At 43.2% G+C, this 57,671-nt stretch carries 49 protein-coding genes and 2 pseudogenes (2 of these 51 cut by a window edge); 14 read left to right on the forward strand and 37 right to left on the reverse strand.

Going from position 1 to position 57,671, the window contains the following annotated elements:
* The 3 genes from ACJB0T_RS10740 to ACJB0T_RS10750 form a co-directional block, all read left to right on the forward strand.
* On the forward strand, positions 1-52 hold the 3' portion of the coding sequence (locus ACJB0T_RS10740; RefSeq protein WP_479293356.1) for a DUF3319 domain-containing protein. 317 nt of this gene lie to the left of the window's left edge; only the last 52 of its 369 coding nucleotides appear in the window; its start codon lies off the left edge, out of view; its stop codon occupies positions 50-52.
* A gap of 1 nt (position 53) precedes the next feature.
* Positions 54-365, forward strand: a complete 312-nt coding sequence (gene yciH, locus ACJB0T_RS10745; RefSeq protein ID WP_479293358.1) for a stress response translation initiation inhibitor YciH — start codon at positions 54-56, stop codon at positions 363-365.
* A 480-nt stretch (positions 366-845) separates the two neighbouring features.
* A complete protein-coding gene (locus ACJB0T_RS10750) occupies positions 846-1,268 on the forward strand; it encodes a DUF3653 domain-containing protein (protein WP_479293360.1) in 423 nt (140 codons plus the stop codon).
* A 10-nt stretch (positions 1,269-1,278) separates the two neighbouring features.
* On the opposite strand, the gene ACJB0T_RS10755 is transcribed toward ACJB0T_RS10750, so the two are convergent.
* From ACJB0T_RS10755 to vxrA, 8 genes are all read right to left on the reverse strand, one after another.
* Positions 1,279-2,184, reverse strand: coding sequence for a hypothetical protein (locus ACJB0T_RS10755; RefSeq protein ID WP_479293362.1), 906 nt, complete (start codon positions 2,182-2,184; stop codon positions 1,279-1,281).
* A 226-nt stretch (positions 2,185-2,410) separates the two neighbouring features.
* Positions 2,411-2,566, reverse strand: a complete 156-nt coding sequence (locus ACJB0T_RS10760) for a hypothetical protein (RefSeq protein ID WP_479293363.1) — start codon at positions 2,564-2,566, stop codon at positions 2,411-2,413.
* Positions 2,566-2,724, reverse strand: coding sequence for a hypothetical protein (locus ACJB0T_RS10765; RefSeq protein WP_479293364.1), 159 nt, complete (start codon positions 2,722-2,724; stop codon positions 2,566-2,568). Before ACJB0T_RS10765 ends, ACJB0T_RS10760 begins: the two co-directional genes overlap by 1 nt.
* A gap of 717 nt (positions 2,725-3,441) precedes the next feature.
* Positions 3,442-3,597, reverse strand: a complete 156-nt coding sequence (locus ACJB0T_RS10770) for a YoaH family protein (RefSeq protein ID WP_479293366.1) — start codon at positions 3,595-3,597, stop codon at positions 3,442-3,444.
* Between the two features lie 76 nt (positions 3,598-3,673).
* Positions 3,674-4,819: a conjugal transfer protein TraF gene (locus ACJB0T_RS10775; protein ID WP_479293368.1), complete on the reverse strand. Its 1,146-nt coding sequence runs from the start codon at positions 4,817-4,819 to the stop codon at positions 3,674-3,676.
* 92 nt (positions 4,820-4,911) lie between these two features.
* On the reverse strand, positions 4,912-5,790 hold the full coding sequence (locus ACJB0T_RS10780; RefSeq protein ID WP_479293370.1) for a DUF2861 family protein: 879 nt from the start codon (positions 5,788-5,790) through the stop codon (positions 4,912-4,914).
* Complete coding sequence (vxrB, locus tag ACJB0T_RS10785) at positions 5,790-6,449, reverse strand: response regulator transcription factor VxrB (protein ID WP_479293372.1); 660 nt, start codon at positions 6,447-6,449, stop codon at positions 5,790-5,792. The genes ACJB0T_RS10780 and vxrB overlap by 1 nt, the downstream gene beginning before the upstream one ends.
* Positions 6,424-7,923 (reverse strand): sensor histidine kinase VxrA, encoded by a 1,500-nt coding sequence (vxrA, locus tag ACJB0T_RS10790; protein WP_479293375.1) that lies wholly within the window; start codon positions 7,921-7,923, stop codon positions 6,424-6,426. Before vxrA ends, vxrB begins: the two co-directional genes overlap by 26 nt.
* Between vxrA and ACJB0T_RS10795 the strand changes: the two genes are divergently transcribed.
* A complete protein-coding gene (locus ACJB0T_RS10795) occupies positions 7,869-8,030 on the forward strand; it encodes a hypothetical protein (RefSeq protein WP_479294601.1) in 162 nt (53 codons plus the stop codon). The two genes, vxrA and ACJB0T_RS10795, sit on opposite strands and share 55 nt — an antisense overlap.
* Positions 8,031-8,054: 24 nt before the next feature.
* On the opposite strand, the gene pntB is transcribed toward ACJB0T_RS10795, so the two are convergent.
* The 3 genes from pntB to ACJB0T_RS10810 form a co-directional block, all read right to left on the reverse strand.
* On the reverse strand, positions 8,055-9,458 hold the full coding sequence (gene pntB / locus ACJB0T_RS10800) for a Re/Si-specific NAD(P)(+) transhydrogenase subunit beta (protein WP_479293377.1): 1,404 nt from the start codon (positions 9,456-9,458) through the stop codon (positions 8,055-8,057).
* Positions 9,459-9,467: 9 nt separating this feature from the next.
* A complete protein-coding gene (locus ACJB0T_RS10805) occupies positions 9,468-11,006 on the reverse strand; it encodes a Re/Si-specific NAD(P)(+) transhydrogenase subunit alpha (protein WP_479293379.1) in 1,539 nt (512 codons plus the stop codon).
* Positions 11,007-11,417: 411 nt separating this feature from the next.
* The gene (locus tag ACJB0T_RS10810; protein WP_479293380.1) at positions 11,418-11,693 is read right to left on the reverse strand and encodes an HlyU domain-containing protein; all 276 of its coding nucleotides are present in this window, start codon (positions 11,691-11,693) and stop codon (positions 11,418-11,420) included.
* A gap of 305 nt (positions 11,694-11,998) precedes the next feature.
* On the opposite strand from ACJB0T_RS10810, the gene ACJB0T_RS10815 reads away from it, so the two are divergent.
* On the forward strand, positions 11,999-13,237 hold the full coding sequence (locus tag ACJB0T_RS10815; protein ID WP_479293382.1) for a GGDEF domain-containing protein: 1,239 nt from the start codon (positions 11,999-12,001) through the stop codon (positions 13,235-13,237).
* A gap of 27 nt (positions 13,238-13,264) precedes the next feature.
* On the opposite strand, the gene ACJB0T_RS10820 is transcribed toward ACJB0T_RS10815, so the two are convergent.
* Together ACJB0T_RS10820 and ACJB0T_RS10825 are read right to left on the reverse strand one after the other, a co-directional pair.
* On the reverse strand, positions 13,265-14,221 hold the full coding sequence (locus ACJB0T_RS10820; RefSeq protein ID WP_479293384.1) for a Solitary outer membrane autotransporter beta-barrel domain: 957 nt from the start codon (positions 14,219-14,221) through the stop codon (positions 13,265-13,267).
* Positions 14,222-14,404: 183 nt separating this feature from the next.
* Complete coding sequence (locus ACJB0T_RS10825; protein WP_479293385.1) at positions 14,405-15,388, reverse strand: GGDEF domain-containing protein; 984 nt, start codon at positions 15,386-15,388, stop codon at positions 14,405-14,407.
* A gap of 214 nt (positions 15,389-15,602) precedes the next feature.
* Here ACJB0T_RS10825 and ACJB0T_RS10830 point away from each other — a divergent pair, with 214 nt between their 5' ends.
* Positions 15,603-16,040: a DUF3069 domain-containing protein gene (locus ACJB0T_RS10830; RefSeq protein ID WP_479293388.1), complete on the forward strand. Its 438-nt coding sequence runs from the start codon at positions 15,603-15,605 to the stop codon at positions 16,038-16,040.
* 44 nt (positions 16,041-16,084) lie between these two features.
* Here ACJB0T_RS10830 and modC read toward each other — a convergent pair whose 3' ends face one another.
* Genes modC through ACJB0T_RS10850 form a run of 4 tightly spaced genes read right to left on the reverse strand, consistent with a single transcriptional unit; the run spans position 16,085 to position 20,168 of the window.
* Entirely contained in the window at positions 16,085-17,197 is a 1,113-nt protein-coding gene (gene modC, locus ACJB0T_RS10835; protein WP_479293390.1) for a molybdenum ABC transporter ATP-binding protein ModC, read from the reverse strand.
* Positions 17,194-17,886 carry a molybdate ABC transporter permease subunit gene (modB, locus tag ACJB0T_RS10840; RefSeq protein ID WP_479293392.1) on the reverse strand — a complete coding sequence of 231 codons (693 nt, stop codon included), beginning with the start codon at positions 17,884-17,886 and terminating at the stop codon, positions 17,194-17,196. Before modB ends, modC begins: the two co-directional genes overlap by 4 nt.
* A 1-nt stretch (position 17,887) precedes the next feature.
* Positions 17,888-18,664, reverse strand: coding sequence for a molybdate ABC transporter substrate-binding protein (modA, locus tag ACJB0T_RS10845; RefSeq protein WP_479293394.1), 777 nt, complete (start codon positions 18,662-18,664; stop codon positions 17,888-17,890).
* 25 nt (positions 18,665-18,689) lie between these two features.
* The gene (locus ACJB0T_RS10850) at positions 18,690-20,168 is read right to left on the reverse strand and encodes a cobyric acid synthase (protein ID WP_479293397.1); all 1,479 of its coding nucleotides are present in this window, start codon (positions 20,166-20,168) and stop codon (positions 18,690-18,692) included.
* Between the two features lie 239 nt (positions 20,169-20,407).
* Between ACJB0T_RS10850 and ACJB0T_RS10855 the strand changes: the two genes are divergently transcribed.
* Positions 20,408-20,944 (forward strand): hypothetical protein, encoded by a 537-nt coding sequence (locus ACJB0T_RS10855; RefSeq protein ID WP_479293399.1) that lies wholly within the window; start codon positions 20,408-20,410, stop codon positions 20,942-20,944.
* 75 nt (positions 20,945-21,019) lie between these two features.
* Here the strand turns inward: ACJB0T_RS10855 and ACJB0T_RS10860 are convergent, their stop codons facing one another.
* From ACJB0T_RS10860 to nrdD (ACJB0T_RS10875), 4 genes and pseudogenes are all read right to left on the reverse strand, one after another.
* Positions 21,020-21,703 (reverse strand): ATP-dependent zinc protease family protein, encoded by a 684-nt coding sequence (locus ACJB0T_RS10860; RefSeq protein WP_479293401.1) that lies wholly within the window; start codon positions 21,701-21,703, stop codon positions 21,020-21,022.
* A gap of 41 nt (positions 21,704-21,744) precedes the next feature.
* Positions 21,745-22,932: an amino acid aminotransferase gene (locus ACJB0T_RS10865; RefSeq protein ID WP_479293403.1), complete on the reverse strand. Its 1,188-nt coding sequence runs from the start codon at positions 22,930-22,932 to the stop codon at positions 21,745-21,747.
* Between the two features lie 228 nt (positions 22,933-23,160).
* On the reverse strand, positions 23,161-23,631 hold the full coding sequence (gene nrdG, locus ACJB0T_RS10870) for an anaerobic ribonucleoside-triphosphate reductase-activating protein (RefSeq protein ID WP_479293405.1): 471 nt from the start codon (positions 23,629-23,631) through the stop codon (positions 23,161-23,163).
* A 38-nt stretch (positions 23,632-23,669) separates the two neighbouring features.
* Positions 23,670-24,938 (reverse strand): annotated as a pseudogene (gene nrdD / locus ACJB0T_RS10875) (anaerobic ribonucleoside-triphosphate reductase); the annotation flags it as partial.
* A gap of 115 nt (positions 24,939-25,053) precedes the next feature.
* Here nrdD (ACJB0T_RS10875) and ACJB0T_RS10880 point away from each other — a divergent pair.
* The 5 genes from ACJB0T_RS10880 to ACJB0T_RS10900 are packed head-to-tail and all read left to right on the forward strand — an operon-like array spanning position 25,054 to position 33,947.
* Positions 25,054-26,568, forward strand: coding sequence for a tyrosine-type recombinase/integrase (locus tag ACJB0T_RS10880; RefSeq protein WP_479293406.1), 1,515 nt, complete (start codon positions 25,054-25,056; stop codon positions 26,566-26,568).
* Complete coding sequence (locus ACJB0T_RS10885) at positions 26,558-30,373, forward strand: hypothetical protein (RefSeq protein WP_479293408.1); 3,816 nt, start codon at positions 26,558-26,560, stop codon at positions 30,371-30,373. The genes ACJB0T_RS10880 and ACJB0T_RS10885 overlap by 11 nt, the downstream gene beginning before the upstream one ends.
* Positions 30,366-30,983, forward strand: coding sequence for a hypothetical protein (locus ACJB0T_RS10890; protein ID WP_479293411.1), 618 nt, complete (start codon positions 30,366-30,368; stop codon positions 30,981-30,983). Before ACJB0T_RS10885 ends, ACJB0T_RS10890 begins: the two co-directional genes overlap by 8 nt.
* Before the next feature lie 8 nt (positions 30,984-30,991).
* Positions 30,992-31,537, forward strand: a complete 546-nt coding sequence (locus tag ACJB0T_RS10895; RefSeq protein ID WP_479293413.1) for a hypothetical protein — start codon at positions 30,992-30,994, stop codon at positions 31,535-31,537.
* Positions 31,479-33,947, forward strand: a complete 2,469-nt coding sequence (locus ACJB0T_RS10900) for an AAA family ATPase (RefSeq protein WP_479293415.1) — start codon at positions 31,479-31,481, stop codon at positions 33,945-33,947. The genes ACJB0T_RS10895 and ACJB0T_RS10900 overlap by 59 nt, the downstream gene beginning before the upstream one ends.
* 242 nt (positions 33,948-34,189) lie before the next feature.
* Here the strand turns inward: ACJB0T_RS10900 and ACJB0T_RS10905 are convergent, their stop codons facing one another.
* The 5 genes from ACJB0T_RS10905 to ACJB0T_RS10925 form a co-directional block, all read right to left on the reverse strand.
* On the reverse strand, positions 34,190-35,236 hold the full coding sequence (locus ACJB0T_RS10905) for a hypothetical protein (RefSeq protein WP_495292919.1): 1,047 nt from the start codon (positions 35,234-35,236) through the stop codon (positions 34,190-34,192).
* 401 nt (positions 35,237-35,637) lie between these two features.
* On the reverse strand, positions 35,638-36,810 hold the full coding sequence (locus tag ACJB0T_RS10910) for a restriction endonuclease (protein WP_479293419.1): 1,173 nt from the start codon (positions 36,808-36,810) through the stop codon (positions 35,638-35,640).
* Positions 36,811-36,927: 117 nt separating this feature from the next.
* Positions 36,928-38,181: a GIY-YIG nuclease family protein gene (locus ACJB0T_RS10915; protein WP_479293421.1), complete on the reverse strand. Its 1,254-nt coding sequence runs from the start codon at positions 38,179-38,181 to the stop codon at positions 36,928-36,930.
* Between the two features lie 4 nt (positions 38,182-38,185).
* A complete protein-coding gene (locus tag ACJB0T_RS10920) occupies positions 38,186-40,210 on the reverse strand; it encodes a DEAD/DEAH box helicase (RefSeq protein ID WP_479293423.1) in 2,025 nt (674 codons plus the stop codon).
* 28 nt (positions 40,211-40,238) lie between these two features.
* Positions 40,239-42,917: a class I SAM-dependent DNA methyltransferase gene (locus ACJB0T_RS10925; RefSeq protein ID WP_479293425.1), complete on the reverse strand. Its 2,679-nt coding sequence runs from the start codon at positions 42,915-42,917 to the stop codon at positions 40,239-40,241.
* A 1,054-nt stretch (positions 42,918-43,971) separates the two neighbouring features.
* Here ACJB0T_RS10925 and ACJB0T_RS10930 point away from each other — a divergent pair.
* Positions 43,972-44,178: a hypothetical protein gene (locus ACJB0T_RS10930; RefSeq protein WP_479293427.1), complete on the forward strand. Its 207-nt coding sequence runs from the start codon at positions 43,972-43,974 to the stop codon at positions 44,176-44,178.
* A 630-nt stretch (positions 44,179-44,808) separates the two neighbouring features.
* Here the strand turns inward: ACJB0T_RS10930 and ACJB0T_RS10935 are convergent.
* The 8 genes and pseudogenes from ACJB0T_RS10935 to nrdD (ACJB0T_RS10970) form a co-directional block, all read right to left on the reverse strand.
* Positions 44,809-44,997, reverse strand: coding sequence for a hypothetical protein (locus ACJB0T_RS10935; protein ID WP_479293429.1), 189 nt, complete (start codon positions 44,995-44,997; stop codon positions 44,809-44,811).
* A gap of 74 nt (positions 44,998-45,071) precedes the next feature.
* Entirely contained in the window at positions 45,072-45,494 is a 423-nt protein-coding gene (locus ACJB0T_RS10940; RefSeq protein WP_479293431.1) for an Xre family toxin-antitoxin system antitoxin, read from the reverse strand.
* 2 nt (positions 45,495-45,496) lie between these two features.
* Positions 45,497-45,691: an AbrB/MazE/SpoVT family DNA-binding domain-containing protein gene (locus ACJB0T_RS10945; RefSeq protein WP_479293433.1), complete on the reverse strand. Its 195-nt coding sequence runs from the start codon at positions 45,689-45,691 to the stop codon at positions 45,497-45,499.
* 347 nt (positions 45,692-46,038) lie between these two features.
* Complete coding sequence (locus ACJB0T_RS10950; protein WP_479293435.1) at positions 46,039-47,778, reverse strand: ATP-binding protein; 1,740 nt, start codon at positions 47,776-47,778, stop codon at positions 46,039-46,041.
* A 1-nt stretch (position 47,779) separates the two neighbouring features.
* On the reverse strand, positions 47,780-49,102 hold the full coding sequence (locus tag ACJB0T_RS10955; RefSeq protein WP_479293437.1) for an SIR2 family protein: 1,323 nt from the start codon (positions 49,100-49,102) through the stop codon (positions 47,780-47,782).
* 148 nt (positions 49,103-49,250) lie between these two features.
* Positions 49,251-49,718, reverse strand: coding sequence for an anaerobic ribonucleoside-triphosphate reductase-activating protein (gene nrdG, locus ACJB0T_RS10960; protein WP_479293438.1), 468 nt, complete (start codon positions 49,716-49,718; stop codon positions 49,251-49,253).
* Between the two features lie 6 nt (positions 49,719-49,724).
* Complete coding sequence (nrdD, locus tag ACJB0T_RS10965) at positions 49,725-51,866, reverse strand: anaerobic ribonucleoside-triphosphate reductase (protein ID WP_479293440.1); 2,142 nt, start codon at positions 51,864-51,866, stop codon at positions 49,725-49,727.
* Between the two features lie 249 nt (positions 51,867-52,115).
* Positions 52,116-52,973, reverse strand: a pseudogene (gene nrdD, locus ACJB0T_RS10970) (anaerobic ribonucleoside-triphosphate reductase); the annotation flags it as partial.
* Between the two features lie 398 nt (positions 52,974-53,371).
* Between nrdD (ACJB0T_RS10970) and ACJB0T_RS10975 the strand changes: the two are divergent.
* The gene (locus ACJB0T_RS10975; RefSeq protein WP_479293441.1) at positions 53,372-54,175 is read left to right on the forward strand and encodes an endonuclease/exonuclease/phosphatase family protein; all 804 of its coding nucleotides are present in this window, start codon (positions 53,372-53,374) and stop codon (positions 54,173-54,175) included.
* 14 nt (positions 54,176-54,189) lie between these two features.
* Here the strand turns inward: ACJB0T_RS10975 and ACJB0T_RS10980 are convergent, their stop codons facing one another.
* The 3 genes from ACJB0T_RS10980 to ACJB0T_RS10990 all read right to left on the reverse strand — a co-directional run.
* The gene (locus ACJB0T_RS10980; RefSeq protein WP_479293442.1) at positions 54,190-54,378 is read right to left on the reverse strand and encodes a YgaP family membrane protein; all 189 of its coding nucleotides are present in this window, start codon (positions 54,376-54,378) and stop codon (positions 54,190-54,192) included.
* Positions 54,379-54,467: 89 nt separating this feature from the next.
* Positions 54,468-57,656 carry an efflux RND transporter permease subunit gene (locus ACJB0T_RS10985; RefSeq protein ID WP_479293444.1) on the reverse strand — a complete coding sequence of 1,063 codons (3,189 nt, stop codon included), beginning with the start codon at positions 57,654-57,656 and terminating at the stop codon, positions 54,468-54,470.
* Positions 57,657-57,664: 8 nt separating this feature from the next.
* Positions 57,665-57,671: the 3' end of an efflux RND transporter periplasmic adaptor subunit gene (locus ACJB0T_RS10990; RefSeq protein ID WP_479293446.1), read on the reverse strand. 998 nt of this gene lie beyond the right edge of the window; only the last 7 of its 1,005 coding nucleotides appear in the window; its start codon lies off the right edge, out of view; the stop codon is at positions 57,665-57,667.

Genomic DNA, 57,671 nt, shown 5'->3' on the forward strand with positions numbered 1-57,671 from the left:
TATCGAAGCTTACCTAATTGCAAGAAAGAAAGCCGAACAAGCAAAGAAATAATATGACTCTCGTATACTCAACGGAAACAGGCCGTATCAAAGAAGAACAAAAGAAGCCGGAGCGTCCAAAAGGCGACGGCATTGTTCGAATCCAAAAGCAGACTAAAGGTCGCAAAGGTAAAGGGGTTTCCATCATTACAGGTTTAGACCTAGATGATGCACCACTAAAATTACTCGCAGCTGAACTTAAAAAAGTATGCGGTTGTGGCGGCTCAGTTAAAGACGGCAACATCGAGATTCAAGGCGATGCCCGCGACAAGATCAAAGCTGCACTTGAGAAGAAAGGCTACACAGTAAAATTAGCCGGCGGTTAATCAAACCAGAATAGAATAAAAGCCAGCAGCAAAGTTGCTGGCTTTTCTGTATCTAAAGCCACATTATCTAAATCGAAGATTAAGATAATGTGGCTATTAGGTATTTTATGGTAAATCGGTGTTATGGTTAATTGAAGGATTTTAGAGGGATAGAGAAGCTAGAAAGCAAAACAAATTAAGCTCGCTTATACGTAATTTAACATAATATACATAATGCGCACTTAGATATAAACATTTAACATTCAGGGACTTAGGTCTGACTTTGTGTCAATAGCCTTTGTAAGTGTTTGATATATATACCGAAAATCAATTTAACTCATCTTTTCAATATCTTAGCAGATTCTATGCTGTGAGTCGCTTGCTTCCACATCTGCTGCGCATTATGCAGCGCTCGGCAAATTACGACTCTCACAGCCGCAAATCAGCCGAAAATCAGGCGGAAATTTTTTTTCGCCTCACTTCAAATTTGCGAGACATTTCATGTTTTATGACTCGTTCAAAACGCTCTACTGGCGAGAATTTAAATCTGTGCGTCAAGGCGCTGAGTTTTTCCATGTGAATGTGGCCACCGTTCGGCGTTGGCTAGATGGCACTGTCCCGATTAACCCGATGGCTGAAAAACTACTGATTGTGAAATCTCTGGGCTATCTGCCCAATGATATGCGCTGGCGTGGTTTTCGTGTGGATGAAGCTCGCGCTGTGCTCATCACACCAACGGGCCGAGAATTTAGCCCTCACGAACTTGAGTGTTTTGTGTATTGGCGTGATGAACATAAACAGATGGTTGAGATCCATGGCCATTTGGATAATGTGCGGCACTATCCAGCTAAGGAAAATGTGTTGCCGTTTCGTGGCGGACGCCGCATGACAGCAGCGCCTTGGATACCCACGAAATTCAAGTAGACGAATTATCTCAAAAGAACTTCTGCCTGTAGTCAACGCTATTTGGGTAGTCTCTTTGTCCTAAGAGTTTCAATTGAGTTATTGATAATGGAATGTATGGGTTGTCGGTTTCGTTCTCAAAATCATAGTGCATGCTCGGATAGCCATAGTTTTCTTTGGCTATTGCTTCATCAATTACAAGCTTTGAGTTCTTACTTAGTTCGTCTATAGCTCCTCGATACTCCGTATATAAAGTATCTGCCAATTCAACAATTTGTTCTGTTAGATGCAAAAAGTTTGTGAATCTGGCATAAGGGATATTGTTATGTTTGAAAGCCCTTAACGAAACCTCTGTAAAACCATGGCCTGTATAGTGTTGATCTAACGTTGATTGGATTATTTCACGGTATAGGTCATTTCTACTCTTTAGCAAAAGCAATAAATAGTCAAAATTCCCAGATAGCATACGAATATTTGCTGTGTTAAATGCGGAGTGCTTTATCCTATTAATATCCGCTTCGTTCATTTTCGAAGGTTGTGCTCTTAATAGAAAATTCAAGCTAGTTGTGTCAATTGTCGAATTTTGCTCTGGGATAATTATGAAAGGTGGCGCCAAGCCTCTTGCAAATTCATCTTCAGCATGCAGTTCTGAGAATGATGCTCTTAAAGTAATAAGAAATTGATATCTCTCATCTAAAGCAGAAAGTAAACTTGAAAACCTTAGGTATTCTTCCCGAGCTAATTTCTTTCTTTCATTTGTATTCATATGGTCAAATGCTGCCATTGCGGTTAGCAGTGCGATTAAAAGAGCCCCAAAAAACCTTAAAAGTATACTTCCAAGATCTTTGTCAAAACTGTATGTAAAAATAGAGAAAATAAAGGCAAGTATCCACCCGCCGAACCAGAACTTAAAGTCTTTGTATAACCATGCCTTCATAGAATAACAACACCTGCTATTTGAACATTTATCAATTCTAACATAAGGTTAGACGTCTAATCATGATCGAAATAAAAAAGCCGAACTCAAAGAGTTCGGCTTTTTTATCCAGTAACAGCAAGCAAAAGTGTCCATATGGATGGAGTACGCACCAGACTATAGCTCAAAACCTAATGTTAAAACCGTTGTTAGCTAGGTTTTGAAGTGACTCGCACCCTATCCCACTCTATTGCGTGTTGGTTTCCAATTTATTGATGCGTTCGCCATGGTCTTTTAGTATTTCGCGCATCCACTTTATGTCTACTTTGAGGGCTATCACGGTGGCAATGGAAGACGCAACGCCCGTGACGGCCGATAGAAATAGCGCTTGAGTTATTCCCATTACTTACCTTTAAATTCGTTGCGAATCACTTCCCAAAGACCAAGCACAATCGGTACCGCTGTACCTATTAAGCCCCCTGCTTGTAAACCTTCTTCGGTCACGGTGGCCGTGAGTAATTCTGGGCGTCCGGCCATCATTGCGGTGGCCGCGCCAATCAATACAAGCCCTTTTCATGAATGCTGTTGAAGCCATGAATGGACTGATAGCTTTGGATTGCATTCGTTACATTGTCACATAGCCTGTCAATTCACCTCTGCACGGCAAACCTCTCACAACTAGACGTATTTGGTCAATACGATGAGAAAAACCTGTCCACAACTACTTCAATCTAATTTTAATATATGGCCTATCTATTTAGTTATAGTGCGTTAAGGCTTTGCTTAGTATCCCAAGTGACGCCGTAAATCATAAATACTGCTTAGAACAGGCTCGCATGTGGTCTCCCAAACCAATTAAAAACATGTAATCGACCCAAAAGTTACAGCGTAATCAAATGAGTTTACTTAGATTGTTTTTTTTAGCTGGCTAGAAAGGTAATAGATACTCATCCAGTAATGAAAATAGTAACCATTACAAGGAAAAGGTTTGTAAACGCCTACTGTCCTTGAATCCTCCAAACTACAAGCAGCATAAAACACTGGCACTTAAATTCGCTGAAAACGATCTTGTAACTTAATTACAGCAAAACATACAACTGGGCACTTTGTTAGCGTTTTGTCCTGCTGTAACTTGTTGAAATTAATGGGTTGTGGTGTAAACACCCTATCTATTTAAAGGATGTACGGGCATCAGAGGCGACATATTCGACTTTTATATAGATGAATTTCAGGCACAAAAAAGCCCACCTTTTGGTGGGCTGATTATGCTGTTCGCGATTATTGGTCTTCTTTATTGCTCATTTTTTCACGAATCTCTTCCGCTACCATTTTGATTGCTTGGGCGGTACTGATGCCCTGCTTCATGAGCTCTTGAATTTTTTCGACGGCAGCTTGTTGCTCTTCGTGGCTTAGTGTTGGTAAATCATCAAACATTTAGTCCTCCAATTACTACGGACATGAGTAATTGGAGGACTATAGACGAATTCAAGTTAAGCGCAAGGGATTTAGATTAGTAGGTTGCAAGAAAATTGACTGATGCTCCCATCGCTTGAGGAGATGTATAGCTTGCTGCAACAGAAAGTTCAAATAGATTAAGTGGACTTAGTCCAATACCAGCCGTTAGTGTTCCTTCAGAATCTCGAGCGAGGTTTTTGTGATACCCTCCTCTTAACTGTATTTGACGAACCAAATCGACCTCAATACCGGCACGGAACATTTGTACATCGTCATCAAACTGAGTGAATTTTTTCTCTTTGTTCAGATCATAGTCCACCGATAGCTGGAAATAGTCAGCAATGAAGCCAGCTCCTACCGTATAAAGCGGCTGTAACTGGTATTGGTAGCCATAGGCGACATCACGCCCGCCTACTGTTACGAACCCACTTTTGGTATCAATGCTTCTTGAAAGCATGTTTCTTGCAGAGATACCAGCACGGAACGGACCATGAAACCACAACGCACCCGCATCTAAATTAAAGGCTACATCACTGGTAGCATCTTCACGAATGTTATCAAACTTGAAGTCTTGCAATGAATTTACACTGGTATACGTGTAAATTCTCTGGATTTTTGGTGACAGTCCAAACGAGAAGTGTTGGCCATATAGTGTCTGATATTTAGCTAATGAAATACCAATTTCGGTAACGGCTACAGACGCTGTCTTAATAGCTGTATCTACTGCCTGTTGAATTGGGTCTGGGTTATCAGGTGCGATATCAGGCGTTGCCACATTTTCGATGTACGCTTTACCAAAAATGTTCGCTGCAATAAATCGATTTGGGATGCCGAAGGCGACAGCACCCCCAAAATCGACTTTGGCCTGGGTACCAGAAAGCGCTTGAAGTGCCGCTTGCGTTGCAGCCCAGTCATCGCGTTCGGCAGCGCTGACTGCATCATCCACTTTGTCGAGTAGGTTGTCTTGATCGTCGTAGCTGATCCCTAAACTCGGTACTAACATCCCTGCATCGTCATTACGTCGGTAAATAGCCGTTAAAGCCGGGTTATAGAAAGGTGCGGTTAAATATGAAGCAGACACAACACCCGTGCCCCCCATTGCATCTCCTCTTGCATCAATCGAAAGTGTTGACGCTGCGAGTTGGTTTGATGCCGTTGCAGTAGTTACGAGTAAAGCGAGGGTTTTTAGTTTGGTCTTCATATAAAAATAACGCCGTTAATCCTTTGTGTAGGTATTAACGGCGTAAATTATAAATACTTTAGCGAGTTAGCTAGAAAATAAGTGAAAATGTGCTACTCGTCTGCAGATACATCAAATGTCTTGTTTATGATCTGCGCGCGCTCAAATCGAATTGGCCCTTGCCAGCGACTTTGCTTCATAGAAACAGCTAGCACATATCGGTCGGGTGCAATACCTTTGGTATCAAGTGTGGTTGGATAATCTGACTCGTATTCTTGCCCCCACACTTGCGTGTATTTGCCATCGATATAATCAAAAAGACCAACTTCTAGCTTTGGTAATGGGCAATACGGGTTAAGAAGTGCATTCTTCTCAACTTGCCATTTATCTTTAGAGGACCACCTAACGGTTTGTTTCAACGGCTGGTTCGTTAGGATTAGCCATTGACTCCAACTTTCGCCGTTGAGTAAAGAGACATCCAAACGATACAGTCCAACTTCCAGAGGTGACGCGAGGTTATATCGAATGCCGTAAGTCGTGATGTTAGTGACATTGTCACTACTGCCGGTTACATAAAACTCACTGTCGTTAGACACACGTTTATCAACCCATCGTTTTAGGCTGATCTCTGACACCACCTTGTCCGAATCTAACTCAATCGTTGAAAGATAAGTATCTCGACCCGGACTCTGGATCGTTTGCTGTTTAACGACGACGTTTTCAACCCAATCCGGTAACGGTTGTGATGAATAACCTTTACCACAATCCACACCGAGTGATTGTAGAAACAGTCTATTTATATGCGATCTTATGCTTTTACTTGGCTGCTGTTGCCACTCTTCGACTAATGACTGAAACATAGATTCCAGATCATTATTCAGTAAATGCTTATGCGCTTGAGAAATGGTTGAGGTTCCCTCAAACCAATCGGCACCAACAGATGTTGATGCCGACAATAGCGCTATGATTGCAAGTTTACGTGCGTTAACCATTAGCCCTTCATTTTGTAGCCAACACCGCGAAGTGTTTCAATTTCAAGACCCGGAAGCTTTTGACGAAGTTGAAGCACGTGCGTATCAACAGTACGGGTTGTTGGGAAGTGATTGTAGCCCCATACATGGTCAAGTAGCTCATCACGAGTGAATACGCGCCCTAAGTTACTTGCCAAGAACAGCAGCAAGTCGAACTCTGTACGTGTAAGCGTAATTAAATCGCCCTTGTAGTTCACTTCGCGAGTCGCTTTGTCGATAACAAGGCTATCAGTCACAACCTTTGATGCATCTTCCGCGTCTGCTTCTGGTGCACGTAGTTGCGCACGAATACGTGCGAAAAGCTCTGCTTCTGCAAATGGTTTGGTCAGGTAGTCGTTAGCGCCAGCATCTAGACCAGTCACTTTGTCTTTAACAGTCACAAGTGCCGTTAGCAAGATAACTGGCACATCTTTCGTTTGCTTCCAACCAGCAAGGTGCTCTACAGAGTCACCATCTGGAAGCTGTCTGTCGAGAATTACCAAGTCTGCTTGCTCCCAATACTGTGCGACCTGAGAGATAAGCTCGGCGTGGAGGACGTTATAACCTGCCAACTCTAAACTTACTAATAGGCCATCAGCTAGATTCTTGTCGTCTTCAACAAGTAGCAGTGTCTGTTTCACAAGGTATCTCCAATATAAAAGTTGTTGGTGGGCCAACGAGGTACATTTTACCTCCCATTCGACCAACCATGGATTCTACTATCGTAAGTCCCAGCCCTAATCCGGCTTTGCTTACAAATGGCTTACGAAGCTCTCGCCAATCCTTAGCCGTTAATTGTCCGTTGTCTATCACTTCAATTTTAAGTGAGTTTGATGACGTCACGACATTGACGCTCACAGGTGCAACACCATATTTGATCGCGTTGCGTATCAAGTTGTCGATGCAGGTTCCCAGCCAATAGATATTAATTTTAGCGGCTACATCTTGATTAATAGTCAATTTCACGTCAGCTTCAAACTCTTCTTCTACTTTATAGCTTAGCCAATCTTGCACAGAAGGCAGCCATTCCGTCGCTAAGGGTTTGTTGTCTGACTGCAAATAGTCTTTACTGGCTTCTGCCAATTGTCTCAGTCGGCGTGTATCTTCACAAAGGCGTCGAAACTCATCATATACAGTTTCCGGTAGGTGCTCAAATTCCCGACGAAAGCCTTCTACTGTTAAGGACAAACTCGCGATTGGTGTACGAAGCTCGTGAGTTAAAATCTGTAGCACCAACATTCGACTTTTCATTTCTTGTCGTTTGGAGTTCCAACGGTAGATCGACCAACCAATGACCAACAAGATATTGGCAATGATCAGCACGATCATACTGATTCTGAGTACGTCCGAATGATCCTCGACTTCCCAACAAAGGTTACCCCGCTGAACAAAACAAGTGTTTGTCTGTGATGCTAACTTAAAGTTCAATCCTGCTTCTTTCGCATTTTCTAGCCAAATAGTCGAATCGAATAAGTAGTAAATATCCCCTCGCCTTAGCCAAAGCTCAGAGTTTTCAACAAACATCGATGAGCCACGGATTAATGAAATAACCGTCGCCTCATCCATAATCTGCAAGCGACCCAGTAAAGAACCCGGAGGAGCCAGTTCACGCTCTTTGATATGCATGTACTTTTGGAGAGCATCTTTTTTATCGGGATACTTAATAATGTATCGCGCGGCATAGGTACCCCCACCGGGGTGTATCAAACCGCTTCTTGCAAACCATTTTTTTGAAAGTTGCCTACCACCACACATAGCTCGAGTATAGACTAAAGGTTCTGTAATCAGCGGGCTTAGCGGTAAGGTACCACTGCAGTTTTCAGCTAAGCGATATAACTGCTGAATTTCTTTTAACGGGTACTTGGTCGTTTGCGGCAACATGGATACCGGCGTCAACAACTGTGTTGGGTAGTCGGCCTGTATCACTCGCACATCATATGAAGCAGAAGCCTGTTCATAATCGAAAAACTCTACGAACTTATCGATACGTTCAGGCAAAGACTCAGCCATCACCGTATGGGAATAGCTCAGAGGCAGTGACAGCAATAAGGTGTAAAGTAATGTCTTCAAAAGATGCGTCTTGTAGATCGTTTGTTGGCATGGATTTTTACACATTATCGGCAAGAAGAAAGCTAAGTGCACGCAATTATTTTGTTAATTCACTGTTTGTTGATGTCAATATGCACAAAAAAAGCCAGCAATTGCTGGCTTTTGAAACTTAGCGGCTTATTTAGACGGAGTTTGTCTTAAAGCGCTTTAGAGATCGCGTCAACACTGTCTTTTGCATCACCAAATAGCATCGACGTGTTTTCTTTAAAGAACAATGGGTTTTGAACGCCCGCGTAGCCAGTGTTCATAGAACGCTTAAACACGATAACGTTTTGTGCGTTCCAAACTTCAAGTACTGGCATACCAGCGATTGGGCTGTTTGGATCTTCTAGTGCAGCCGGGTTAACCGTATCGTTCGCTCCGATAACAAGAACGGTATCTGTTTCGCCAAAGTCATCATTCAGCTCGTCCATTTCAAGAACGATGTCGTAAGGTACTTTCGCTTCCGCTAGTAGTACGTTCATGTGACCAGGCAGACGACCCGCCACTGGGTGAATACCAAATCGTACTTCAACACCTTGTGCGCGTAGCTTTTCAGTGATTTCATGTACTGGGTACTGAGCTTGTGCTACAGCCATGCCGTATCCAGGAGTGATAATGACCGACTTACTGTTCTTCAGCATTTCAGCAACTTCTTCTGCTGACGTCTCACGATGTTCGCCCTGCTCTTCATCGCTAGAAATCACGATTTCTTGACCAAAGCCACCGGCGATTACACTGATAAATGAACGGTTCATTGCTTTACACATGATGTAAGACAGGATTGCACCTGAAGAACCCACCAATGCACCAGTTACGATAAGCAGATCGTTTGACAACATGAAACCTGCTGCCGCTGCTGCCCAACCTGAGTACGAGTTCAGCATTGAAACCACAACCGGCATATCTGCACCGCCGATTGATGCAACCAAGTGATAACCAAACACCAAAGCGATGACTGTCATCACGAGCAACGCAAACATGCTGCCATCAGCTTTCACGAAGTAAACCATTAGCAGTGTAGAAACGACAACCGCCGCTAGATTCCACTTGTGCTTGTGAGGAATGTTTAGTGGTGATGATGAAATCACACCGCGCAGTTTACCGAAAGCAACAATAGAGCCTGTAAAGGTTACTGCACCGATGAACACACCTAGGAACACTTCCACTAGGTGAATTACGTGGTGTGCGTGAACTTCGGCTGCCGCCAATGTTTCAACATTTGGAATAGCCGGCGGATCGATGTAGCTGTTGTAACCAACAAGCACCGCTGCCAAACCTACAAAGCTGTGAAGAATCGCTACCAGTTCAGGCATTTCAGTCATTTCTACCTTCTTAGCGTAGAAAATACCGATTGCAGCACCAATCACCATTGCAATGATGATCCAGCCAAAACCTTGAGCATCTGGGCTGAAGATCGTCGCAATAAGCGCGATAGTCATACCAGCAATACCGTAATAGTTACCGTTACGAGCCGACTCTTGCTTAGACAGTCCTGCCAAACTCATTATGAAAAATAGTGCAGCTACAATGTAAGCTGCTTGTACTAATCCTGCAGACATTGTGACTCCTTATTTATCTTTACGGAACATTTCAAGCATGCGCTTGGTGACGGTGAAACCACCGAAAATGTTGATACTGGCAATCAATACCGCGATGAACGCGAGGAATGACACAACGCCATTACCTTGACCAATCTGTAACAACGCACCTACAACAATGATGCCCGAGATTGCATTTGTTACTGACATAAGTGGTGTGTGTAGTGCGTGAGTTACATTCCATACAACGTAGTAACCAACCACACAAGCCAATACAAATACCGTAAAGTGAGATAAGAATGCTGCAGGCGCAACGGATGCAACCCACCCGAACACACCAACTGCCGCAACTAGGCCAGCTAGCTTTTTAACTGGAGAAGTCGGTTCTTCAACTTTTTCAGCTGGTTTTGGTACTTCCGCTTTTGGCGCTTCTGGTTGTGCGGATACTTGAATTGGTGGCGCAGGCCACGTTACTTCACCTTCTTTAACAACTGTGACGCCGCGAAGAACAACATCGTCGAAGTTAATATCGATGTTTCCATCTTTTTCTTTGCACAGTAGCTTGAGAAGGTTAACAAGGTTTGTCGCATAAAGCTGAGAAGACTGTGTAGGAAGACGACCAACCATGTCGGTGTATCCGATGATTTTCACGCCATTGTCTGTAGTAATGACTTGATCAGCGACCGTGTACTCACAGTTACCGCCATTTGCTGCTGCTAGGTCAACGATTACGCTACCCGGCTTCATGGCGTCTACCATTTCTTTAGTCACAAGTTTTGGAGCTGGACGGCCTGGAATAAGTGCTGTTGTGATAATGATATCGACGTCTTTAGCTTGCTCCATATAAAGCTCAGCAGCTTTTTTGTTGAAGTCATCAGACATCTCTTTGGCGTAACCGTCGCCAGAGCCAGTGTTTTCTTGGTAGTCAACTTCAAGGAAGTCCGCACCCATTGACTCAACTTGCTCTTTTACTTCAGGGCGAACATCGAACGCGCGCACAATCGCACCTAAGCTTCCTGCTGCACCAATTGCTGCAAGACCTGCAACGCCTGCGCCTGCCACGAATACTTTCGCTGGCGGAACTTTACCTGCCGCAGTAATTTGGCCTGTGAAGAATCGACCAAACTCGTGCGCAGCTTCAACAACAGCACGGTAACCAGCGATGTTTGCCATGGAGCTCAATGCATCGAGAGCCTGAGCACGAGAGATGCGAGGAACCGCATCCATCGCCATCACATTAATATTTTTGCTAGAAAGCTTTTCCATTAGCTCTGGATTTTGAGCAGGCCAGACAAAACTTACTAGGCTCGCACCTTCTTTGAGAGAAGCGATTTCTTGATCACTCGGCGCATTAACTTTCAGGACTAAATCTGATTGCCACACTTCTTGTGATGAAGCAATTGTTGCTCCGGCAGCTTCATAAGCCGCATCATCGAAGCTTGCAAGCGCACCCGCTTGCGACTCTACTGAGACATCAAATCCCAGCTTTAATAACTGCTCGACCGATTTTGGCGTTGCAGCGACTCGCGTTTCTCCCGCGAGGGTTTCTCTTGGCACACCTATCAACAAAACTGACTCCTTGTGTATCAACTTGTGAATACTTTTCTTACCAAACAGAAGTCAAAGGCGTACTTGGAGCATATTGGCGCACCAATTTGCATAGCTATTCCTTAACTATTGGCAGAAGTATTGTTCTTTTTTAACCAACTGAGTTCACAACATCAAGCTATTTGTAACTGAAATACATAATTTCATTACATATAACGGAAAGTAATGACTTTTAAACAAACTAATCTAGTAAAAAAACCACACGAAAACCTCACTCTAGAGGTCATACCAGTATAGTATTGCCTATCTTTGGGAAATTTTCGTGTAAGTAGGTCATATTATGACAATATTTGCTGCAAACAGATGACCAACGTCAATTAAATCAACCGACTAAAACTGGTCTTTCCAGAACGAAAATGCATCAAAAAGGTGTTAAAAGATCGAGTCACCCATTTGATCAATGAACATTTGTGCTTTCTTGAGCATTAGCTCGTTGGCGTCCCCCTCTGTTCCAAGAACATCAGAGCGAATAAATCGATGCTCTTTAGCTTCATCGTCAAATGCTTTCGTTATTCGACCAGCAATACGATATTGCCCGTTCTCTGCGATGGCTTCTTGGTAAATGAGGAACCCTTTGTACTCAACAGGTTCGACTTGCTTTGGCTCTGGCGCTTTACCGCCACCAAACAATTTTGAAAACAGTCCCACAGGCTTTCCTTAACGGCAAGTTATCTTAAAACCTCATGTTCTCTATTTTCCAATTTAGGGTCAACTTGAATCTCGTAAAGTTGTCGTGCTACTGCCGAAATGGGAGCTTTAATTGAGCAAAAAGAGCTTGTTTGAACTAAACAGGAATTTCTAAACATTTAATCATAAACAGGGTTTTTATAAACATTGCGGGAAAGGATCAGGTTTTTGACGTCTAAATGACAAAACACTTGGCAAAACATCAAATTACCGTATGCTAACACTCTGTATAATAAACTTAATTGAAGTACCTGAGTTCTAGTTTAATGTCGACCTCTTTTACCAGTTCGAACTTGTTTCGTCTCTTCATGCCAGTGTTGATGATGATTGGGGTGCTAACTGGTGTAAATCACATCATTGACGCCACCCAAGCAAACTCAGGTTTTGCTACTAACCTCCCTTATATTTTGTTTGGTACGGCCGTCGCGCTCAGCCACACCTTTAAGCATTCTCGTATGGCGATGGTTGCCGTATCTATGCTCATTGCTTATGCAGTCGTTCAAGTTCGTCTGCAAAGCCCGTTGACGTCTGGAACGACGCTGCTTGAGTTGTCGCTTTTAAGTCTGCTGTTACCTGTTTCGTGCTGCTTGGCTTACCTATTTTCTGATACCGGTGTGATCAGTCGTGGTATGGCGATCTTTAGTGCCACGATTTTAAGCTTTGTTGGCTGGAGTGCATTAATTCTATCCCATTTTACCGGAGGCGGATTTACAGGCTTTGAAAGCGACCTTCTTATGGCCTTCCCCCAAATCTCTCGCTTGCCATTAGTTTTGGTTCTTTTTACTGTAGCGATTATTGGGGCCACGGGGATCTTTCTTCTCAATTACAATCGCCCTATTGATGCTGCCGTTTTTGCCTCCATCTTTATGGCGGGCGGCACCTTTATCTTTTTTCACATTCCTTATATTTCTAGCACACTGTTTTCGCTAGCCGGTGTGCTGATCATTATGTATGTCATTTCTGCCAGTCACCAAATGGCATTTAGTGACCGATTGACGAACATACCGGGTCGACGTGCTCTAGAGATGGATATGAAACATCTCGGCAGAAAGTTCACTATTGCTATGCTTGATGTCGACCATTTTAAGTCCTTCAATGATACCTATGGACACGATACAGGCGACGATGTGCTCAAACTTGTTGCATCACGAATGACAGAGGTCGGTGGCAACGCTAAAGTCTATCGATACGGTGGTGAAGAGTTCACTATCTTATTCAAAGGAAAAACGGCTAAAGACAGCAAACTTTATCTGGATGAGTTACGAGAGCAGATCCAAGACTATCAGATGGTCATTCGAGATGAAGCCAAGCGCCCTGCTGACAATAAACAAGGCGCTAGGAAACGCGGTGGCAAGAATCAACAGTCAACGGTGAGTGTGACGGTGAGTATTGGTGCCGCGGACAGTAAAACAACGCGTAAGCCCGAGGAAGTCCTCAAAAAGGCAGACAAAGCATTGTACAGCGCTAAAGAAAAGGGGCGTAACCAAGTTCAGTGTGCTCGATAACCTCACTAATCTTAATCAAAGAACAAACTACTCTTGATTAAAGAATAAGACGATACTGCCCCCTTTTAAGTCACTGCCATAATTAATGCTGAGTCCAATTCCAACATTATCCACCATAGGTATGTGGAACGGTGGCGTCAGTAGCCAACCTACCGTGCCTTCATAATAATGACTGGATCCTAATACCCCTATTGTATCACCACCAATATCGACCCTACGTATACTGGTATATACTGTTTGAATAGAGCGCCCCCAATCGGTGACATCATAAAACAGCTTAGCTTCATTAGACCAATACCACCCTTCAGGTGTACCGACGTCACCATCGTTTGCTTGTCCCCAGCCATAACCAGAGAAATAGTTAAAGTTGGACTTAAGCTTTACTTGGCCCCATTGCTTGTCTTTGCTGTAATTGAAACCGACTTTAGGTTGTAAGGATGTTGCCCAAGCCGATGTATTGACAAGTTTTCCGTCAATAAACCGTTGGAAGAGTTTAGAGAACGGAGACTGAAAATCATAATTGCTATGCAGATACTGCAAGTGAAGACCAACACCGGTTTCAAAAGTCCAGTTCGGCGAAAAGTGTATTTCTTGCTCGTAACCGCTGTACACTCCAAGTACGTACTTTCTATGGCTATCAGGACTATCTAGGATTTCGTCTTCTATCCTAAGCGCTGAAAAGCGAACAACTGCCCGCTGTTCGAACATTTTGTCGTTGGAAAGGTCAAACGTTATAGGCAGTGCTGAGACACCGATGTTCTTGCGGCGCTCAAGTGCGTCTTGGGATCCAATGTTTTCATTATCAATATTGAATATTGAGTTTGGGTCAAAGTCTTTAAAACCCAACGTCAGTGCTTCGCTATCTGTAAGTATGATCGCTGCGGCAAAGTCTTCTTCGAAGATATCTTTGAACTGCGGATCAGCGTGAGCCGAAAAGTGATACATCACCGCAGTGACCATCAAGATATTAGAGACTCTCGACAAAACAACCTCTTAACGAAAACTACACAAACATTAGGCTCACTGAAAACCTTAGGCTAAGAATAACAAAAGCGTTACTCGGCTATAGTAACGCTTTGTCATTAAAAGAAAGCGACATCAACATTACTGACCGCTGATTTTGCCGGTTAGTTTTTGTTTTTATTGCCATTAACAGGATAAAAGAAGTTATGATGTTGTGCTAATTATATCGCTCTCCAACTGCAAAACGTAGCGATTACGACCATTCCGCTTCGCCTGATAGAGCAACTTGTCGGCTCTTTCATACAGTTCATTAATCGATTCAGTCCCTGTTGGGATCGTACTATAAACACCCAGTGACAGCGTCACTCTATCTGCCGTTTGAGAGTACTCGTGCGGAATATTCAGCGAAACAATTCCATCTTTCACCCGCGCTGCATTCTCTTCTGCCTCTGCTACGTCACTTCGACTGAGCAATATGACAAACTCTTCCCCACCATAACGCCCTACATACTCACCGGAACGGATAAACATAACATCTAAAAACTGAGCAATATTAATTAAACACTGATCGCCTTCGGTATGTCCGTAGTTATCGTTGAACGCTTTGAAATGGTCGACATCCATTAAGATCACAGAGAGCGGCATTTGGTGTCGGCCATGCCACTGGATCAATTCCGTCAATTTTTGATCCATATAGCGGCGATTAAACAATTTGGTGAGCCCATCTTCATTTGCTTGATGCTGAAGCGCGCGATTCGCTTCTTCCAACTGAGAACTCGCTTGTTTTAACTCGCGTCTCATGTGAGCAATACGCTGCATAGCAATCAATTTTGATTGCAGCACAATCTTGTTGACGGGTTTTACAAGGTAATCATCACCACCTGCATCGATTGCTTTAGCAATCATTTCCGGCTCATCGTGACTACTTAGGAAAATAATAGGGATCCAATCGGCTTCGTAGCGTTGACGTATCTCTGAAGCGACTTCAAATCCGTCCATTTCAGGCATTGAGATATCTAAGAGCACCAACTCAGGGTCAAACGTCGGATAAAGCGCGAGAGCCTCTCTCCCACTTGCTGCAACTTCAACCTCATGCCCCAACTGTTTGAGGCGTATCTGCAACTGCATTCTTTCCAACTGAGCGTCATCAACGAGAAGTATTTTCATCGAAGATTCTATGGACTTCATAAGCATCCTTGTCTTTGTATTACGCCGATGTATTGTTAATATAAACCACATATTAGGACATTATTCAAACAGTCCCACAAAAATCGCAATAATAACAGCTTGTTTAGGCCTAAAACGAAGTTTTGGCTGGGCATTGTCTGATGAGTTGGATTATTATTGTCTTTTAGAAAGGTAATCGCAGGATTATCGATAATCGTTATACAGAGAAAGTTGTATGTCTGAGACACAAAATACTGAAACCCCAATCATAGACTTAGAAACGGTATCCGCTGAGCTAAAACAGGTTATCCTATTTGACGAGGTACCTGAAGAGCTTTACAACATGGTGGTCTCGATTCACGAAGTGACCGAAGAAGCCGTTCGCGAAGCATGGGATTCACTGCCAGCTAGTGCTCAAAACATCCTAGACAACTTTGAGCAGTTCCACGCATTGATCTCCGTTAGCCAAGCTTTCGCTGGAGTAAGCGCTCTTGAAGAGTTTACTACGATGGATTTGCCTGCAGACATGAGCGACGAAGATAAAGAGTCTTACAAGGCTGAGCTACTTGATAAAGTTTTACAGAACTGTATCAAGGATATGGTCAAGCAAATCAAGAAAGCGCGTCGTGATGCGATTCTAAAGCGTGATTTCAAAGAAGTCTTTGTCAAGTAATCGACAATGACATCAGAAAAAGCCACATTTTTATGTGGCTTTTTTTACAGGTGCGGCTCAAGAGCGACGTCTTTCTGCGCCACACTGACCCCTTTAATTTGTGCATACACTGATTGACCAACGTGCAGCTTTAGATCATCCACTGCCCACTGGGTTACCGTTGCAACTAGTTCACAGTGACCAGCCAACGACAGCACCACTTCTACGCTTTGTCTTGGCGTTCCTTTCCCACCTTGAGCAATGGTTTTGATGGTACAAGGTAAAATGTTTCGAATGGAGGTATTTTTAGCTCTGCTTAATGCGATAGATACGTCGTTAGCTCTAACTCGCAATCGTACCGCCTCACCGACGGCCGCTTCCGTTCGCTGTACCCATAAGTAGTGATCGTTTGTTAGCGCTACTTTGGTCAGACCGTACGTGTCGTTTTGAGCGACGACTTCACCTTTAAACAGTGCACTCTTATCTGAAAACGATTGCCACGATTGCATGATCTTTGTGCCCCACACTTGCTCAATCAAACCAGACTCAACGATGCAGCCCTCATCAATAATAACCAGGTGCTGTGCAAGTCTCAAAATCTCATTAAGGCTATGTGTCACATATAAAATTGGGATATCGACGCGACTCGACAGTGCTTCTAGAAAAGGCATTAACTCGCGTTTTCTTGGATTATCCAGTGATGCTAATGGCTCATCCATGAGCAGCACTTTCGGCTTGCTCAATAGCGCGCGTCCGATAGCGACTCGCTGCTTCTCCCCGCCAGATAATGAACTTGGATAGCGATTCAAAAGTGGCTCAATAGCAAGCAGCTCGACGATTTCATCAAAATGCGCCGTATCGTCTTTCGTGACCCCGTAACGCAAATTTCGCTCTACAGACAAATGCGGAAACAAGCGTGCGTCTTGGAACACATAGCCGATTTCTCGTTTTTCTATCGCAAGGTCAATGCCTTGGCTAGAATCAAAAATCGTTCGACCATTAAAGCGAATATGCCCTGAATCGGGTTGGACTAACCCACTAATAAGATTTATTAGCGTGGTCTTGCCCGCGCCAGAGCGGCCAAAGATCGCACTGATACCACTCGAGGGCAATGAGGCTTTTAGATGAAATGCTTGTTCACCAAATTGTTTTCTAACATCGATATCTAACCTTTTCATTGTGCCACCCCTAAGCGGCGTGACACCCAACGATTGAGCGATTCAGAGAAATAGAGCGACGCTAGCGATATCACAATAGAGATAATACACAACCTCATAGCCGCGTCTTCAGCGCCTGGCGTTTCCAAAAAACTGTACATGGCTAACGGGATAGTTTGTGTTTCGCCGGGGATATTAGATACAAAACTAATTGTTGCGCCAAATTCACCGAGGCTTCGAGCGAACGACAGCATAGTACCGCTAATAATACCGGGGATAACAAGCGGTAGTGTGATAGTAAAAAACACCTTTCTCGGCGATGCTCCGAGCGTTCTAGCGGCCTGCTCTAGCTTGTGGTCGACACTGTCCATCGATAGGCGAATGGAACGAACCATCAAGGGCAGCGCAACGATAATGCAAGCCAATACTGCACCTCGCCAGCTAAAACTAAAACTGATTCCAGTTAGCTGATAGATAAACTGGCCGATGACCCCTTGTTTTCCCATGGAAACCAAAAGCAAATAGCCCACAACAACCGGTGGCAATACCAAAGGCAGATGAATCACGCTGTCTAGAATACTTTTTCCAATGAACTGCTTTTTGCTCAGTAGCCATGCGAAAAAGACACCGATTGGAATCAACCAGAGAATGGCTACACCGGCCACCTTCACACTGAGTTGTATCGCCTCTACTTCATAGTCAGTCAGCATATTAAAGATTTGCTTCCTTATCTGTGATAAATCCATGTTGTCGCAATATGGTTTGCCCTTGTTCAGAAGCAACAAACTCAGCAAACTGCTTAGTCTGCTTGTTATGGTTGAGCGTCACTAAAGGATAGTCGATAGGGTCGTGACTTGAATCTGGAAAATCAGCCAACTTAGTGACACCGTCACTAATCATTAGGTCGGAACTGTATACGATACCCAAAGGCGCCTCTTTCCTATCCACCAATGCCAGCACCTGCCTTACATTGTTCACTGGTGCTAATTGACTTCGCACTGTTGGCCATAGCCGTAGTGATTCCAATGCTTGTTTCGCGTATATGCCCGCTGGTACGGCGTTAACCTGTCCGATGGCTAGTCGCTCATCAGTAAGGTATTGCTGCCAATAACTTTGCTTTGAAATATCAAATGACGTTTCTTCACCGTTTGATTTGCTAGTGATCAGAACCAACTTATTTCTGGCGATATGTTGAATATCACTAGCACTTATCACCTTTTGGGACACGAGATAATCAACCCAGCGCACGTTAGCAGAAATGAATACGTCCGCTGGCGCCTCTCTTTGGATCTGCCTCGCCAATGAAGATGAGCCTGCGTAAACGGCCCTAACTTCAATGCCATACTCATGTTCAAACGTTTGAGCAAGCTCATTGACTGCATTAGTCATAGAGCTTGCAGCGAATACGGTTAGTGGCTTAGCTAGAGCAGATTGAATCATCGCAAACTGTGACAGCGTAACTAAAAACAGAGTGATTATAGTGCGCATTAACGGCGTTTCCTCTTCAGAACTCTTAGTCTTGTTGCCCTGATAATTTAAGGTCAGGCCATAGCTTTACAAGGTCAAGATGCTGTTCGATCGCGTCAGCGATTCTATCGATGGCAAACTCTTTCTCGTCGTTGATCGCAAACGACTCAATATCCGCATCATTCACCCAACGGGCGACCAACTGAGTCACTTCTGGTGAATCAAAAAAGCCATGCACGTACGTTCCAAGCACTTGGTTGTCACTGCTGACCGCACCGTCAAGCTCATTATCATCGAAGCTAACCGGCTGCTTGTCACCAACGGTTGAGCGACCTGCATGAATTTCGTAACCAGAAAACGGTGCAGAGCGCCCCTCAAGAGTAAGAGTTCCATTAACGTTGGTAAGCTGCTTCTCACTTTCCAATACCGTGTGGAGCTGAAGCAGGTTCAAGCCATCACTACTTCCTGCGGACCCTTCTATCCCTTTTGGATCCGCAATAGTGTTACCAAGCATTTGATAACCTCCGCAGATCCCCATCACTTTGCCGCCAAAACGCAGATGCTTGTAGATATCTTTATCCCACCCCTGCTCTCGAAGATAAGCAAGATCATCGCGCACAGATTTAGTCCCTGGCAATACAATCAAATCAGCATTATTTAAGCGTTCACCTTTACCTACATATCTAAAATCGATATCTGGATGCAGACGAAGTGCATCAAAGTCGGTGTGATTGCTGATGCGGGTTAATACAGGGACTGCGACACTGAGCTTTGTCTTGGATTTAATATCATGCGAAGCATCTATGGCATCTTCCGCTTCGATATTCAGGCCATGCAAAAAAGGCAACACGCCGATAACCGGCTTACCCGTTTTTTCCTCTAGCCAATCTAAACCGGGCTCAAGCAATGAAATGTCACCACGAAAACGATTAATAACAAAACCCTTCACACGCTGCTGCTCAGATTCTGATAATAAAGCTAAGGTGCCGTAAAGATGGGCGAAAACGCCGCCTCGGTCGATGTCAGCGACAATAATAACAGGAATGTCTGCTTCTTCAGCGAAACCCATATTGGCGATGTCATTGGCTCTGAGGTTAATCTCGGCTGGGCTACCTGCACCTTCAATAACCACGGAATCAAAACGGCTGCTGAGCTTTTCAAACGACTCTAGCACATAAGGCATAGCAAAGCGTTTGTAATCATGAAAACCTACTGCGTCCATGTTCGCGTGGGCTTTACCTTGGATAATTATTTGTGCGCCAGTATCAGAGTTTGGCTTAATCAACACCGGATTCATATCGACAGTAGCTGTTACATTCGCGGCTTGAGCTTGAACCGCCTGAGCGCGCCCAATTTCCCCGCCATCTTCAGTTACCGCACTGTTTAATGCCATATTTTGTGGTTTAAATGGGGCAACCTTTATCCCTTGGCGTGCTAGAACACGGCATAACCCTGCCACTAATACACTCTTACCTGCATCGGATGTGGTGCCTTGAACCATAAGAGCTTGTGAAGTGCGGCGCATATTGTGCTTATATCCTTGATCAATAATTCGATTAGTTTACCTTTTTTAATCACTACGACCAACGCTTCACATTGAAACTTAACGAATTATTAAGACCTTATTTGTATAATAGTTCATCAATTCTGCCTACAAACTCTCGATATCGTTAAATTGGTCTATATTTTGCTAACTGTTTTTTTATATACTGAGCCAATTCAAAATTCGAGTTTATATGAATTTCTTTTTATCATGGAGTCCTCATGCTAGGTAAAGCAAGCAGTGCTGCGCTGTTAACATTAGCAGTCGCCGCCCCTACGCTGGTTCAAGCGAACAATTTTAACTATAACTCATTCGAAGTCCGCTTAGGTGCTAACCCTGGTACAGTAGGTGCTGAGTTTACAACCTTCTTTACGGAAAACACTCATATCATTGCTCGTGCAGATAGCCGATTTGAAGGTGATTGGGACGTTGCTGGTGGTTTGGGTTTTAATGGGCCTATGGGTCAGTTTGCCGATGTGTTCGGCCAGCTTTTGGTTCACAACGTGAAAACCAGAGATGATGAGAAATTCGATAGTGAATTCATGTCAGAATTCAACATTGGCTCCCGTGTTTGGTTATTGCAGAATATAGAAGGCGTTGGTCAAGTCGGTCTGTTAAACCGTCGTGATGATACCGTATTTATTTGGAGTGTCGGCGCACGATTCCACTCAACTGAAGCACTATCACTAGGTGCTGACATCAAAGATGGCGGTATTTACGGCCCCCAAGTACAAATGTCCGTTGAGTTTGGTTTTTAATTTAAGCATTACTATCGATAGGTTACACTGCGATGAATCAAAAAGGGCTTTCCATATTTGGAAAGCCCTTTTGTTTTATTTGGTTGGTTTTGGCTGAACGTATTTACGGCTTACATCGACAATTGCTACATCTCTAAAGAAACTTCTACCTAATAACACTGGGTATTTCAGGTGAGTCCTGTCAGCAAGAGTAAATTCCGTTTTACTCGTCATATCGCCAATTTTAATCACTGATACAACGACCGGGCGCTTATCACTCTCCTCCGAGCTTGATTGCTTTACTTTTACCCAACGGTCAACTGGCATCGATACTTCTTTAGATTCCACACCATCGTGCTTCACTTTAAATTTAACCCAATCTTTGCCATCACGTTCAAATGGGACGATGTCAACTGCGCTTAGTGAAGACGTTGTCGCACCAGTATCAACACGAGCTTTTGTCGTCACTTTCATATCCATTAGACGAACATATTCTTGCTCACCTAGAATTAACTTGCCGTCATCACTCTTGACTGGAGCTGGCTTCGGCTTCTCTGCTGGTTTGGTTTCTTTTACCGGCTCTTCCGGCTTTTCCGGTTTCGCTTCAGTCACCTGCTCTTCTGGTTTTACTTCTGGCTCGACCGGTTCAGTTTTTGGTGCTTCTGGCGTAGTTTCTGCTGCCGGTGGCTCAACCGGTGGCGGAGTTTGTGTCGGTGTTGTCGAACACGCAACCAAACCACCTGATAACATTAACGGTAATATCGCTTTCCAAGGTTTCATTCATTCACCTTTATTATTTTTAGTAGTTTCTATTGTCGTCTTTATTTTTGACTAACAGCGGCTAATGCATCCGCAACATATGGCAATTGAGACTCAGAAAGTCCTGCAATGTTAATACGACCATCGTCAACGCCATAAATCGCATAATCCGTGCGCAATCGTTGCATTTGCTCTGCTGTAAATCCTAGCACAGTAAACATGCCTTTGTGAGACATGATGAAGTCAAAATCGGTCGACGAACCTGTTTGTTTCAAAGCTTTGCATAAGCCATCACGCAGCGATACAAGTCGTTGTTGCATCTCAGAAAGCTCTGTCGTCCACATAGTGGTTAAATGGTCATCCTTTAGAATCGTTTTAACCAGTGCCGCACCGTGATCAGGTGGCATCGTGTATGTTGAACGTGCGAGCGTTAACAACTTACCTTTGGCATTGTTCGTTTCAGCTGCGTTCTTACCAATAACAATTGCTGCACCTGTACGTTCACGGTACAAACCAAAGTTTTTAGAACATGAGGTGGTCAGCAACATTTCTTCTACATTTTCGGCCATATGACGAAGGCCCAATGCATCTTGCTCTAGCCCGTCACCAAATCCTTGGTAAGCAACATCTACGAAAGGAACAAAACCGTTTTTAACGCTAAGCTCAGTGATCGCTTTCCAGTCATCCAAAGTAATATCTGCACCTGTTGGGTTGTGGCAACAACCATGCAGCAATACGACGTCGCCCTGACCTGCTTGACTAAGATCGGTGAGCATCGCATCACGATCCACTTGCTTTGTCGTTACGTCAAAGTAGCGGTAAAACTTAACCTGCAAGCCCGCAGCTTCCATAACAGGCTTATGGTTTACGTAGCTTGGATTTGATAACCACACTGTTGTGCCTCGAGCAGCAACATTCATTAGGTCACCCAGCATACGCAAGCCACCGCTCGCACCAGGAGTTTGAATGACAGACACTCGATCGTAAATTGGAGTTTCACCAAAAACCACTTTCGCGATGCTTTGGTTAAATTCTTCACAACCAGCAAGGCCAACGTAGGCTTTTGTCTGTTGCTCTGAAGTCACAATTCGCTGAGCTTCAGCAATGGCCTTCATAATTGGAGTTTGACCGTCGCTATTTCGATATACACCGATGCCAAGATCGACTTTGTCGGTACGAGGATCATTTCGGTAAGCTACGGAAAGAGAAAGAATAGGATCGAGCGCTGGCTCGGGTAACTGAGAGAACATGAAAGTCACAACCCTTTGAAATTCAAGCGATGGCCTTCACGTTATCATTAGATTAAAAATATTGAAATAGTTTTGTTATTGGTGGGGACGATTCGTTCTGTAAACCTAGCTGTCAAACAGATTAGCCCCTCACCACATGTTGCATAAAAGATCATCAGTTTCAATAAAACTAAGTGCTCTGCGGCATTAAAAAAGGAGCCGAAGCTCCTTATTTTTGCACTATCAATGTTACAAATTTGTAAATCGGTGTATAACCTGGTTTGCACTTCCACGCCATTCTAACTCAGGATCGGCGAGATCTTTCTCGAATTTGCCGTCCACCAGCACATCGATAAGATCAACCACTTGTTTTTGTTCTGCACTAAGTTCCGCAAGGACATACCCTGTCCACAGCCAAATATCCTTACCTTGGCACTCTGCTCGTACACGCTCCACCAGTTTAAGTACAGCACTCACATTCGCAGGATGAAGGGGATCTCCGCCAGATAACGACAGACCGCGTTTTTTAATTCGACTGTCGTTTAAGTCCGCTATGATCTGATCTTCAAGCTCTTGGGTAAACAAATGACCAGAATGCAATGACAACGTCGACTGATTATAACAACCACGGCATTGATGCACGCAGCCAGAAACAAAGAGAGTACAACGCGTACCAGGTCCATTGACCACGTCGATCGGATGATACTGATGATAATTCATGGGTTGTTGCTCTCTTTACTGACTTCTTTGTTTAACGATTACAGGTGCTTAACGCGACGTTTAACTTCTTCTTGTTTACCGAAGTTAAAAGGACGAGCGTCCGGGCTACCTAGATAGCCACACACACGGCGTGTTACTGACACGCGAGTAGAGTCATGGTTGCCGCACTTAGGACACGTAAAGCCCTTACTTGTACAGTCAAACTCACCCATGTAGCCACATTCGTAACACTCATCAATTGGAGTATTGGTACCGTAATATGGCACTCGGCTGTAGCTGTAATCCCACACGTTCTCTAACGCTTCGATGTTGCGCTGCATATTCGGGAACTCGCCGTAGCAAATAAATCCGCCTGATGAAATCTCTGGATACGGCATCTCGAAATCGATCTTATCGTACGGGTTTACCTTCTTCTGCACGTCTAGGTGGAAGCTATTGGTGTAGTAGCCTTTATCCGTAACGCCTTCGATTACACCAAACTCTTTAGTATCGATTTGGCAGAAGCGGCTACATAAGTTCTCACTTGGTGTGCCGTATAAGCTAAACGCATAACCGGTTTCTTCAGCCCAGCTATTCACTACAGTTTTCATATGTTTGATGATATCGAGCGCCATATCGCGCATTTGATTGTCATTGTACATGTGAGTTTCTGTACCAAATAGTGCAGTCATCGTCTCATGGATACCGATGTAGCCAAGAGAGATAGACGCGCGGCCATTCTTGAAAATTGGTGCAATCGAATCATCCGCTTTCAAGCGAACACCACAAGCACCTTCCATATATAGAATAGGAGCTACGCGCGCTTTGACTTTTTCAAGACGACTAATACGTGTTTCTAGTGCCTTACGAGCCAGCAATAAACGGTCATTCAATAACTCATAGAACTTATCTACACTTCCCTTCGCTTTAATTGCGATACGTGGCAAGTTCAAGCTCACAACACCAAGGTTGTTACGGCCTTCATGTTGAAGTTCGCCATTCTCTTCGTAAGTATTCAGGAAGCTTCGGCAACCCATAGGCGTTTTGAACGAACCTGTTACTTCAACCACTTTGTCGTAGTTTAAGATGTCTGGATACATACGCTTAGACGCACACTCTAAAGCTAACTGCTTAACGTCATAGTTTGGATCGTCTGACTTATGATTCAGTCCATCTTTAATCGCAAATACCAGTTTAGGGAACACCGCTGTTTTCGCGTTTTTACCAAGACCAGCGATACGGTTTTTAAGGATCGAGGTTTGGATCAACTTTGATTCCCAGCTCGTACCTAGACCAAAACCGAAGGTAACAAACGGAGTTTGACCATTATGTATTATATGACCTAGCTCTCACCATAAACATGTAACAAATAATACTTTTGATTGTTATATAACAACAACTTATTGTGTAAATGTGTCAACTTTAGGGAAGTAATGGACTCTCATGAATCTGAAAAATGTTAGGTACGAGAAAAAACGACAAACAACGACTATCAATTCTAAGGTAATCGAAACGATCTCTCATCACCTTTATAGGATTAGTGATAATTCTGAGGTTGAAGAGTTCCGGGCATATGAGAAGGAGATAGTTCGCCTCAAAGAGACTACTACCAAAAAATCAAACCTAAGTGCAAACACACTCAACTCGTATCGAACTCCTGTCATTAAATTTATCGATTTTCTCCATGAGGCAGGAGTCATGGGTTCTGAGACTCCCTTATCATTGAGCCATGCCTATAGGGTGATCATGGGTTATCCAGAGTACATCCAACGAGAATTACCTAGTAACGTCACTCTTGAAATAGAGACAATCAGAGCGCTAATGGATAATTACCGCCCAAAACTGAGTAACAACTCAGTCAATATTCATTTAAATGCAGTTGAGCACTATATCAAGATCTCCGAACGCTATGCGAGAGCAGCACATACTAGACTCTGCCGTGCTATGGGAGTGTCGCCATCACATTCCCAATATCAGCCTCTGTTCGAACAGGTTTGGAACTCCACGGAAATATCACACTCACAAAAAATATATTGGCAGAATCATACAGCTCTTGGAGGTATCCTCGGTGCACACAATATTCAGGCACAGAAAAATCAAATATTTTCTCGTCTTCCTTCTGATGACTCTACAATTAAGGACATAGTTGCCATAACACAGGAACAGATTCAACAGTTTCTTGAGCTGAAATCACTGTCTGATCGTGACCGAACCCTATACGCTCTTCTATTCGCGAGTGGGTTACGAATCAGCGAGGCACTGCTATTACAATTGAGGCATATCGATTTCACAAACCGTAGAATCTTCCTGACCTCAAATGTATCAAAGCGCGGTTTGACCTCAGAGGAGGTTAAATTGTGCGATGCATGGAAAGGCCGCAAAACCCTACACGATGAGGTCTACCTATTTGGCATAGCTGAGGAAATTTTTTGGGAGTCACTGGATAAACTCCTATCAACGGCTGTCACGGATGATAGCCACGATTTTTTGTTTACGTACGAAAAGAACTCGAACAGGGGGCGTCCATTTATCCTAACTCAGCGTGCCGATGAAAAACGTAGCCACTCAAATATCGTAAAACGATTTAAAAAAGCACTAATGGAAATAGGTATCTCAAAAAAAGCACTCCATGGGCCGCATTTTGCCCGGCATGCACTCGTCTATTACCTCCATTACGAATGCCCTCGCCTAACAAAGGATGGAAAACTGATATTTGGTTATGACGCAGAGGATGTCCGAAGTCTGATAGGTCATGTCAATTACACCAGCACCATAAATTATAAACGAGACGACTCAGAGAAACTGAGTCAGGAGCATAATTTGTCTCGTGATATCACACGCCTGAACCTAGATGAGCAGACAGCTAAACTGCTAAAGCAAAAACAATTGCATTTAGCAGAGGCTAAAAAAATCGACAAGATGCTATTGCGATTGAAGGGACATAATAATGATATTTAATACATCAGGTTCAGCCTATTACCCCTTGGGTATCGAAACGGCGAATAAGCGCTGTAATCAAATTGCGCTTCAACTCATGACTAAGGTTGAGGAATTCTTCTCGAATGTCGGTGTAGATAAAAAGTTTTCTGTGCCAGAAATGGATATATTGAATCGCAGTTCAAATCTGAGCACAGGCAAGGCCGACGTACGCTGTGTAATATGTGAAATAGCAGGAAATATCTCGAACACCGATATATTGCTCAAAATCGCGTCCCTAACCGCTAGTGCGGGTAATTTTTCAACCAGAAAAAGCGATGCACGAAAGCCTGAACATAAAAGGTATCATGGGGCCTTGGAGTTCCTGAAGCAAGTAGAAATACTATTTCTATCTATTGGTATTCAATCAGATCAAATCAGTAAAAATGTTTACAACACGGTAATACTGTATTCGAGGTTGATTTTAATCAGACTATGGCGAGAGGGATTAGTGGTTCTCCCAATTACCGTGGATTTTGAGCTAAATACCAACAAATTTGATGAGTTTACTAAGTTCAAAACTAGTAACCATCGTTCTAAACCGCCAATGTTTGGCGCATCTGAAAATTATTGTGAACAACTGAAAGTTGAGTTCACGCAGGTACTGACTGACATTCAGAGTGCTCCAACGTTGGAGGTTAATCTCATTAAATACGAGGGTGGAAAATACTATAGAAAGTGTTCTAGCATTCTATACTGTAGCACATTAAAGTCCCTCGACGACATTAGCATAGACTGCTACGACGACCTAGTTCGCCTATTTTGCCTATATGACACGTATGATTCCACAAATCCGCACGATGCAATATTGTTGAAAGAGTTGTCTAATGACACCAAGCCATTCAAGCTAGCTAAAACGGCGTTCGAAACATTCAGGACTGCTGCTACTAAACTAGGCTGTCACAAAAAAGATTCGTTAACAGGCCACACACATAGCGTTACCAGAGCCTATAGGGCTGAACTATTGCTATTAAATTCCGCAATAGATTTCAATTTCGACGAGGTCATTTACGAGCAGGATGAGCAGATGCTATTCGAGTTTTTTGCTGATAATGATTATAAAGCGACCCAAAAGTTTTACTCTCTCGGGATTATAGATGAGCCTGACTACAACGCATGGAACATGTACAAAGACAAACATCTGAATTCTGTTACTAAACCATCATTCTCCAACGCTAAATGGGGCTGGAATGTTATTTATCAATATCTTGCATATGTATCATGTTGGTGCGAAATGTTTCAAGAACAGTCTATAGAAGGATGTATCTCTACACCTGCAACATTCAAAGAGTTAGATAGAGAGACATTTGTAATTCGCTCCTATTCGAATCAAGATATCGATACTGATCAGTGGCCCCGTACATTAGGGGAGTTTTTGCTGCATAAGTCTGCCTCCGTGGCTACGTGGGTAAAAGCCGCTCTAGACTCCGTAGAGGTTAATTTTGCTTTTGATGAAGACCATATTAGTTCAACAGGTAAGCTGCTGTTACCAACTGAATTTACTAACCACTGGCACAAAGCTAACAATGGCATCCAGCTAGGCACCCTGACCGAATCGGTTAAGCGCGTATTTACCAGACCTGAATACGCAGTATCGTTGAGCGTGGCCTATACGTTAGAAATGTACGGTGCCTACCTCCAAGAGCGGGTTTTAGAGGGTTACGATTATAATTTGCTGGGCTTTAGACCTGCGATGTCTTTCCATACAGACAACCAATACAGGTTAATCGAAATAGGACCCAAAATCAGAACTCCTGCTGGCATAGTGAAATATCAACACAACTCTCCAGTAAATGCCGAAAAGAAGCTGATTGCTGATGCATTTTATTGGGCAGTACCGTTGGAGCATTACCAAGATGTAATACGTGTGGGTGAGAACAATACGATGGCACTTAAACGTGAGATTAATTCTCATGTATGCGCTGGTTTTTCTCCAATCGTTTGGTACGTTAATGATGAACTGACAGATGCCTATGTTCGTTTAGATAACACGTCCAAGATCATCAGTAACCCATATTCAATGACTAATTTTGGAACGATAGACATCGAAGACACGCAAATAGTGGCTCCATTGCTCGGACCGATCAGAGGCATTATTGTTGCACTAGAACAGGGGATACGTCACAAACATATCCGCTATTTAGACAAAAGGTATTTTGACAAATATGTGACTGAGGACCTTGTTCAACTATTGGTTAGCACCGACAAAAGTAGACGGCAGCCATGGAAAGCGATCTCTCACCTTGATGTTATATCAATGCTCCGAGCCGAAAGGCAATTTCAGGATTTGAGAACTGATGTTGACCACCTAATAAACTATAACAATGACGGTAGAGAAATCGATGTACTTTTTAGGAACGCATCCGGTGAAGCGTTTACAGAAACAGCATGGAGTGATGTATGGCGGATATTCCTATCTATTTCTCAGGGGGTTATCAATAGTTCATTCACTAATACGATAGGTAGGTGTGAGTTTGTTAAAATGGTGCCTCTATCCGAAACTGGCTCCATGACATCTCAGACAGTAGAACGGTTAATCACCGCTGAGAGCGAGTTCGTTAAGCGAGCTAAGGTCTCAGGTAAAAATGAAAAGCTCAAATTTGATGCCGACGGACATAGAGTTAAGTTATTAGCACTACTAACTCCGCATTCAACTCGAACCACATATGTCAGCCATCGGGTTGGCTATATAGGGCTAGAAACAGTTCGTAAGAATATCGGCCAGATAAAAGTGTTTTCAACTGTCTACTACAACAAAGAGACAGACGAAGAAAGAGCACGAAAGATCTTGGAGTACCGCAGTGGCCATTCTTTGCAAGTACACAAACCAACAAATAACGATACCTCTCGTATGCGCACCAACGATGTTTCTCAAACCCATGTACAGGGAGCATTTCAGGAAAATCCCAAAGAAACAATGATGGTGTACGGCTTTACATCCATTCCAATTGTAACTGTTGATGACGAAGGTAATGAAATAACTAACCCAACTGGCATGGATCTTGTTGAGTCCACACCGTTGTCACTAATTGCATTTGCACCCACCCATATTTGTATACATAACATGGAGTGCACATCAATAATAATCACTGAAAATGGTGGTTATCAACGATGTGGTGTCTGCCGAATTAAGATCTGCCATATTGATAACCTAATATCTATTTCACGTATGGTTCAGCGCTATGAGTTAGATCTAAAGGCCAACGTAACCGCCATAATCAGACTAAACCGTAGCAAGGTTGATGATGCAACTGTACATAAAATTGAGATAGCTCAACTGAAGAGAGAGCAATCAATTTTACAGAGTGAACTATTAGGTTGGCAGACAGCTCTGCACATTATTGAGCAAACGAGGGTTAGATTATTGAACAAAAAACATACTAGTAGATTTATTGTCCCTGCCCCGCGCCTATTGTCCACAACAATATCATGCAAGAAACTCAGCCAGTCTGTGTCTGAGTTATTTCTGGATCATGTGACTAACATGAGTGACATTCCGTCCTTGAACAGTCCTGAAGTTGCAAAAACCGTAGCAAAAATTGAGAGACGAATTTTACTAGAATCTAAAAATGCTTCTAAGGATGTGATGAGAAAAGTTGAAGCCTGTTTTGTGAGTGACTCTCTAGATCCACGGCACATTATGTCCCCAATAATGAGCATGTTGGACGCAAAAATAATTACCAAGGAGCAAATCCTACAAGTAATCGACAATGAACTATCGCCGCCAACTCTCAAGAGAAGCCCCTTGCAAAATACGGTAATGGAGGTTTTAACAGCTAATGGTTAAAGAAAACGTAAGAGCAGAATCTCTGAGAAAGCGTATTGATTTAGTTGTTAAAACACTAGATACATATATTAACACGCCAAGCCTCAGGACGGATATTTCCAGTATGAATCAGCTTGCAAGAAAACTGCATCGAGACACTGGAGTTGCGTATTCCACTTTGCTGAAGGCTGAAAACAGCGGGGGATACTACCGAGGCTACCTAGAGACAGCTTTGTTAAAAATCGCGCCAAGTACCAACATACTAGATTCACTAGCACAACCGAAACCTAAAAATTGGGCACACCTTCAAGCTAGATACGAGTCTAGAATTAGCCTTCTTAACAACGAGGTAAAAAAACTAAAAAATGACCTGTTACAGGCTGAACTTGCTATATCAAATGCATCTCAAAAGCAGTTAACACTACAAGATGCAACTGATGCTAGACAGGCTGATATTGACATCGAGAAACTGTGTCGAGCACTAGCTAGAATTCTAGACAATGGTGATGTAGGTTTAGATTTTATGCCAGATGGACGAATTGAATATTTTGGTGAAACCATAGTCAATTCTGAACAAACGCTGCCATATCTAGCATGGCAAAAACGCAACACACCTCCCCCGAGGGACTGAAGGTAATTATGAAAATCGAACCAATAAGGTTAACGCCTGAGCAAGAGTGTTTGCGTGGTACAGCCAAATCAGCCCTGTACGTCGAATGCTACAAGAACATCATTGGACAGATGCGCGAGAAGCAAATTAGGTTTCCGCGCGACGAACGTGGTACGAATGACCTAGGCATTAATGCCAGTAAGTTTGCTAAATGGTGTGCGTTTAAGGATCGTGCAACCTTGTACAAAAACACTCAGATTAGAAATGCACTGCCTCAAGATATAAAAAATATTGGTATTGAGTCTTCCCAGACAAGATCCATCACTGATAAAAAACGAGATGAACAACTTTTGGGTCAGGCACGCGATATAAATGAACAAGGTACTCTAATTGTAACTCTCAATGCTCGAATTGAAACACTTGAGGAACTAGTGATTGAGCAGGATGCACGGATACATGATTTGGAACTGAAATTAGCCGCCTCAAAACAAGCTGTTGACGACCATATGAGGTGCCATGCAGAGCAGGTTAAAAATTCTATCCTCAGCGGGGGAAGAACATTTGACCGAGCTTAGACTACTAGTTACCAGTGTACGTACCTTGCTGAACGCATATATTGTGTATGGTAATTGCACTGCTACCAACAAACGATTGTCTGTTTTTTTCAGAAAAGGGCTCGCTTACAGGGAACCTTGCGAAGCTGAAGTATGGGAGTTTTCATGTGCGAACTCAAAAGTACTGATTAATTATCGGTCACAGTATTCCGCTATTGCAGGTCGGTTAGTTTTAGCCGCTTTTGATGATATAGAGGGCGACTTAAGGCTCTTTGAACGAGCATTACGCCAGTATGAGTTACCATCCCTTACTAAACGGCTTTTCTTCAGACATCCAGAATTTCGAGGTATAGGGTGTGGAGAGTCCCGTATTCGAAAAGCCATCGAAAGGGCTGGATCAGCAAGGCAGTTCCTAAATGAACTAAAGCACAACAACCTAGCTGCTCTTGTGGATGCATTTGACAGCACCGAGCGAGGTTTAGCGTTTTTAACAGCATACCAGAATCTGAAGTCTGAGTTTGAGTCCATCGAGTTCATCGTTCAGGCAGGTTATGACAAACGTACGGCACATAGACTAATCAGGCTGCTGGGTCGCGATACAAAGCGTTTATTAACCAGTAATCCCTATGCCCCTATCCGCATGGGTAGCCGATTCAATAATACGTGGAGGGTTGCTGAAAGACTGAGAAAGACCATTCAAATTAGTATTCCAGATGACTCCCCGGTTAGGTTGATCGGTGCAATTGACTACATCGTGTATCGAGCACTAAAGCAAAACCATACAGCTATAAGTGAAAAAAAATTAAAAATAGCACTATCAGCGTTGATTGGTGAAAGTTTGGTCGATGTGGCGATTAATACAGGGCTTTCGCTAAGTGCCCTATGCAAAACCAGTAGAGGCGACTATCAGGGTGTCGGTCTAGCGCACCTTGAGAGTATCGTCGAAAAAGCAATTGCAGCAAAAATAGTTTCTTCTAAGGACACTAAATCATCCCATAGACGCATCCTCACCTTGATTAATGAGTTTGATGAGTACTCATTTAAAATTAACGGATTTAATCTTACCGAAGAACAGAAAACGCTCGCCTACAACGCGCTGACCAATGACCTTTCAATCGCCCAAGGAGAAGGAGGTACAGGTAAGAGTACTTCTATGGCATGTATTAAATACGTCTGTAACCGCTTAAACCGACCAACATATTTTGTAGCGGTTGCGGGTATAGCAAAAAAACGTATCAATGACGAGCTGGAACGAATGTGTGTAATCCGAAAAACATTCACTAGTCTATTCGGTGGTGAAGAGGACGAGGTCTGTTGCTATACCGTCAAGGGTCTGATACGTCAAGTCGAACTAACCGTTCAAAATCCTAATACTAAGAATGCGATACAAATAAACGACGCCCCGCTGATAGTGTTTGACGAATCCTCTATGTTAGATCTATCACTGGTAGTAGAGTTTATGTCCTTGTTTGACAAGCATTTTGAGAAATACAGCATTTCGATGGTAGGAGACATAGCTCAAATCGCTCCTGTTGGTTTTGGTGTGGTTTGGCAGCATCTGGTCCATTTTGGCTCCTCAAGTACGGGTACATTGCCTTACAGCGAACTTAAGCGCGTTCATAGACAAGGTGTTGACAACCCAATTAGAGAGATTGCAACATTAGTGCGAATTGTGGGGCACTCCATTAGATCAGAGTGGAGCAATAGGACACAAAGGTTTTCTAATAACCCTCTAACTGAACTAACCGACCTGAGTTCGTTTTCTGGTCAGGCTGGCGTGTACTACGCGCAACTGAGTGACTCACAGGTTATCGAACAGGCTTACTTTCTATCTAAGCAACTAGGTTTAGATAAAGCACAGGTGATTACCCCCTACTCGAATGCTGACAACTCATTATCTACAGTGTCCATTAACAGCTATTTTATAGCAAAAGAGCGAAGCAATTGCAGCACTAACACCTTGTGGGGTTTTGCAACGGGTGATCGTGTTATTGTTACAAAGAACGTCTCATCTCTCGACCTATACAACGGTGATATAGCTACTGTCACTGATGTTATTTACGATCAAGAAGAGCAAGGCCAAGATATTCAAAGGAAGCTAGCCTGCAAGTTTGCTGAAAAGACAGTCTATATTGATGAAGGTGCATGTTTTGATACCGGATTAGTGCACTCCTACGGTATCACTATTCATAAGGCTCAAGGCTCGGAATTTGCGTACACTATTATTCTACTGCCAAGGTCTAACTCAACCTCATTCGTAGAAAACAGCATGGTTTACACTGCGCTAACGCGCTCAAAAATCGCCACCATTTTTATCGGGGATATGGAAACTTTGACGAAGGCAATAAACAGCAAGCCTGCATATAAGAGAATTTGTACAGGGTTTAACCTAAAAGCAGAGCTCCAGAACCAATTACCATTGAGCGCTTAAGCTAGAGCGGGTGATGACAGCCCCGCAGGGGTAAGGGCGGAAAGAAAATTACGGGGTAGATTCCGTTCTACTGGCAACTTAATTTGCGTGAGCACCTATGGCTAATAGAGCTTCTCACACAGTTCACATGAAGCTCCACGGCTAAGCACAAATGGTGTGAACTACTGTTCATCTTTGAATTCACACCTTTTTGCTACTTGGGGTTATTGAATTGCATACTAAAACTGCGACAAGTCATCCCTCTATATCAGTTCAAAAATCGGATCGGAGCAGTCTTTTTTCGTTAGCAATCGAAGCTGACAGCCGACCGATTCACGGTATTGCTCAATGGTATCTCGATATGCCTGAACAATAGCCTGTGGCAGCGTTACAACCTCCTCGGTGGACCTATTATCGAGACTTATTGAACGACAACTTGATAATTCATCCAGTTCCATATCATTTATTCGCCCAATTCGTCTCAAATGCATTCCCATCTGCGACGCAAACTCATAGAAATCCTGAGACCGTATTGCAAGACCACTGGGATACAACAGCTCTCGAACCAATTCTTCAAACCCACATGGCTCTGGAAGGCAGATACCTAACTGGTTAATTACACTATTCCATCTGAGGTCACATCTGACATCTACATCAATAATCCAGTTATGAGCCTCACCACGATTAATTGATTCCAAGGTCTTGTACGAGGAGAGTTGTGATTCAACCTCTTCAATTAACTGCTCAACCAGTGTGTTGAGCGTCGTCTCATCCCCCGGCAACCCCTGTATTAGTAGATGCTCATCACGAATTTTTGCCAAATCATCTCCCAAAATACTCACATCATTGGGAGTGAGCAGTGCCATTGTAGTTGCCTTACCAACTGCAATATCGTAGGCATTTCGTATTAGGGAATATGTCTCACAATCTATTGACGGATAGGCCTGTAATAGCGATGTTGGCACGTAGACGCCATCATAAAATATCGGCCGTGCATAGCTAGGTAACTCATTACCCCATAGGTCTAGACGTAGGTAAAAACTATTACCCAAGCCACGGGGGTTCACACAGTGATCTAGGGGGAAAAACGGTATGAGCTGCATACCCAGCCGTGACTGTAGAATGATATTACGCATACTCGGTTCTATCCGGTGGATAACCGAACCGACAACCGATACAAAGAGTTCCATGATCTGTCTGTCAGTTAACTCAATATCTACCATTGAGGTACGGATGCGAGTCCAAATCGACCATGTCTGATGAGTTGTGTTGTAGTCCCACTGAAATGGTACTCGATGATTCCTCGACAACTTTTGATCGATCTCGTTGGCAGTGAGATCGAATAGCGCACGTGAAACAACTTCTCTACGATCAGCAAAAGACAAATCTATGCCGACCTCCTCTAGTTTCCGCTTCATCTCTCGAATTATTATCTGAAAGGTCGCTTTATCATTTAAATACATAATACACCTCCTATCAGTACGACACTGTATAGCTGGTCTAGGATACAGTGTTCATGTACCGCACGTGTTTATGTACACAGAGTTGGTCAAGTGAAATATTTTTACGACAGAGGCAGGTAAACCAGCGACCCATGTGTGTCATCCAATTAGTGACGCTAACACAATCTGCAACTATCCCTCTGTGAAGTCGCTCACTAAAATCGTTGTTTAATTGTATAGCTAAGACAAACACATACGCTGTTGAATTTTCATTCAGTCATTAGCTCTAGGTCTTCATCGAATAAAGATCTATCAACCTCATGCGCCTCAACTCTGCGTTTCTTCATGCCAATTTCCGAGTCAATCAGTAAATCTAAGAGTCTGTCACCATCAATCAAAGTAATTGGTGCTGCGTTTGGGAACAAAGCACCTTCTTTTGCTCCTTCAGAAAAGCGGCCGAGTGTAATCAAAGTTCCTCTTATCGCATCGTGGTAAGGTAACGCTCCACGAAGCTGATCAATTAAAGGTCTTGATATCGTTGAGTTTGGAGTACGCTTAACCTGCACAACTTCACGCACACTAGAAATACCTATTTGTACATTGCCAACAACATCAACACCTTTATCACCGCTTTGCTCAGTGACATGAACATCCTCGTATCCCATTGACATCAAGAGGCGCGCAATCAGCTTTTCGAACTGGTAAGGGTTCATCGAAGATAACTGGTCAAACAAAATATCCCGTTGAATTCGATTGTGTTTATTGATGTCCTTCAATAGATCGAACTTGTCTTCTTCGGACAATGAGGCTTTGGGTGCTTTCTTTAACCAAGCCTCTCCATCAGAGCTGACTGAATATTTATGACCTTCCTTAATGAGTAGTTGTCGATTGAGCAAGTTTCGTGTTCTTCGCTGTATCGTATCTCGGATGGTTGACTCTGTACCAAAGTTTGAATGATCAGAAAGATATTCTGCCCACTGAGGTTTAATATCTGAAACTTTTGCTTTACCTGCGGCTTGAAAAAGTCTTAATAACTGCATGAGACCTTCATTCTCATCGATAGATTGAAGGGTAATGACGTCATCTGACAGAAAGAGCCTTCCCTTCTCTGTAAGCTGATAGATACCTTTATCGACGTAAATAAGATCATGGTTATTCATAAACAGATACGAGCCGTATATATGCCTTGGGTTAAGCTTATGTTCACTAGTTTCCCATATACGCGATGCAAGCCCCTGTAACTCTGTAGGCAGGCGTTCTGATATCCAGATGTCTGGATTCAACCAACTTACCGTATTTTGGGGCGTACCTCTAAGCTCTGCAAAAGTACGATTTAGCAGAGTTACATGATGTTGTGGTTGTTTTTCAATCGCCAAAAGGAATGCCTTAGCCCAGTCATTATCTGGATACAAGGGTGTTCTTACTTTCGTCTGTTTTGTCATTTTTATAAGCCTAAGAGATTACAACTGTCACAAAATGATGTTGTGCCTTGTTAACATGCTTTACCGTTTCCATACCCTTTATAGTGATATTTAGAGAACTCGGAAAAATAGTTGTGATTACTTTTTAACAACCCTACCTGTCGTATTGTCCATCCTATACAGGGAGATCGTCCCATCAAGGATGTATTTGATCACCTCTAACACAGTGTTCAATGGAACATTAAACCACTCTTTTGGATTATATGTCTGCCCTGAGTGACCTTTGAGAGTGATGTTCAATCTTCTATGTCCTAAGAAGCCATGAATTAGCGTTTCTAGCTTATGCGCATCAATGTTGTAGCACTCCGTAGTCATAACTACGCGGACAGGCGCTTCTAAGAAGGTCCTATCCTTTTCTGCATATTTGATGCGATCCTCTACCGTGCCATCAGTAAATCCAACCTTGTATAGATTTGATTTGTATTCCGCTAAAGCTACGTCTGTGCTCTTTGTCGCTAATACATAAACGAGTCCAGTTGGAACGGGGGTATCGTCAGGAATTAGGGGCGCGCCTTCTCTTATGACCTTAGAGCCTTGCTCATCACGAACTAAGCCATGAGTCAGGGACTGAAATAACATGTTCATTTCAGTTCCATTAGCAAAAATCAGGTGCAATCGAGCATTGTAAGAGCTGTAGCCCTCTAAACGTTCTCCTGCTGAATGTACGTAACCCATCACACCATTAAGGATGAATGTGTCCCCTACATTGATTTTTAGCTCATGACGAAACCGTTCTAGCGATGCAGAGCCAGACTTTAACTCTTGCTGTACAAGATCGAATATTGGAGAGTAGCGATGGAAGTCTGCACAAGGCTGGCGTTTTGCGATCTCGTCGGGTTGCTCTTTTCTTTCCACTGGTACATGGCGCATTGTGAAAAGTTCAGGCGCATCAAACTCTAATAAGTCGTCGTCATCATCGAAGATATCATCAAGCGATGTGACTAGTTCAGCTTTGTCAAGCTCGGGGGCGGTAGACTTAGGTTGTTCGCTGACAAGGTCATCAGACATATCAATCTGAGCCACTAGATCGTTCTGTAACAAGTTATAGTGGTCATATTCAGCTAATGCCTCACATTGTTCTGGATTAGCTTTAAATGCCTTTAAACGGCGAGCTAGACGTTTCTCATCAAATGTTTGAGCATCACTACTTGGTAGGCGACTATTCTGTTCGTAGAAATCGGAAATTTCTTCAAACTGGCTCGCTAAAATATTCCCAGCTGGAGCTTTGACCCTCAGAGGAGCAACATCAAGCAGCCCCAAGTCATCCTCTTCTGAAAAGATATCATCCAAATCGATCTTTTCTACAGTTTTAGAGGCACGTAATCGGATCATTCAATTACCCCTGCTTTGCCATTCGTTGTTGCTTCATTTTTCGAATGTAGGCAAGCACCTCAGCATAGCGCTGCTCTATAGGGTCGGAAGAGTTCAATGAAGGTTCACGTTGGTGTTCGACTCTGAATGCCTTGATTCGAGGCCAAAGCATCACAGCTTCTTCCTCAGAGACGTTCGCTTGACTAGCTCTTACAGTTTGTTGGATGGTCTTAAGTACATTGGCATCCACTGACTTAGATAAGATCTCATAGGCTCCATGGAACGGATTCACGGCGTCAATTAGATCAATATTCAAGTTTTCAATGTTAACGAACTTATCACCCATCTTAATGAACTGATTATTAGGCCCCGAATCGCCGCCCTCTGAAGAGTCTTTGCCTTTACCATAAGAGTTACCATCTTCTTCAATAACCGCATCATCAGGAAGATCTTTACCGTCGATTAATCCACCTTGCTGCCCGATATAAAGACTCTGTAAAACACCCGTTCTGACTTGTTCTATCTCATGCTCTTCAAGATCTGGGTACAAGGTTTGAATGACTGATGGAAGCTCAATCTCATTGATGACTTCAGCAGGCGTTGTTTCTGCAATTGCCCCCTTGGTCACAGACTCTTTAGCAACAAGAGCTGATAAAATCTCGCCTTTATCGCCATTAAGGATGTCTAGCACTTTTTGTGAAACAGGTGTCGTGGTGTCATCAACAATAACAGTGTTCACAGGCAGATCTTTTCCGTCCCATTGAGAGCGAGGTTTGAACTGGATGCTTGGAGCCAATATTTGCTCCATTAAGAGCGATGTCGTGATGGCTTTAAGCATATTGTTTACAGATACCTTCACGTCATCATCCTGTGCATCAGGTTGGGCAATGAGGTTCGTAAACTGAGCATGGCTTTTCCCTTCGCTATCACGAGTCGCTCGACCAATGATCTGAACAATTTCCGTCATCGAACTACGATAACCGATAGTCAGGACATGTTCACAATAAGGCCAATCAAAACCTTCTTTTGCCATGCCTAATGCGATGATAACGTCCATCTGTTCAGCAGACTCAATATCACGCAAGTAAGCCTGAACCTTAGGACGCATATCACTATCATCAACTAAGTTAGCAACCAGCAATGTTCTGCCAGAGTGCTTGCATCTCACTTGATAGATACCAGTATCAGGATCTTGCATGATAACATCACCAAGCACCTCAAGAATTGAGTCAACCTCGGTGTATTTATCTTTGGTTGACTCACCAGAGTTCACATTTGGGATATGAACAATGGTCTTCTTAGTTGGGTCTAATACCGATGGTAACGCATTGATGTATGTGCCTTGATAAAAATGATACCCAATACCTAATGTCTTTAAGTGCTTGTAGCCATTAAGTTGCTCGTAATAGGTGTATGTTACCTTGGTAAACAGTGCTTCATCTTCAGGCAGCAAGATAGGAACCGTGTCACCTCTAAAGTACGAACCAGTCATAGCAAGAACATGTGCTGACGATTGCTTCATTAAATCATCAATTAACCCACCCAAACGGCTGTTTTCATCTGCTGAAACGTGGTGGAACTCATCGATAGCAACGAGACAGTTATCAAAATCGCTGGCAGATAGCTTACCAAAGGCACTTCTAAGTGTTGAATGTGTACAAACTAATGTTTGGTCATCACTTTCGATGAAACGCTTGAAAGCATTCGTTTTTCCATTTTCACTACCACTGATGCATAGGTTGTTTTCTGGCCTAACAGTCCAGTTAGCAAAGAAGCCAAATTTCATCAGGTCAGTGTCTTTGAAAGAACCACCTATCGACATTTCAGGTACAGCAACAATGACTTTGCGAACACCTTGATTAATAAGCTTATCCAAACCTAAGAACATCAATGCTCGTGACTTTCCTGAAGCAGGCGGAGCTTTGATCAGCAAATATTGGCTAGCACGCTCAGCGAATGCACGGGCCTGCATCTCTCGCATACCCATATCATTGTGAGAAGCACTTTGACCTGTTTGATTGTAGCTAACCTGTAAAATATTGTTTTTCATTATTTAAACCTTTGCCAACTTGATTTAATTAGTTTGTCATCATTTCTTCATATCGTGCTAAAAGGAAGCTCAATCGTTCTGCACTATCTTTAAATAATGCGGCCTTATAAAGTTTATCTACAGCTAAATCTAGCTCTCGGTGTGCTCTCAAAAGTTCTGGTGGCATTGTTTCTGGGTTATAAAGCTCAGCTAGTGATTTGCCGGGAAAGTCCTCTCGTGTAAACAATATGTTCTCAGCTAATTCTTCTATTTGCTTTCGCTGCCTATCATCTACGGCTGGCCAAGGAAATGTGTTGTATACTATTGAAGCTGAGTAACGATAATCACTTTTTAGTCTACCCGCGACCAAACGCATCCAATCATTGTGCAACGCTGATGTCATCACACCAAATTCGTATAAAGTGCCACCGGGAAGAATGTTATTTGCATCAGTAGAAATTACATCATCTCCAAATAACCCTATCGGCACATAGAATCTTCTCTCTGATGAGTGTCTTGGCACTAAAATATAAGTACCTGTCTGGGGGTGTCTATTCTCATCAAAAAGGTGCGCTTTCTCTGATTTGGCTCTTGTGCTAGCTTTTTTGCTCGCAAGCCTGAAAGCTCTTACACTCTCGACGCGCTCCTTTACTTTTGGAAGTTGATCTAAATCGTCCTCTTGTACATCAACTAACCATAAGCACCACCGTTCCTTGGAGTTTAAGAACTCTGTTGCTCCAAGAGCTTTCTTGATCCACTTCTCAGATTTTGGCTCTAATCGAATCAGTTCATCCCTTTCTGCTCTATTCAGTTGAAGATAGCCTCCATCGGTGGGTTTGTTTCCAAAAAGAAGTTGAGGTACACCTTCTATCATAGGACGGCTCCTACTTTGTACTGCTATGTTACTCCCCTCGACAAGGTACGGGCTTATCCCTTTGACCTGCTTACTATGCCATTCTCCATCGACTAACTGAAATAAACGTTTCACACTAGTTTTTTGTGATAATCCAACAATAATTACGTGAACCGCAGCTTTATCACGCGCATTGTTCGCCCATGGAAATGTTGGGTAAGCTAGGTGAATATTTATCTCTAAATCAAAGATATAAGGCCAAAGACTAGCAACTTGTTCTCCTTGGCAAATAGAGTTAGTCGCAACTAAAGCGAGCTCAGAATTTGAGTCCTTAATATACTGTGCCCCTTTCCAAAACCAACAAGCAACATAGTCCAAGTTACCAAGCGACTTAAAGCCAGAAAATACAGAGCCCATATCTTCTTTTTGTTCGTCAGTTCGTTCCAACGTACCATGGAATGGAGGGTTGCCAATTATATAAACTTCATCCTCAACACTTTTAGGACAGACCCTATTCCAATCTAGTTTTAAGCTATTTCCACTTATAATTTTACCCGTTGCTTTAAGAGGTAATGCTGGCTCAGCAGGTCCTATATGCTCTTCCCACTGCTTATTGATTTGGTGTTCCGCTAACCACATGGAAAGGCGTGCAATTTCACAAGCGAAATCATCGATCTCAATCCCATAAAACTGATCCAAATGAATATTGCTGATAAAGAAACCTTGATCGATTTTCATCAAAGCTTGAATGACTTCAATCTCAAGAAGACGCAACTCTTTGTAAGCGATGATAAGGAAGTTGCCCGAACCACAAGCTGGGTCAAATACTTTAATTTCACCTAGTCGAACGAGTAATCGCTTAAGCCCATTAGCACTGTTGCGTTGCTTTTCAAGTTCCACTCTTAACGGGTCAAGAAACAGAGGTTGAATCACCTTCATGATGTTACTGTAGGAGGTGTAGTGCTGACCTAATCGAGCACGCTGATCAACATCAATAACCGCTTGGAACATACTACCGAAGATGTCTGGATTAATTGCACTCCAGTCTTCTAAGCCACACTCAATGAGAATACGACGGCCTTTTTTCCCCAGCTCTGGGATAGGCTCATCTACTTCAAATAAGCCACCATTCACATAAGGGAACTCCGTTAGATGTTGCGGTAATCGTGAACGTAACTCACTGCCTTTAGGGCTGTTGAGAATAGAGAATAGATCGTAAAGAAATTGATCTAAATCGCTGCCATCTTCAGATGTCACACTCTTAATAGCTGAGGTAAACTGCCCCTGCTGCGGGAAGATCCCTGTATCCTCAGCAAACAAACAAAACAGTAAACGGGTCAAGAAGACATTTAAAGCGTGGATATCTTCTGGTGTATTGAGGTCATTGTGAACACGGATCAGGTCGAACAGCTTACCCATTTTTACAGCCGCTTTTACATCGGCAGGCTTTTCACTATTCAAGATCGCTTTTTCAAGGCCAACCAGTGGTAAGAAGAAGGAGTAGTTTCGGTGTAGAACCTCAAAGTCGATGTCTAACCGCTCACTAGTAGCAGTATCCCACGCTAAGAATCGTTCAAAATCCGTAGTTAGAACATAACGAATTTTATTCTTAGCGATCATTGGATCGGCGATGACTTCATCTAGAGCTATATCGATATCTTGATCTTCGTTAACCGGAAAGTAATACAGCTTATTTTTCAGTCCGACATGGCCTTCAAACTTAGCTACATTGCGGTTACCACCTTGACGAATTTGAGTTATCGTAGCTTTAGGAAATTTGAATGCGGTAAGGAATCCATATATGAATTCACTAGGATCAGATGATTCAACAAGTTGCTCAAGCTGCTCAAAGATCTTGGCTTGATTGACGGCCATGGTTTTTCCTTCATGAAAAAGTGCGTAGGTTCATACCAGTATACCGATTAACGCAACTACTCTCATTGATTTTGCATACAATACTTTGATTTAAAGGGTAGTTTTAGGCGCTATTGGCAACTATCAACCTGCACTATCTCAAAACACAAGAGCCAAAACTGAAAGAAAAAGAATAGATGTGGCTTTAAATCTTAAAGATGATGGGTTTGGTATGCCCACAAATGGCTTCATAGTTAGCAGTGTAGTGAATAACAAGTACACATTTTGTGTACCTGCGTAAGCCTCTGAAGTAAATGGAAAATCACCAAATACACATTTTGTGTAACACAAAATGTGTATTTTTACTCCCCATCCTAATTAATGACATCATCAGCCGTTAGTGCCATTAAAACACTCATTTGCTCGTCTTCCGATAACCATTCGCTGGGCCAACACCCACAAAAGCTGCTCTTTAGGACCCCAAGTGTCTTTGCTGTAGCAGCCAAAATTAGGTCAAGATTCACATGCAAACCGCTTACTTACACTGTATATTCACACAGAATCATAGTGACTATTTTTGCGCTGCAATGAGTTAAATTAGGTATCGACACAACTACCGTGTCATCACACTGACACCACACGGTGTACTCGGTAGCAATATTGTTAGTGGCGATTGCATACCAGCAATGCTACGCAACGGAAAGGTGCTATTTTCACCCTATAGGGGCTCGATGGATGTTGGTCTATGCAAAAACTTACAGAGAGTTAAGCTGAGTGAGGTTGTAGCATGGTCGCCGGACGATGATATGCCGCGGTCGCACTATTTGGTGGGTATTTACACCAACGGCTGTTACTACGTTGTACTAAAAAATGGAGCCCTTATATGTATTTTTGCTGTGGAGTAAATATAAAGTAGGAAAACTATGTCAGACCTTAATAAGGCTAAAAAGCGCAGAGGGAACACTAAACTCATGAGCCCTCAGGATATGGAGAGGTTCGGTGCGGAAATGCGAGCGTTGGCGGAGAAAACGGGCGCTATAGAACTAAAATACCTGAAGAAAAAAGGAGTAATACGATGACCGTGATACCAGAACTAACACCGTTTAAATTTGAAGGATCGCCTTTCCCGGCCGTAGATCCAACTTCGCTACCAGACGACATTAAAAGTGCTTTAGATGAATTTATGCAAGGTAAAACGGTTAGCCACCCTACATACATTTATATTCAGGATTGGCAGGAATTTTGTGGTGCAGTTGAGCGAGGTTACATAACCATAAAATAGCATGGCTCTTCATAATCGTTATGATCAGAAGAGCCTTGATGAAGTTCCGAGATTCCTATAGTGAAGAAAGCTCCTCATGTGTCCATGTCTTGCATGGCGCGACCATCTGACTTTACAGGAAACGATGTTTCAACATCCTATCCCTAAAGTAGTATATGACATAGCATACTAAGGTCGCGGGAGGCAGGGTATGTATGTAAGGCAACAGCCTAACAGTCAATCCGAACGATCCTGCTCTTACTGGTCCAGATCATATGCCAGAATGATTAAAGGGTCAATCCGGGGAATTCACAGTGAAAATACGCATGACCAACGTTTGGTCATACCTTGAACACTAGATGATGGTTGCCTTGGCCGTCATCAGTGTGGGTGCCTTTGAGGTATCCAGAGGCTAGCGAGTTTAGGTGGATGCTCGCGAATCTCAAACTTGGGTGGAGTGCTGCGAACACTCCACCAACCGGGCTGGGTGTTGCACCCAGCTCACCCTCCGCCTGTTACAATGCACCGAAACAAAGGGGTACGAATAAATTTTGAGCATTGTAACATTGATAAATACGATTCATTATCAGTACCTTACCTACAAAATCCAACTCAAAAATGAACTGTAACGTTAGTACGTTACAATCCAGACTAATCAAAATCCGGCAAATCTTTTACCGACAATTTAGGTAGGTTAGCCTTTTTGATCAACTTAGAGCGCAAGCAGCGCTTGTCCACATCGTAAGTTCCATTATCTCGGGATTCTAACAATGCTGCATAGAACTTTTTCTGACTCTCTCGTTTTTGCATAAGAATTGCGTCAAAGTCATCATCTTTCATAGTGGCTCTCCACACTTAATCGCCTTAGTCGCTAGACATAGAATGTGCACAATGCAGATTTCATGTCTAGCTACCTACGCAGCATACCCTAGTTTCATCCTCGTGATGATATCGTTAACCAGACTGATACCCATAGCTGTATCACATATACATAAAGGTGTTACATTACCTAAAAGCAGGTTTGAGCGATTTAACCATTGATTTCGTTTTTGAACATCTCCAAAGTATGCGTCACATTGAAGCGCCATATTAGACAGCATTAATATACGCTCACTCGATAGTGCGCTTAACCTGAGGCTGCGTTTTTTCGCACGATCAACTTGACTTAAACGCACCCCTACAAGGCGCGCATAGTCCTGCCTAGTAACACCCAACAGATCCTTACCCTGCTCAAAGAATGAAACAGGTAAACCATCTCTAATTATACCTAGAGCCTGATACGCCGTGTCCGCTTTCCCTCTTTCGCCACCAAGTGTTTGATATGCCATAGCAAACATTATTAGCTCAACCTATCTGTGGTATCAATGTCGCTTGCCTCTAGCGTATCTATATCTACGTCCACATCTCCAACAAGCTCCAAGATTTCGTCTCTATCTCGTTCCGAGGGATAAACCAGACGATCAGGGCGATCAGCTATATCGTTCGCAATTAGCTCCAGAAACCTAGCCTCATAATCAATTGGAAGTTCTTTCATAAATCACTATTCTCCATTCATCATGAACAAAGTATATACAGCTACGTCAAAATCACACCAGCGCCATTATTAATTGATGCACAACTGTGCCGTGACCAAGGTTTGGACACCAAACATTGGTCACTAACAAGTCATTGATAATGAATAGCTAATTTACATCTACCATTCGATTGTTGAAGATGCTAGTTCCAAAATATGGAGAGCTGCCCCCTCCTACAACCCGCATACGTAGAACATTGGTGATTTGTGCAACGTCGCAGCTCAGTATTGATCGCAAGTGCCTTATCACGCTCTCTACGTTGGTCAGATCACAACCTGATCGACCACACATGAACAGTTGCAGCGAACTACTCACACCAAAGTTGTTGGTAGTTGGGTGTTGAAGAGAGTGGTTCAACAATAGGCTTATCCATCTTAATAATAAATGGTACAGGGAAGTCTGTACCTAGTATCGCCGCTTCACCCTGTTGCAAATTAGGTAAGAAGCCTAGCATTGACCTATCAACATCACCACAAGCTCTTTCAACTAGTTCTCTATCATTGTGATTAGCTAATCGATGTACTATCAATGTTCCTAACTGGCTAATAACACCTTCCGTGATATCTCTTGGTCGCTGAGTTGCAATGCAAATACTTAGACCATATTTTCGGCCTTCCTTAGCTATTAACTCAAAAGCATCTAAACTAACGGCGTGATCTTCTGTACCAACCCTCTTTCCTAAAAAGTTATGAGCTTCATCAAGAACTGTTAGCACAGGGCTACGTACAAAAGCGTGTTCTTTTGCCTTAGTTAGTAGCTTTCTTCCAATTACATTAGCCAGTAATCCTCTAGCATTGAACTCATAACTTGTAGAGCTAACACACAGACGTAACACTCTTTTTGAAGAGTCATGCATAAATTTGTTAATACACTCTTCAAGTGCTAACGCAAATTGCTTGGGTTGAAACACATCTTTAAAGGCCGCTGATGATTGAATGGTAGATAGTCGAGTAAACAATGAAGAGCAATAAGTAAGCTCATTATCATTCTTAGCACCCCATTTTTTAGTATCAAAATTATTAACACACTCTTGAACTATCTGTCTTGTTATATTGTGAACCTCAAATGGCTGTGATGGGTTATCTACCAACGCCATTCGTTTTATACCAGTGCTCGGGTCTATGCCATTTAAAGACTTTTGATAAGCTGCTTTAGGTTGGTTCACTTTTTCCAATATACCACTGCCATTAGGATCTAAGGATGGGTCAAGCTGTATTAGCCGTAAACTTTTTATTGCCTCTCGTAACTTGGGGCCCTGAACCTTGCCAGATGGTTCAAACATGGCTACAAAATCGCTTTCAGTGAAGTCTGTCGGTGGGATATAAAAAGGTTTACTTTGTTCACTGACATTAAGGGGCTCTCCTAAATGAAAGTGTTCTGTATATGTTATTGGGAGTTTTGAGTACTCTCCAGTCGGGTCGATAACAATTACTTTAGACTTATCAAACTTTGCGCATTCTTGTATTAGGTGAGCAGTAGTCCAACTTTTCCCTCCTCCTGTAGCTCCCAGCACTCCGCAATGTCTTGCAAATAACTTGTCAGGTTCAACTGTAACCTTACTTTGATGACTGCCTTGTGCACTTCCTAAAGTAATCGTCTTTCCAACGTACATAGGTTGTGTTTTGCTCATTAGTTCAGGGATTCTAGAAATAAAACTTTCGGGTGCAGAATATACCGCATCACCAAGCCTTGGATAAATAGATACACCTGCTGTAACCTTCAAAGTACTTGGGCAAATTGATGCTAAGACTTGTACAAATGCTGATAAGCCTGTAAGCAGCGGATCTTGATTACCAGAGCTACTGCATGATTCTTGGTAACTCTGAGTGTATGATTTTACATTGACGACCTTTCCTAAGACTAAACTTGTTTGTCCTTCAATAATAACAAGCTCTCCAACCTCACCACAGCCATAACGTCCCGAGCCTAAATAGGTAGCTGAAGTTGCATCAGTTCGACTCAGTGCTACGCTTGCCCCCGCAGGACTGATGGTTGTCACATGTCCAATTTTCAGCCCTTGGTGGATTATATATGTGCTGTCATGCATTTTAGACCACCTGAGAGTTAAACTGTTGGAGGGATTTAGCTAGCTGCTCGGCTGGAGTTAACGATTCAAGATTAGGGATTAACCCTACCATTTGTGCAAAGGAAGCACTTATAAAGGTAATGTTGTAGCCTCTTTGAGAGAGTTCAACTAATTTTCCCCATGCATTATTTGGTGCTTTCATAGAAACATTTTGATAACCATACAAGTCGGCTATGATTAGTCTTAGACTTGGGTTCGACTCAATTGCTGAAATAATTGGTGCTGAAAGATGATCATCTTCAAAACCAAACCCAGCTATTAGTAGTGTAGAGTTGGGTTTTCTCAAGTACTCAAGGAATCGCGACAATAGTTCTAAGTGAGGTTGAATAAACGCTTGCTGATATTTACCTTTAGCAGGATAAATCAAACATGCGTGTTCCGGCCTTGGTGAACGACATTCACGTACATCAACTCCTTCTCTTTCCCAACTGACAGAACCATGCAGCTTTAAAAGCTTGAACACCCCTTGAACATATCCACTACCTTCAGCAGCCATATCAACAATATCATAGTCAAAATACTTACCATCAAATTTTCTATCTCGCGTGAAGGATAATCCATCAAGAACCACCATCCCCTTGTTAGAAGCTGCTGACTCGAAACACATATCATAATTAGTAGTAAATACTGTTAGGCGATTGTCCCGCTCTCTTCTTCTTACAAGTTTCGCAAGTAAATCCTCATAAGCGGAAATATCAGAGTCATTTCTTTCAAGAAAAACTGAACAGAGTTGAAGTATTTTTGCTTTACAAGAGTCCACGAATGCCTGAATATCGCCATCATCAGCATGAACCGCTAGGTAAGCTTCACACATTGATAGAAAATGCTCAATATTTGAGCCTTTATAATTTACCTTCTTCGTTGCTGACTTAGCATCCTCGGTTAGCCCAGAGTTTAGCGCATCATGCATACACTCATTCCACAAACTCGTCATCGAAGGACCTTTAGGCTCGCCTAAAGAAGTCCCACTGCCTGCAAAGATTGCTAGATTTGGGATTTGGAACGAGCTTAATAGGTGTGATTTACAGTTCGTAATTTTTTGTTTAACCTCTTCGCTCAGTTCTTCGTCATTTTTTCCCGTAAAATCTGGTAAAAGATTCTTAAGTGTCGGAAGGTCTAGAGCTTCCCATGTAGTTGAATGCGGGTAAAGAATGCCAACGTGAGGTATTTTAGTGTTATTTACATCGCCAAACACTTTTTGAGCTACCTCCGAGCTAGCATCTTTACTAGCAATTTGCGTAGATTCTTCACTCTGTGCTTGCGGTTCATTTTCCTTAATTGTCACAAATATTATTCCTTCAAGTGATTAAGTTGAACATCGTACATGACCGACACTGAACATAACAACTCATTGATTAACTGTAGTTTCATGTTCGATACTCAATTTATGCATACAGACAAAAAAAGCATGGTACTAACCATGCTTTTCAACGCTATAGACTAAATCTATGTATGATTTGATTCGAACTTCCACGCCATAGTAGTTCGGGATCGTACTTTTCTTGCTCAAACTTGCCATCAATTAGTACATCTACATGATTTACGATGGCTCTCTGCTCAGAAGATAGTTCATCGATGGTATAACCAGTCCACATCCAAATGTCTTTGTCTGGACATTCCTTCTTCACCCTAAGTACCAGTTTAAAAATGCTGGCAATGTTTGCTGGATGTAGAGGATCACCACCTGATAGTGACAGTCCACGCCTCTTGATACGCGTATCTTTCAGGTCTGTGATAATCTGATCTTCCATTTCTTGGGTAAATGGATGACCAGAGTTGGGATTTAACGTTGATTTGTTATAGCAACCTCGGCAGTTATGTTCGCACCCTGCGACAAACAGGGTGCAACGTGTGCCTTCACCATTAACAACATCAACTTGTTGATACTTATGGTAATTCATTAGATTCTACATGTGTTTAACACGTCGAATAACTTCTTCTTGCTTACCAGAGTTAAACGGTCGAGCATCTGGCGAGCCCAAGTATCCACAAACACGGCGTGTAACAGATACTTTCTTAGGATCGTGATTGCCGCACTTAGGGCACGTAAAGCCTTTACTTGTACACTCAAACTCACCTGTAAATCCACACTCGTAACACTCATCAATTGGAGTGTTAGTGCCGTAATAAGGAACTCGGTCATAGCTGTAGTCCCAGACATTCTCTAGAGCTTCAATGTTGCGCTGCATGTTAGGGAACTCGCCGTAACAAATGAAACCACCACTCGCGAGCTCAGGATATGGCATCTCGAAGTCGATCTTGTCGTATGGATTAACTTTCTTCTGCACATCAAGGTGGAAGCTATTCGTGTAGTAGCCTTTATCCGTAACACTATCTAGTACACCAAACTCTTTAGTATCTAGTGCGCAGAAGCGAGTACACAGGTTTTCAGAAGGCGTGCTGTATAAGCTGTAGCCCCAGCCAGTTTGCTCTTTCCAGCCATCAACTTTGTTCTTCAGGAACTTAACGATCTCGATACCTTTCTGGCGAAGGGTTTCGTCATCAAAGATATGCTCGCCATCTTTAGCGTAAAGTGCATTAATAGTCTCGTGAATACCGATGTATCCCATCGAGATTGATGCACGGCCATTCTTGAAGATGTCTAGAACTTCGTCATCCGGGTTAAGGCGAACACCTAAAGCACCCTCAGTGTATAGAATTGGAGCAACACGTGCCTTAACACCACGAAGGCGGTCAATACGAGTCTCTAATGCACGACGTACAAGTTCAGTGCGCTCTTCCATGATTTCGTAAAACTTAGCCTCATCACCGTTAGCTTCGATGGCGATGCGAGGTAGGTTAAGACTCACTACACCAAGGTTGTTACGTCCTTCGTGTATTTCATTGCCATTCTCATCAACATAGCGACCGAGGAAGCTACGACATCCCATTGGGGCCTTAAATGAACCAGTGACCTCTACAACCTTGTCGTAGTTCAGGATGTCTGGATACATGCGTTTCGAAGCACACTCTAGAGCAAGCTCCTTAATGTCGTAGTTTGGGTCTTCCTTCTTAAGGTTAACGCCATCTTTGATAGTGAACAGTAGCTTAGGGAAAACAGCAGTCTTCTTGTTTTTACCCAAGCCCTTGATTCTATTCTGGAAAATTGACTTCTGGATAAGTTTAGATTCCCAGCTAGTACCTAGACCTAGGTTCACACTCAAGAAAGGAGTCTGCCCATTACTTGAGAAAAGCGTATTGATTTCGTACTCAAGACTTTGGAAAGCGTCATAGACCTCTTTCTCTGTTAGTTTACGTGCGTAATCTTCAGGGTTTGGCACATCCCATTCTTTAGCTGTATCTAGGTGCTTCTGATGACTTATCGTTACGTAAGGTGCTAATACCTCATCAAGTCGATTAAGTGTAGTACCACCATAAGTATGGCTAGCTACTTGAGCTACGATTTGTGCAGTGACAGCTGTAGCCGTTTGGATCGACTTAGGTGTGTCGATTTCTGCATTACCCATGCGGAAACCGTTCTTAAGCATGTTCTCCAGATCTACAATCATGCAGTTGAACATTGGGAAAAATGGAGAGTAATCTAGATCGTGATAATGGATTTCACCACTTTCATGAGCTTGAACGATGTCGCGAGGTAGCATGTGGTGCTTTGCGTAATGCTTAGAGATAATGCCTGCAAGAAGATCGCGTTGAGTAGGGATCACCTTGCTATCTTTATTTGCATTTTCATTCAGTAGGTCAGCATTGCTTTGTTCAGTCAAACCTGAAATTTCAGCGCTTAGAGCACTTGCCTTTTCGCGTTGTACATCGCGGTCATGACGATACTCGATGTAAGCACGAGCCACATCCTCATCGACATGCATTAGTTCTTTTTCTACCAGAGACTGGATCTCAGAAATCTCGATCTCGGCTTTACCATTCATTTTCTCGCAAACATTAGCGGCAACGATATCGCCTAGTTCGAGGTTGGTGCAATCAATACTTTCTGCTGCTGACTGAACAGCATTCTTGATAAGTTGTGCGTTGAAGATAGCCTTTGCGCCATCACGTTTAACCACAACTGCTGATTCGTGTTGTTTCATAATCATGTTCATTTCTCCTTATAGTTTTAGTTTTTAAGCTGCGATTTGGAAGGCTTGTTTTTGTAAGTTTTGCTTTTTCTCAAGCTCACGAGAGTATTCTCTCGAAAAAACAGCCAGTTCAGCTAGGCGAAATGAATTCTGTAGTGTCGTTGAATCCAGTTTTTTAAAGGCTTGCAGGGCTAACGTGAAATTTCCTTTCTCTAGGCAGTACGCACACACACATAAGTTTTTCATAAATTGCTTTACTACATAATGACCATTCGCGGTGTGAAGTGTGTTTACTTCGTACTCAAGAGATTGGAATGCGTCGTAACACTCTTTCTCAGTGCGTGCTTGAGCGAACGCTTCTGGTTGATGAATATCCCAGTCTTTCGCGATTTCAAGATGCTTGTCATAACTTGCTTTTACATAAGGCGCGAGTACTTCATCGATGCGATTGATAGTCGTACCGCCATAAATGTGGCTCGCTACCTGCGCAATGATTTGTGCCGTTACTGCTGTTGCGGTTGAAATGGATTTAGGTGTGTCAATTTCTGCATTACCCATTTTAAAGCCATGCGTCAGCATGCCTTTCAAGTCGATAAGCATACAGTTAAACATTGGGAAGAAGGGTGCGTAATCCAAATCGTGATAGTGAATATCGCCTTCATCGTGCGCCTGAACAACATCGCGTGGCAGAATACGAGTTTTCGCATAGTGCTTAGCTACAATGCCAGCAAGCAAATCACGCTGAGTTGGAATCACTTTACCGTCTTTGTTAGCGTTCTCATTAAGAAGATCAGCATTGCTCTCTTCAATGAGGCCTTCGATCTCTTTAGTCAGAGCGCTTTTCTTTTCACGAGCAATATCGCGGTCATGACGGTACTCAATGTAAGAACGTGCTAGCCCTTTGTATGGACCTTGCATCAACTCGTTCTCCACTAGAGTTTGGATTTCCTGAATATCCACATGTTCGCAATCCTGCAGCTTGAGCTCGACCGCTAACGCTACATTTTTAGCATAGATTTCGAGTTCCTTATCTGCATGTTCCGCCGCACTTACCACAGCAGCTTCAATACGATCCTTTGTAAACGGAGCACGAGAGCCATCTCTCTTGATTACGATTGTTTTCACCCTTTCTCCTTACCCCTAGCATACTCACAGAGTTATCCACATACACACTATATAGGGTTGTTACGTTTTCTTCTGACACAATATATTGTGGTGTATTTAACGAGAAGCACCAACTAAAAGTATTGACCTAGATCAATAAAAACTGGGTAGTGGACAAGAAGAATTCGATCTAAATGAACTTGATATCATACCGTGCAATTTCAAAATACGACACGAATTTTTCGCTAAAAACAGTTGCATTTCTGCCAAGTCTTACGGCACATTGCCTAAGAGGATTTCTATAAATGGCAAGGACAATGATAAGAACAAACGGTTATAAATACTTAGTTACAACCTTACTTGTTGGAATATCACTTTTTCCTACATTGAGTATTGCACAAGGAAAATCTCTAACATTGATGACTTGGAATCTAGAGTGGCTAACCGTCACTCCATCATCTAAGTTTCCCACTAGCTATCGAGGTGCCGAAGACTTCCGCGCTTTGCAGTACTTTTTCAATGAGATCAGACCCGAAGTTCTAGCGTTTCAAGAAGTCGATAGTATCGAAGCGATTAGGCGTGTGGTTGGCAACCATTATCATATCTACCTTTCCGACCGGTCAGCAGTCCATAATCGTCAACATCAATTCTCAGACATCAATCAGTACACCGGCTTCGCGATACACAATGATCTTACTGTCATCGATACTCCCGACTTTCCTCTAACAATAGGCGACAATCTGCGTTTTGCTAGCTCCGTCATTATAGAAGACGCAAATGGCGCTCCAATACACCTGCTGTCTGTGCACCTTAAAGCGGGTTGTAGCGGCAAATTAACGAAGCACCGTTCATGCCAAAAGCTGAGACAAGAAGGCCAGGTCATACACTCATGGCTAAAGCAGCGAGAGAGAAGCAATGATTCGTTTATCATTCTTGGCGATTTCAACCACAACCTCAGTTATAAAGACGATTGGCTTTGGCACGATTTGGTCTCAAATCTAAACTCAGCGCCAAGACTGGCTTCTAAATCAACCCCAGCAATTTGCAAAGTACGCTCAAAGCGCAACGCTAAGCGCACTCATCAGTTTCGCTCTTTGATTGACCACATTATTGTCAGCCCCGATCTACAAACCGGAGCGGCTGCTCAACATGCAATGCCAATATCCCAAGTGCTCAACTACCAAATGAGCGACCATTGTCCTCTCTCTATAGAGCTGTATTAAGAGTTATCTTGGCCCTACTCCTTTAGTCCCAGCTTAATCAATAGTTTTCGTGGCGGGCAAAAGCCGGTAAACCCGCTTTGTATTAAGTTGAGACCAATGAACACTGTAAACCAGATAAAGTAGTCACTGACATAAACCGTCAATAACAACGAAACTAGAACCATGGTTCCTGCAAGAACACGGATACCGTTTTCAACTTTCATAATCACTTCCTTTAAAAGCTTTTGCTAATGTAAATATTAAAATTAAAGCTCCACCCTCTGGCGGAGCTTCCCTTGGTGGTTGTACAGAGCTACATACCGGCTTTCACAATTCCCCGTTTTAGTGCGACATAGTACAAAATTGGAATCACCAACAGCGTCAGCACAGTTGATACAAATATGCCGAATATCAAGCTGATCGCTAGCCCATTAAAGATAGGGTCATCAAGAATAAACACTGCGCCTATCATGGCTGCAAGGGCGGTCAACATTATCGGTTTCGCACGGACAATCGCAGACTCAATAACTGCGTCGCCTAGTTCCATTCCGTCTCGTAACTGGTGGTTGATGAAGTCCACTAGTAGTATCGAGTTGCGAACAATAATGCCTGCTAGCGCAATCATGCCAATCATCGACGTCGCAGTGAACTGAGCCCCTAACAGCGCATGACCCGGCATCACCCCAATGATGGTCAATGGAATCGGCGCCATAATAATGAGTGGTACTAAGTACGATTTGAACTGTGCGACTACGAGCAGATAAATCAGGATCATTCCAACCGCATAGGCAATGCCCATATCGCGAAATGTCTCGTAAGTAATCGTCCATTCGCCGTCCCAAAAGATCTCGACACCTTTAAGACCCGATGGTTGGTTAACAAAATACTGCTCAACATCCAGTCCTTTATCCGCAAGGCTCGATGAGATATCAGCCATACCATATAGGGGGCTATCGAGATCGCCGGTCATATCACCGACAACCATGATCATTGGAACTAAGTTCTTATGAACGATATAGTTATCCATCGCTTGCTCACGAACCCTAATCAAATCCGCGAGAATGTACTGTGTACCCGAGGCAGAGTTTATCTTCATATTCATCACCTGTTCCAAACGAACTTTGGCACTCTCTTTAGCTTGAATTTGAATTGGGATCGGATATTTGCTCTGCTCACTATGCAAATAACTCACCGGCTTACCACCTACCGCAGTCGCAAGTGAATCGACTATTGATGAGTAAGCCACGCCCAAACGAGAGGCTTTAGTGCGATCAATCACCACCTGCCACTTTTGATGAGCTTCTGGCAGATAGAGATCGACATCAACAATGTCATTCGTTTCTTGGAAAATCTCTCTAAGTCGCAGCGCAGCCTGTTCACGAACTTCTTGAGTCGGGCCGTACACCTCTGCCAATATGGGTGACCACACTGGTGGACCCGGCGGCACTTCAACGACTTTCACTTTGCCACCAAATTTCTGTGCGATCTGTACCAGCTTTGGTCTCACCGCGACAGCAATCTCATGGCTTGAACGATCACGCTCCGACTTCTCCACCAAGTTAACTTGGATATCACCTTTGTCTGGTGCTTGGCGCATGAAGTAGTGGCGCACTAAGCCGTTGAAATTTATTGGTGCTGCTGTACCTGCGTAGATTTGGTAGTCACTGACTTCTTCGACGTCATTCAGCGCATCACTCAGCTCAAACAATACGCGTTGCGTGCGCTCTAACGAATTGCCTTCAGGCATATCCAAAATGACTTGGAACTCGGATTTGTTGTCAAAAGGCAGCATTTTCATCACGACGAGTTGTTGAACTGGCAACCACATGGATACCGCGATGGCGACCAATACACCAACACCTAACAACATGCGATTGCGCTTTTGCACTCTGCTTACCACAAATGGTGACATTACCTTTTTAAAGAACCCCGATTGTTTACTGCTGACTGCTTCTTCGTGGGCGTTACCCTCTTTAAGTAGGATGCGAGCTAACCATGGTGTTAATACAAACGCGATAATCAACGAGATTAACATGCCCATTGACGCGTTAATCGGAATTGGGCTCATGTAAGGCCCCATTAAGCCCGATACAAAAGCCATCGGTAACAAGGCTGCAATAACTGTTAGGGTCGCCAATATAGTAGGACCACCAACCTCATCAACAGCACCTGGAATAAGCTCAGCCAGTTTCTGTTTACCTTTCACCATATGACGATGAATGTTTTCCACTACCACAATGGCGTCATCAACCAAAATACCAATAGAGAAAATAAGCGCGAACAGAGAAACACGGTTAAGAGTGAACCCCCAAGCCCATGACGCAAACAACGTCAGCAACAAAGTGATAATGACCGCGACACCAACAACTACCGCTTCGCGCACACCCATAGTCACTAGTACCAGTAGCACCACTGCGCCGGTTGCAAACGCAAGCTTACCGATCAATGTATTGGCTTTATCTGCGGCGGTCTGACCGTAATCACGGGTGACATCTACTTGGATGTTATCCGGAATTAAAGTGCTTTCTAACTGACCTAAGCGTTCACCAATCGCTTTGGCGACATCCACTGCGTTCTCACCGCTTTTCTTTGCAATCGCGATCGTCACTGCTGGTTTAATATCGTTCTTGTCACTGGTCCAAACAACTTGCGTTGGTGTATCTGTGCCTAATTGAATGTCTGCAATGTCAGCCAAATAGACAGGTTGCCCATCGTGCAAACCGACCACTAACTGTTTCACCTCATCGACGTTAGTAAGAAACTCACCAATTTGCAAAGGTATAGATTGGTTGTCTTGCGTCAAGCTCAGCATTGGGGATGCTGAATTGGCATCTGGCAGCATCTGATTAAGCGAATCAATAGTGACTCCATAACCAGACATTTTTGCAGGGTCGAGCCTCACATCGACAATCGTTGGTTGACGACCAACCGTGTAGATATCTCGCGTACCTGGAATCCGCTTGAGCTCAGTTTCCAGTCCATGGGCAACACTTGTGATCTCTTGTAGCGTTGCTGAGCCCGCCCTAGGTGACAGGGTCACGTTTACAATGGGAACATCTTCTATACCGCGCGGTTTAATAATCGGCTGTCCGACACCCATGTTTGCTGGCATCCAATCATTATTGGAGTAAAGCTTGTTGTATATCTTAACCACAGCTTCGTTTCTTGGAATACCGACTTCGAATATCGCGACAATCATCGCGCCGCCAGGCTGAGAGAACGAGTAGATCTTATCGATACCATTAATCTCTGACACAATTTGTTCAGCCGGATTGGTAACTAAGCTTTCAACTTCTCTAGGTGAAGCACCCGGAAACGGAATATAGACATCGGCAAAAGTCACATCAATTTGTGGCTCTTCTTCTTTAGGCGTAATAGCAATCGCCATCAGTCCGAGCAACAGTGCAACCAACGCCAATAAAGGCGTCATTGCCGATGATTGGAATGCTGCTGCTATGCGCCCCGAAATCCCCATCTTTTTGTCTTCTAACTTGTGACTCATAATGCCTCCTACTTC

Source organism: Vibrio sp. CB1-5 (assembly GCF_059412285.1).

What these genes read in the sequence shown, in the direction of transcription:
- ACJB0T_RS10940 (WP_479293431.1), bottom strand. Translation starts at nt 45,494, where the DNA reads ATGTTTGCTATGGCATATCAAACACTTGGTGGCGAAAGAGGGAAAGCG.
- modC (WP_479293390.1), bottom strand. Translation starts at nt 17,197, where the DNA reads ATGAAAAGGTTAGATATCGATGTTAGAAAACAATTTGGTGAACAAGCA.
- ACJB0T_RS10880 (WP_479293406.1), top strand. Translation starts at nt 25,054, where the DNA reads ATGAATCTGAAAAATGTTAGGTACGAGAAAAAACGACAAACAACGACT.
- ACJB0T_RS10855 (WP_479293399.1), top strand. Translation starts at nt 20,408, where the DNA reads ATGCTAGGTAAAGCAAGCAGTGCTGCGCTGTTAACATTAGCAGTCGCC.
- ACJB0T_RS10860 (WP_479293401.1), bottom strand. Translation starts at nt 21,703, where the DNA reads ATGAAACCTTGGAAAGCGATATTACCGTTAATGTTATCAGGTGGTTTG.
- nrdG (WP_479293438.1), bottom strand. Translation starts at nt 49,718, where the DNA reads ATGAATTACCATAAGTATCAACAAGTTGATGTTGTTAATGGTGAAGGC.
- ACJB0T_RS10950 (WP_479293435.1), bottom strand. Translation starts at nt 47,778, where the DNA reads ATGCATGACAGCACATATATAATCCACCAAGGGCTGAAAATTGGACAT.
- ACJB0T_RS10930 (WP_479293427.1), top strand. Translation starts at nt 43,972, where the DNA reads ATGACCGTGATACCAGAACTAACACCGTTTAAATTTGAAGGATCGCCT.
- modB (WP_479293392.1), bottom strand. Translation starts at nt 17,886, where the DNA reads ATGCTGACTGACTATGAAGTAGAGGCGATACAACTCAGTGTGAAGGTG.
- ACJB0T_RS10815 (WP_479293382.1), top strand. Translation starts at nt 11,999, where the DNA reads ATGTCGACCTCTTTTACCAGTTCGAACTTGTTTCGTCTCTTCATGCCA.
- ACJB0T_RS10885 (WP_479293408.1), top strand. Translation starts at nt 26,558, where the DNA reads ATGATATTTAATACATCAGGTTCAGCCTATTACCCCTTGGGTATCGAA.
- ACJB0T_RS10750 (WP_479293360.1), top strand. Translation starts at nt 846, where the DNA reads ATGTTTTATGACTCGTTCAAAACGCTCTACTGGCGAGAATTTAAATCT.
- ACJB0T_RS10890 (WP_479293411.1), top strand. Translation starts at nt 30,366, where the DNA reads ATGGTTAAAGAAAACGTAAGAGCAGAATCTCTGAGAAAGCGTATTGAT.
- ACJB0T_RS10865 (WP_479293403.1), bottom strand. Translation starts at nt 22,932, where the DNA reads ATGTTCTCTCAGTTACCCGAGCCAGCGCTCGATCCTATTCTTTCTCTT.
- ACJB0T_RS10755 (WP_479293362.1), bottom strand. Translation starts at nt 2,184, where the DNA reads ATGAAGGCATGGTTATACAAAGACTTTAAGTTCTGGTTCGGCGGGTGG.
- ACJB0T_RS10775 (WP_479293368.1), bottom strand. Translation starts at nt 4,819, where the DNA reads ATGAAGACCAAACTAAAAACCCTCGCTTTACTCGTAACTACTGCAACG.
- ACJB0T_RS10900 (WP_479293415.1), top strand. Translation starts at nt 31,479, where the DNA reads ATGCAGAGCAGGTTAAAAATTCTATCCTCAGCGGGGGAAGAACATTTG.
- nrdD (WP_479293440.1), bottom strand. Translation starts at nt 51,866, where the DNA reads ATGATTATGAAACAACACGAATCAGCAGTTGTGGTTAAACGTGATGGC.
- ACJB0T_RS10895 (WP_479293413.1), top strand. Translation starts at nt 30,992, where the DNA reads ATGAAAATCGAACCAATAAGGTTAACGCCTGAGCAAGAGTGTTTGCGT.
- nrdG (WP_479293405.1), bottom strand. Translation starts at nt 23,631, where the DNA reads ATGAATTATCATCAGTATCATCCGATCGACGTGGTCAATGGACCTGGT.
- ACJB0T_RS10795 (WP_479294601.1), top strand. Translation starts at nt 7,869, where the DNA reads ATGTCTTCAAAAGATGCGTCTTGTAGATCGTTTGTTGGCATGGATTTT.
- ACJB0T_RS10770 (WP_479293366.1), bottom strand. Translation starts at nt 3,597, where the DNA reads ATGTTTGATGATTTACCAACACTAAGCCACGAAGAGCAACAAGCTGCC.
- ACJB0T_RS10985 (WP_479293444.1), bottom strand. Translation starts at nt 57,656, where the DNA reads ATGAGTCACAAGTTAGAAGACAAAAAGATGGGGATTTCGGGGCGCATA.
- ACJB0T_RS10945 (WP_479293433.1), bottom strand. Translation starts at nt 45,691, where the DNA reads ATGAAAGAACTTCCAATTGATTATGAGGCTAGGTTTCTGGAGCTAATT.
- ACJB0T_RS10780 (WP_479293370.1), bottom strand. Translation starts at nt 5,790, where the DNA reads ATGGTTAACGCACGTAAACTTGCAATCATAGCGCTATTGTCGGCATCA.
- ACJB0T_RS10760 (WP_479293363.1), bottom strand. Translation starts at nt 2,566, where the DNA reads ATGGGAATAACTCAAGCGCTATTTCTATCGGCCGTCACGGGCGTTGCG.
- ACJB0T_RS10935 (WP_479293429.1), bottom strand. Translation starts at nt 44,997, where the DNA reads ATGAAAGATGATGACTTTGACGCAATTCTTATGCAAAAACGAGAGAGT.
- ACJB0T_RS10830 (WP_479293388.1), top strand. Translation starts at nt 15,603, where the DNA reads ATGTCTGAGACACAAAATACTGAAACCCCAATCATAGACTTAGAAACG.
- modA (WP_479293394.1), bottom strand. Translation starts at nt 18,664, where the DNA reads ATGCGCACTATAATCACTCTGTTTTTAGTTACGCTGTCACAGTTTGCG.
- ACJB0T_RS10825 (WP_479293385.1), bottom strand. Translation starts at nt 15,388, where the DNA reads ATGAAGTCCATAGAATCTTCGATGAAAATACTTCTCGTTGATGACGCT.
- ACJB0T_RS10975 (WP_479293441.1), top strand. Translation starts at nt 53,372, where the DNA reads ATGACTTGGAATCTAGAGTGGCTAACCGTCACTCCATCATCTAAGTTT.
- ACJB0T_RS10850 (WP_479293397.1), bottom strand. Translation starts at nt 20,168, where the DNA reads ATGCGCCGCACTTCACAAGCTCTTATGGTTCAAGGCACCACATCCGAT.
- ACJB0T_RS10980 (WP_479293442.1), bottom strand. Translation starts at nt 54,378, where the DNA reads ATGAAAGTTGAAAACGGTATCCGTGTTCTTGCAGGAACCATGGTTCTA.
- yciH (WP_479293358.1), top strand. Translation starts at nt 54, where the DNA reads ATGACTCTCGTATACTCAACGGAAACAGGCCGTATCAAAGAAGAACAA.
- ACJB0T_RS10925 (WP_479293425.1), bottom strand. Translation starts at nt 42,917, where the DNA reads ATGGCCGTCAATCAAGCCAAGATCTTTGAGCAGCTTGAGCAACTTGTT.
- ACJB0T_RS10920 (WP_479293423.1), bottom strand. Translation starts at nt 40,210, where the DNA reads ATGAAAAACAATATTTTACAGGTTAGCTACAATCAAACAGGTCAAAGT.
- pntB (WP_479293377.1), bottom strand. Translation starts at nt 9,458, where the DNA reads ATGTCTGCAGGATTAGTACAAGCAGCTTACATTGTAGCTGCACTATTT.
- vxrA (WP_479293375.1), bottom strand. Translation starts at nt 7,923, where the DNA reads ATGTGTAAAAATCCATGCCAACAAACGATCTACAAGACGCATCTTTTG.
- ACJB0T_RS10915 (WP_479293421.1), bottom strand. Translation starts at nt 38,181, where the DNA reads ATGATCCGATTACGTGCCTCTAAAACTGTAGAAAAGATCGATTTGGAT.
- ACJB0T_RS10910 (WP_479293419.1), bottom strand. Translation starts at nt 36,810, where the DNA reads ATGACAAAACAGACGAAAGTAAGAACACCCTTGTATCCAGATAATGAC.